Source organism: Streptomyces purpurogeneiscleroticus (genome assembly GCF_020024005.1).
Lineage (GTDB): Bacteria > Actinomycetota > Actinomycetes > Streptomycetales > Streptomycetaceae > Streptomyces > Streptomyces purpurogeneiscleroticus.
In genome coordinates, this window is the sequence record NZ_NHSG01000347.1 from 1 (window position 1) to 47,323 (window position 47,323).

Consider the following 47,323-nt stretch of genomic DNA (forward strand, 5'->3'; position numbering starts at 1 on the left):
GCCCGCCCCGAGCGGCGCCGCCAGCTTCCGCTCCGTACCGGCGCCGAGGTCCCGCACCAGGAGGTTGCCCGACATGTCCAGCGCGGCCAGCCGCCGCCCGTCGGGGGAGAGCGCCGGATGCACCCGGCCGCCCTCCGCGAGCACGCTCTCCTCGCCCGTCGACACATCCCGGCGGCGCACGGCGAACAGCCCGTCCCGGTCGTCCGCGTACACCAGTGCCCGGCCGTCCCGCGTCCAGGACGGCGCCAGAAGGTAACGCGTCGGGCCCGTCTTCACGATGCGGCGCGGCGCGCCACCCGAAGTGGGCGCCACCCACAGCCCGTTGAGCGCGGCGAAGGCGAAGCGGCGGCCGTCGGGGGAGAGCGCGGGCAGGTGCACACCGCGCACCGGACGCGCGCCGTCCCGTTCGAAGCCGTAGTCCTTGACCCGGTACCGCGGCCGCTCCACCCGCATCGCCGCGGTGAACGGTATGGACTCCGCGGTGTCCGGCCGCTCCGGCCGTACGACGGTGAACCGCCCGCCCACGGTCAGCAGCAGCTCCTCGCGCGAGATCCAGCGCGGCGGTACGGGCATCACATCGCCGTCGACCGGCACCGCGGCGCCGTCCACGACCAGCGTGCAGGTGGGTCCCGGGGCCGGCGTGGTCCGCACGTAGGCGAGCCGCCCGGCGGGCGACAGCGCGGGCACCATGACCTGCGCGGCGGCCGTCTCGGTGTGCTCGATGGTCACCGGCCCGCGGCCGTCGGCCGGCACCGAGGCGACCGTACGGGACTCCAGTACGGCCCCCGCCATCCGCCCCCGCACGAACCAGATGCGCGCACCGTCCGGCGCCCACACCGGGTCGAAGTCCTCCCACGCGCCGCCCTGATGCGGGCCGTCCTGGTCCGGCACCCCCGTGACCCGCGTCAGCTTCCCGCTCGCGAGCTCCAGCACCCAGATCCGGTACGGACTGCCCGCCACCGGGTCGCCGCCGCGCTCCGAGGCGAACGCGATCCGGGTGCCGTCCGGTGACCACGCGGGCCCCCGGTCGTCCCACGGCCCATCGGTGACCTGGCGCAGCGCCGAGCCGTCCGGGGCCAGCGTCCAGATATGGAAGCCGCCGCCCTGGTACCCGCAGACCGCCAGCCGCGAGCCGTCGGGGGAGAAGACCGGGCGGGTCGGCTCCAGGAGGGGCGGGGTGAGCGCCGTCGCCGTACCGCCCGAGCGCGGCACGGACCACAGTACGTTCTGGATCTCCGCGATCAGCCTCTTGCCATCGGGGGCGAGGGTGGCGGCGCCATTGGTGGCGGCGGTGAAGGAGAGGGTGTCGGCGGCGCGGGCGGCGGCCGGCACGGGCACGCCCACCAGCCCCACGGCGGCCGCGGCCGTCGCGGTGCCCTGGAGGAAGCGGCGGCGGGAGAAGGGGGAGGGAGCGGCGGTGGCGCCCGGGGAACTGTCCGTGGTGTCCAACGGTCCTCCTACGACAGGGGATACGTGTGGTGCACAACCGGTCAGGAACCCGCTGATCTTTCATGCACCGGACCGGACAGGTCAACACCGCGCACACCGCCTCTTGGCGCACCCGGCCGCCGGAGGAGAAGGTGTCCTGGTCCGCCCACCCGCGTCAGCAGTCAGGAGAAGACGCCCATGCAGCAGGACTTCCACGAGGCGCCCGACGGCACCCGAGTGGCCACCTACACCTGGCTCCCCGAGAGCGGCCGCCCGCGCGCCCTCGTACAGATCGCGCACGGCGCCGCCGAACACGCCCGCCGCTACGACCGCTTCGCCCGCTTCCTGACCGCACACGGATACGGCGTCCTCGCCTCCGACCACCGCGGGCACGGCGCCACCGCCGCGTCCACCGGCGGCCGCGGCGTCGTCGGCGAGGACGCCTGGCGCCGCATCGTCGACGACCTCAAGGCCATCGGCGACACGGCGCGCGGACTGCACCCCGGCGTGCCCTTCGTGCTGCTCGGCCACAGCATGGGCTCGATGCTCGCCCGCGACTACGCCCAGGAGTACGCCGACGGGCTGGCCGGGCTGATCCTCTCGGGCACCTTCCGCACACTGCCCGGCGCCGAGATCGAGGGCTCGATCGCCGCGCTGGAAGCCGAGGCGGCGGAGCGCGGCCGCACCGCGCTCTCCGACTTCATCCCGCGCCTCTTCAGCTCGTTCAACGATCCTTATCCGCACCGCACCGGCTTCGAATGGCTCTCCCGTGACGAGGCCGAAGTCGATGCCTACGTGGCCGACGAGGAGTGCGGCTTCCCCTTCTGCGCCGGCCTCGCACTGGACTGGGTACGTGCGGCCCGCAAGGTCAACGACCCGGCCAACCTGGCCCGCACACCCCGCGACCTCCCGGTCCACCTCGCCGTCGGCGACCAGGACCCCTGCAACCAGCGGATGACGCTGGTCTACGAACTCCTGGAGGACTTCCGCTACCTGGGCACCGAGGACCTGAGCTGGAAGGCGTACCCGAACGCCCGCCACGAGATCCTCAACGAGACGAACCGGGAGGAGGTGCAGCAGGACCTGCTGGGGTGGCTGGAGAAGCACGTGTGAGCCGCCTCGGCTCAGACACCGAGGAACCCCGCGATCCGCCCCCGCAGCGACGCCGCGTCCAGCCCGTGTGCGGCCAAGTGGGCCGCCATGTCCCCGTAGCGGCGCAGCTCCTGGCGCCCTACGCCGAGGCCCAGCACGCGGTGCGGGGTGTCCTGCAGTGCCTCGCCCGCGGCCGCCGCCGACGTGCCCGCCAGATACGGCTCGACCAGTACGACGTCGGCGGCGTCCGCCGCCCCTGCCGCCGCTCGCAGCGCCGCGCCGTCGAAGGGCCGCACGGTCGTGGCGTACAGCACCGTGACGTCCAGCCCCTCGACCGCCGCCAGCACACTGTCCAGCATCGGTCCGACCGCGACGACGGTCCCTGCACGCCCCTCACGCACCGTCAGGAAGCGCCGGCCGTCCACCGCCCGAGCCGCCTCGTTGGTCTGCAGGGAGAGCCGTACGTACACCTTGTCGTCGCCGGCCGCCGCGGCGTGCCGCAGCAGCGCCTCCGCCTCGTCCGGATGCCCCGGCACATGCACGGTCCACCCGTCCAGCGTGTCCATCAGCGCCACATCACCGGGCGCCATATGGGTGAAGCCCCCGGCAGGCCAGTCGTACGACCCACCGGCGCTGACCAGCACGCCACCCACGCCCTGATGCCCGAAGTCCAGCTTCACCTGCTCGAAGGGACGCTCGACCAGGAAGCTGGCGAAGGTGTGCACGATCGGCCGCAGCCCGGTCAGCGCCAGCCCGCCGCCCACGCCGACGAGCAACTGCTCCCGGATACCGACGTTCAGCACGCGGTCCGGGTGCCGGTCCATCGCCGCCCGGAAGCCGTCCACGCCGATCTCGGCGAGCACGACGGCCAGCCGCGGATCCTCGTCCAGCAGCAGCGAGGTCACCGTGGCGAAGCGTTCCCGCATGGTCTCCATGTCCGTCATGGTGTCCACGGCTCATGCCTCCTTCGGCTCGACACGGGCGACGACGGCGTGCGGCCGTCCCGGATGCGGCGCGGTGTACGCCGCGTACAGCGCGTCGTGGTCCCGCCCGTCGACCGTGCGCGTGGACCACCCCGCAGCCTCGAACCGCGCGGCGATGCCCCCGTCCCTCGGATACGACGCTGACCCGTTGTCCAGCACGACCACATGCAACCTGTCCAACCCCGCGGGCCCCGCATAAGCGATCGCCTCGTGGTTGCTCCCCTCATCCAGCTCGGCGTCGCCGATCAGCACCCATACCGCGGGCCCGGTCAGCCCCTGCGCCCGCAGCCCGAGCGCGGTACCCACCGCGAGCGGCAGCCCGTGCCCGAGCGACCCGCTGCCGATCTCCACGCCCGGTACGAGCCGCCGGTCCGGGTGGTGCCCGAGCGGCGACTCGTACGAACCGAACCCCGGCAGCCACTCCACCGGAAAGAACCCCTTCGCGGCGAGCACCGCGTAGTACGCCATCGGCCCGTGCCCCTTGGACAACAGGAACCGGTCCCGGTCCGGGGCTTCGGCGCTGTCCGGCGAGACCCGCAGCACCCGGTCGTACAGCACCCACAGCGCGTCGAGCGTGGAGGTCGCCGCGGGCCCGTGCTTCTCGTCCCCGGTCATCAGGCCCATGAGGTACCCCAGCCGGTCGTAGGGGAGCGGCACGTACCCGTCCCGCTCCCTCGCAAGATCACTCATCACATCCGTCATGCCGCCCACCTTGCAACCTCAACCAAACTTGAGGTCAAGGCTGCCGTGGGGTCAGGGGCGGTGAGCATCGTCCGCGCGACGCCCAGGACCGATGGGCATCATCCGTGCGGCGCGTAAGAGGGCAGTCGTCGTCGGGCGCTGAATGGATGGTGTGCTCATGAGAAGCAGCGTGCCGCCCGGCGACCCGCGCAACATGAGTAGCGCTACTCACCCAGCCCTGGCCATCCCACTCACCTCACTCATCTCTCTCACCTCACCCACCACTCCCACCATCCCGCAGCACGCACCCTCTGACATGGGGTATTGTTCTCGTGCACGGCCGCCCGGGAATCCCCCGAGCCGGCCCGGCACCGGGACGTGGCGCAGCTTGGTAGCGCACTTGACTGGGGGTCAAGGGGTCGCAGGTTCAAATCCTGTCGTCCCGACAGCGATGTCGGATATTTCCGCAGCTCAGGGGCTATCTTCGGATGGCCCCTGACGCGTGTTCGGGGCACGTGGTAAGCGCCGAGGCCATCGAGGCTTTCGACGCCGGCGGGCGGAGCGCCGCCGCCGGGCCTCGTCGGAATGCCGCACCAGGCCGTTTTGCCTCTTCCGGAGTGTCGGAACTCCCGGTTGCCTTGAGGGAGTTCGCGAGCGCTGCGCAATTGGCAGGCGGCCGCCGGGCGGACCGGTGTGGTCCGGCGTGGCATCAGCGGCCTGCCTCCCATGAGGTATTGGTCCTCATGAACCCGGAAGTTCCGCGAACACCGGCCGGTCCGTCCGGCCGGGTCGCGACGGCTCCTTCGGGGCGACGAGGGTCAGCCGATGCACACGCCGATCAGGCACACCTTGAGCGGGGACGGCGCCGTGGGCGTGGGGGTGGGGTCCGTGGTACCCGTGTCGCCGGTGCTCGTACCGGTACCCGTATCCGTCGTGCCGCCGTTGTCCGGGCTAGTGGCCGATGCGTCGCCGGAGCGGTCCGTCGGCGCGGCGCTGGTCGTGGGGGTGGCCGTCGGGGTGGTGGTCCGCGGGGCCGTGGTGTCCTGGGAGCCGGCGTCCGTGCCGGAGGAGGTGGCGGGCGTCTGCCGGGGCGCCGGGGCCGAGGTGCGCGGCGCCGGACTCGACGGCGTGGCGGCCGGGGTGTGGCGCGGTGCGCTCGTGGCGGCAGTGGAGGGCGTGGCGTCCGCGGTCTTCTCCCGCGGGCTGCCGGCCCCGGCCGGGCGCCGCGGCTCGCGATGCCGCGAAGTGTGCTCGCCGGGCTCCGCCGGAGCGGATTCGAGGGCGTTCGGCTTGGTGGTGTCCCGGTGGGTGTCCGACGATGCGGCGGCGTCCGAGTGCGGCTTGGTCGATCCGTTCGACATCGCGCCGAGGGCCAGACCGCCGCCCACGAGTGCGAGCGCCGTCACGGCGGCTGCCCGGCGGCGGCTCTTCTTCCAGCGCGCCAGCTGCCGGCGCCGGGCCGCACGACCCTGCCCGGCGGCAGCGACCTGCCCCTCGTTCCCGGCGGGGTCCGCGTCCGATGCGTTCGCCGTTTGCGCGGACACGGTGCCGGCGGCCGCCGCGGTCTCCGGCCGTATCCGGCCGGAGCGGGGCTCCCAGGGCGAGAACTCCTCGTCGTAGGCCGCCGCTGCCGCCACGGCTGTGGCGGCCGAATCGCGGGAGCGCTGAGCGGACGGGGCGATGTCCGGCGCGTAGTCGCCGCACCCCGGGCATATCAGGGCCCCGTTGAGGTGCCGACGGCACGAGGAGCAGTAATCCATCTGCGAACTTTCTGTGCGGACGCCGGAAGAGACTCGGCGATGACCTTGCCTTCATGCGCCGGACCGGGCGGTCAGCAACACTATCGGCGCACATTGAAGAGCAGGTGTGAATGTCGTGAAGGTCCCATGGTGCTGCCGTCCGGACGGTGGAAAGCTACTTGCCGGTATGCAATGGGCCCGGCTGCGGCCCGGCTGCGGCCTTCGGGGTCTTCCGGTCCGCGTGACGGCCATGCGGCTCGGTCAGTGCGTGAGCCCGGCCCGGTCGCAAGCGGCCTTGTACTTGTCCGTGCAGATCTGTTCGACTGTGTACATTCCGTCCTTGACGACCGTGTCCTTGATGTCGGCGAGGGTCGCGGAGACCGGGGTGAGCAGGACAGCCGGAATGTTCTCGCCCGAGGGGCCGCTGATCTTGCTCGTGGCGATGCGGTCGAGTTTTTCGCCGCGGCCCAGGGCGACGGCCATTTCGGCGGCGGCGTCCGCCTCGGGCCGGAAGGGCTTGTAGACGGTCATGTACTGCTCGCCGCTGACGATGCGCTGTACGGCCGCCAGTTCGGCGTCCTGGCCTGTGACGGGAGGCAGCGGCTTGATCTTGGCGGCCTTGAGAGCGGAGATGACGCCCCTGGCCAGGCCGTCGTTGGCGGCGTAGACGCCGTCGATACTGTCCGCCCCCAGAGCGGCGATCGCGCCGGACATATTGGCGTTCGCATTCTCCGGCCGCCACCCGACGGTGTCATACGCCTTGCCGATCCGCACCGCGCCCTTGAGGACGGACAGTGCGCCTTTCTTGAACTGGATCGTATTCGGGTCGGAGGGGTCGCCGTTCATCATGACGATCTGCCTGCCGTTGGCCGCCTCGTGGCCCATGGCTTCGAGGAGTGCGTGTGCCTGGAGCCGGCCGACCTGCCTGGCGTCGAAGGAGACGTAGCCGGAGATCGGGCCCCGGGCAAGGTGGTCGTAGGAGACGACGGGGATGTGCGCGGCATTCGCCTCCTCGACCGAGGAAGCGGACGATGTCGCGTCGACGGAGCTGAGGATCAGGACGTTGACGCCCCTGCTGATCACGGCGTCCACCTGGTGCTGCTGCGTGGCCACGTCACCCTCGGCGTTGGCGTACTCCACCGTGCAGTTGCCGCACAGCTCCTTGATCTTCTTCTCGATCAGCGGCCGGTCGAACGTCTCCCAGCGAGGGGTGTGATTGTCCGGGAGCAGCAGGCCGATCTTCATGCCGCCCTTGCCGGTGGCGGGCCCGCTCGGACCGCTGGGCTGCCCGGTCTTTCCGCAGCCGGCAAGACCGAAGGCCAGGGAGACTGCCGTCATGGCGACGGCGGTGACCCGCAGCCGGATCTTCATCCGCAAGGACCTCCCTCGGCGTCCGTGGGACGGCTGTGCCGTTCCCCGCATCGTTCGGCGGCGTCGGCCGATCCGGGACATCCGGCCGGCTCATCCGGTGAGGCCGGCCCTGTCGCACGCGGCCCGGTACTTGGGGGTGCAGATCTGGCTGATCGTGTACACGCCGTCCTGGACGACCGTGTCCTTGATGTTGGCCCTGGTCATGGAGGTCGAAGGCAGCAGCGCAGCCGGGACGTCTTCGGTGGTGGGCGTGTCGACCTTGTCCTTGGTGAGGTGGTCGATCCTTTCGCCGCGGCCGAGGGCGACGGCGATCCGGGCGGCCGTGTCCGCTTCGGGTTTGTACGGCTTGTAGACGGTCATGTACTGCTCGCCGCTGACGATGCGCTGTACGGCCTCCAGTTCGGCGTCCTGGCCGACGACGGGCGGCAGTGGCGTGATGTGAGCCTGCTTGAGGGCGGCGATGGCGCCACCGGCGAGGACGTCGTTTCCGGTCCAGACGCCGTCGATGTCATCGACACCTTCGGCGGCGATGGCGCCGGACATCGCGATCTGCGCGCTGCCGGCGTCCCATTCTGCGGCGCGGTACATCCTGCTGGTCTTCACCTTGCCCTCGAGGACGGACTTCGCGCCCTGGGTGAACGGGCTGCGCAGTCTGGACGACTTCGAGGGACCTTCCAGCCTGACGACCAGGCCACCGCGCTGCTTGGCGGCCATGGCCTTGAGCAGTGCCTCACCCTGCAGAGTGCCGATGGCCTCGACGTCATGGGTGACGTAGGCCGAGATGGGGCCCTGGGCGTCCCGGTCGTAGGCCACGACCGGAACGCCCGCCTTCTTCGCCTCCGTGACCGAGGAGCGGATCCCCTGGACGTCGACGGCGTCGAGAATCAGGACGTCGACCCCTTTGGTGAGCATGGAGTCCAGCTGCTGCCGCTGGATGGCCGCGTCATCGTGAGCGTTGGCGTACTCCACTACGCACGTGGGGCACAGCTCCTTGATCTTCTTCTCGATCAGGGGTCGGTCGAACCGCTCGTAACGGGCGGTCTGGTTCTCCACGAGGAGCAGACCGATCCGCAGTCCGCCCTTACCGGGGCCGCTGCCGCTCGACTCGCCCGCCTGCCCGCAGGCGCCGAGGCCGAGGGCCAGGCACACCGCGCCAGTGACGAGGGCGGCTCCGCATCGGCACGAGGTCACTGGCCGGGTCTCCTTCCGCGTCGGCAGGCGTTGGCTCGGAGCGGCATCGGCGGCGCCGCGGAGGCGGACGTTCATCGCCATGACCGCCTATGTGTATTTTGCCGGTATTTGCGTGACAAGGCGACGCGCCACGGGGCATGCCATCCTGATGTTGTGCGTGCCCTTCCGCTGCCGGGCAGCCGGCCCGGCGGCACGGTGGGTGCCGGGCTGCCCTTGAGGCCCGCGCCGGTGGCCGGGCGCCGCGGCGAGCGATGCGTCCGATGGCGCTTCCGGGCCTCCGTGGCACAGGTCGTACGCGCACGTCGTCCCACTCCGCGCTCGCCACGGCAGCGGCATCCTGTCCGCCTGCGGCCTGCCGGCCCCACGAGCACGTTTGGCCTATGGCGGGAACGCGCCCAGGTGTCGGCACGCCGCAGCAGCACCAGGATGTGAAGCGATGACGAATCGGCCGGCGCAGAACACTCCGGGGCTCGGTGGCCCACACCCACAGGGGACCACCGAGGGTGTGGCGCGCGAGGCCGGGTTCCGGCACACGGGGGCGTTGCCGTCCGTGTCCGAGTGGGGTCTGGTCTTCGCCGGGGCCGTGGCCGCGGCCGTCCATGTCGTGGACGAGGTGGCCGAAGAACTGCGGCTCATCGAGACGGCCGGGAGCACCGGTGCCCTGCACGGCCTGCCTCACAGTCTCCCGCTGACCAGCGACTTCCCGCTTGCCAACGCCGTCCGGGCGGGCCGGCCCGTGTGGTGCGACACCGCGGAGCTCGCCGGCCACCGGAAGGGCGGCCCGGGGATGCTGTCGGCCGAGGACGTCTCGCTCGGTGTGCTGCCGCTGAGCGCGCGCGGCCGGCGGCTGGGCTGTCTGCTCGTCGTGGAGGACGCCGAGGACGCCTTCGACACCGAACGGCGGCAGTTCCTGGAGCTGTACGCCGACCAGCTCGCCGTACAACTGGAGGCGAACGAAGCGCCGGGCGCCGCCGGTACGGAAGCGGGTCGTGCGGCGCAGCGGTTCGCACCGGACCCGGCCCTCGGCCGACTCGGTGTCGGCTCCTTCACCCTGGTCCCGAGTACCGGGCGGATCGACGCGGACACACAGGCGCTGGAACTCCTGGACATCCCTCCCGACACCTTCGACGGCCAGTGGGAGACCCTGCTCGCGCACACTCTCCCGGACGACCTCCCCGCACTGATGTCGCTGGCCGCACCGGGCCAAATGGTCTTCGGAGGCCGGGAGCTCGAGTTCCGCGTCCGTCGGCCCGGCGGCGAGCTGCGCTGGCTGCGGCTGCGCTGCCGGGCGCCGGTGGACGCGGCCGGCGGACCGAAGCGGGTGCTGGGGGCGGTCGCCGAGGTCTCCTATCTGCGGCCCGGCGCGGACGAGGCATCCGATGTGCACCGGCTGTCGGCGACCCTGGAGGGCACCACGACCATCCGGGATGTGAGCCGGGCGGTGGTGACGGCCCTGCGGCATCCGCTGCGGGCCGACAGGCTTGCGCTGGCCGTGCTGGAGGCGGACCGGCTGGTGGTCAGCACCCTCGACCCGTCGGATTCCGCTGCCTGGCCGGAAGCCTGGCGGTCCGAAGGGCGTTCGGAGTGGTCCGACGCCCCGGTCGCGGCGCTCCCGACGCTGCGGGCCGCGCTGCGCGAAGGGCACGTCACCCTGCGGCCTGCGGGCAGCCCTGTGGAGCCGGGCCTGGCGGAGATCGGACCCGGCGGCCTGGCCATTCTGCCGCTGCCCGCCGATGGGCGGGTGGTGGGCGTGTGCCTGATCGGCTGGGACGAGCCGCACACGTTCGGCCCCGAGGAGCGCACTCTGCTGACCGCCGCCGCGTGCCTGGTCGGGAAGGCCCTGGTACGCGCCCACGCCCTCGACGCCGAACACGAGCTGGCCACGATGCTCCAGCGCAGTCTGCTGCCGCGGACGCTCCCCGCGCTGGTCGGCGGTGTGGCCGAAGCCCGCTATCTCCCGGCCACGGTCGGCCTGGAGGTAGGGGGCGACTGGTACGACGTCATCCCGCTGGGGGAGGGCCATGTGGCGCTCGTCATTGGGGATGTACAGGGACACAGCGCCGCAGCGGCGACGATCATGGGCCAGATCCGTACGGCGATCAAGGCATACGCAGTGGAGGGCCACCCGCCCGACGTGGTGATCTCCCACGCCAACCGGCTCCTCGCCGGAATGGAGACCGACCTCTTCGCCACCTGCACCTATATCGAGCTGGACATGGAGGAGGGCAACGGCTGGTGCGTCCGGGCCGGGCATCTGCCGCCGGTCGTGCGCCATCCGGACGGCAGAAGCGAGCAGATCGAGGTCGAGGGCGGACTTCCCCTGGGCGTGCTGGCGGACGCCGAGTTCCCCATGGCCATGGTCGGTCTGGCTCCCGGCTCGGTCCTCACACTGGTGACGGACGGGCTCGTGGAATCGTCCCGCCTCGACGTGGCAGACGGCATGCGCCGGGTGTGCGACGTCCTCTCGGCAGCCGACCCCTCCCACGCCGGCCGGCTGGCCGACGAACTGCTCGGCAGCGCCGAACGGCGAACGGACGACGTGGCGCTGCTGCTCCTGCGCTACGACGGCATGGAGGTCCGGCCGATCCGGGCGAGCTGGGCGGTGTGGCGGCTGCCCGACGCGGTCATGCACGCACGCCGCTTCACCGCGCGCACGTTGCGTTCCTGGAAGGCCGAGGACGAACTGGATGTGGTCCTGCTGGTCGTGTCCGAACTGGTCACCAACGCCGTCGTGCACACCCAGGGAGAGGTGCGCCTGGATCTGACGCTCACCGCGGAGCGCCTGCGGGTGGCGGTCACCGACACGTCCGCGCGGGCCCCGGCCAAACCGGTGGCGGTCGGCTGGGAGTCGACCGGCGGCCGCGGCCTTCTCCTCGTCGAGGCGATGACCGAGTCCTGGGGCTCGGTACCGGTCAGCGGCGGCAAGCAGGTGTGGGGTGAGATCGCTCTGCCACCCCGGCAGGAGGCCACCGACGGGGGTGGCGGTGCCTCGGAGACCACTGGCTGAGCGGGCCGGACTCACCGCGGTAAGGAACGGAGAGGGACCAGATGGCAGCTCCTCTGCTGAGGTTGCGCGGAATCTCCAAGCGGTTCGGCGCCGTCCAGGCGCTCACGCGCGTCGATCTCGACATCCGTGCCGGCGAGGTGGTCGCCCTGGTCGGCGACAACGGCGCCGGGAAGTCGACGCTCGTCAAGGTCATAGCGGGAGTCGGAGCGGCCGACGAGGGCGTGATCGAGTGGCAGGGCCGGGCAGTGCACATCAAGAGGCCGCACCAAGCGCAGGACCTGGGAATCGCGACCGTCTATCAGGACCTTGCGCTGTGCGACAACCTCGACGTCGTCGCCAATGTCTTCCTCGGCCGGGAGATCAGCAAGGTCGGCGTCCTCGACGAGGTGGAGATGGAACGCCGTACGCGGACGTTGCTGGGCACGCTCTCCATCCGTCTGCCCAGCCTGCGTGCCCCCGTCGCCTCGCTGTCCGGGGGCCAGCGGCAAACCGTCGCGATCGCCCGCTCGCTCCTCGGCGACCCCAGCGTCGTCCTGCTCGACGAACCCACGGCGTCGCTGGCCGTCAAGCAGACCATCGAGGTCCTCGACATCATCGAGCGGCTGCGGGACCGAGGTCTCGGCGTGCTGCTCATCAGCCACAACATGGGCGACATCAAGGCCGTCGCGGACCAGGTCACGGTGTTGCGCCTGGGCCGTAACAACGGCGTCTTCGATGTGCGGACCACATCCCAGGAACAGATCATCTCCTCCATCACCGGCACCACGGAGCATGCCGTGAGCCAGCGGAAGAGCGAGGCGGAGGAGGACGAGCTGTGGCAGTGAGAGGGACACCGAAGAACCGGCGTGCGCCCACGGGCACTGACGGCGAGAAGCCCACCGACGGCGAGAAGCCCACCGCTCGCGGGCCGCGCCCGGCCGCCCTCGCGCAGGGCTGCAGGACCTTCATCGAGGACGTCAGGAACCGGCTGACCGCCGGCGAACTGGGCGCCGTCCCGGTCGTTTTGGGACTCCTCGTCATCTGGATCGTCTTCCAGGGCCTCAACGGCGCCTTTCTCTCGCCGCGCAATCTGTCCAATCTCAGCTTGGACATCGTCGGTACGGGCCTGATCGCGGTGGGCATCGTCTTCGTGCTGCTGATCGCGGAGCTCGATCTGGCGGTCGGTTCGGTCAGCGGACTCGCGGCGGCTGTGTTCGCCGTGCTGAGCGTGCGCAACGGCATGCCCGAATGGCTGGCACTCGTCATCGCGGTGCTCACGGGAGCGGCCATCGGGGCGGTCCATGGATTCTTCGTCGCCAGGGTGGGTGTGCCGTCGTTCGTCGTCACCCTCGCGGGACTGCTCGGCTGGAACGGACTGATGCTCTACGTCCTGGGCGCGAGCGGCACCATCAACCTCGACGACCAGGGTCTGGTTGCCACGCTGACCAGTCACTACTTCCACCATGCGGCGGCCGCATACGGCCTGGCGGCGGTCGGCTCGATCGTGTTCTTCCTGGCCTCCTACCAGGAGGCGCGGCGCCGTAAGGCCGCCGGAGTACCGTCCCGGCAGCTCAGGGAGATCGCCGTGCGCACGGCGCTGCTCGCGGTGATCGCATTCGCCGCGGCCGCTGTGCTGAACCATTTCCAGGGCCTGCCGCTCGCCCTTCTGATCTTCCTCCTGACCATCATCTGCCTGGACTTCGTCCTGCGCCGGACACCGTACGGACGGCAGGTCTTCTCCCTCGGCGGCGGCCTCGAGGCGGCGCGCCGCGCCGGGATCAACGTGGTGTGGGTGCGGATCTCGGTCTTCATGGTGTCCGGGACGATGGCCGCGATCGGCGGTCTCTTCCTCGCCTCGCGGATCACCTCGGCGAGCCAGACCTCCGGCTCCGGCAACCTGCTGCTGAACGCCATCGCCGCGGCCGTGATCGGCGGCACCAGCCTCTACGGCGGGCGGGGCAGGACCTGGTCCGCCCTGCTGGGCATCCTGGTCATCCAGTCGATCGCCTCCGGCATGGCCCTCCTGGGCATCCAGGCAGCCGTCCAGTTCATGATCACCGGTGGAGTGCTGCTCGCGGCCGTGGTCCTCGACTCGCTGACGCGACGCTCCCAGAAGGCACGCGGCTGGGCCTGACCCCCGTCCGGGTGCGGTCAGGGAAGATCGAGGATCGACCTGGTCCCAGGAATGTCCCGGTCGGCCGATGAGTGGCCGGCCGGGACATCGGGCTCAGGCGAGATCGAGCACTCAGGCGAGATCGAACCGATCGAGGTTCATCACCTTGTCCCACGCCGCCACGAAGTCACGCACGAACTTCTCTTCCGCGTCCTGAGCCGCGTAGACCTCCGAGAGGGCTCGGAGCTGGGAGTTCGACCCGAAGACGAGGTCGACGGCGGTGGCGGTCCACTTGACCTCGCCCGTGGCACGATCCCGACCTTCGAACACGTTCTCGGTCGAGGCCGACGTCTTCCACTCCGTGCCCATGTCGAGCAGGTTGACGAAGAAGTCGTTGGTCAATGTCTCCGGCCGCTGAGTGAAGACGCCGTGCGAGGAACCCTTGAAGCCGGTGTTCAGGGCCCGCATGCCGCCGATCAGGACCGTCATCTCGGGAGCGGTCAGTGCCAACAGGTTGGCGCGGTCCAGCAGGAGAGTCTCCGGCGACAACTTCTCTCCCGCCCGGAGGAAGTTGCGGAACCCGTCCGCCCTGGGCTCGAGCACGGCGAACGACTCCACGTCGGTCTGCTCCTGCGTGGCGTCCGTGCGCCCCGGTGCGAACGGGACCGTGATGTCGTGCCCGGCATTCTTCGCGGCCTGCTCGACGGCCGCGCACCCGCCCAGGACGATCAGATCAGCGAGCGAAACCTTCTTCCCGCCGGTCTGTGAGCCGTTGAAGTCCTCCCGGAGCCGCTCAAGGCCCTGCACCACCTCGGCCACCTCGGGCAGGTCGTTGACCTCCCAGTCCTTCTGCGGCGCGAGCCGGATCCGTGCCCCGTTGGCCCCACCACGCTTGTCGGTGCCCCGGAAACTTGCCGCCGACGCCCAAGCGGTGGTGACCAGCTGGGAGATGGACAGCCCCGAGGCCAGGATCCTGTCCTTGAGGGCGGCGATGTCCTCGTCCGCGACCAGTTCGTGATCGACCTTGGGGACCGGGTCCTGCCACAGCTGGGGCTCGGGAATCCAGGGGCCGAGGTAACGCGAGAGGGGGCCCATGTCGCGGTGCAACAGCTTGTACCACGCCTTGGCGAACGCCACCGCGAGCTCGTCCGGGTTCTCGTGGAAGCGCTTTGTGATCGGCCCGTAGATGGGATCCATCTTCAGCGCGAGGTCCGTCGTCAGCATCATCGGAGCGTGCCGCTTCGACGGATCATGAGCATCCGGCACGGTGTCCTTGGCCGACGGATCCGTGGGAGTCCACTGATGCGCACCGGCGGGACTGGTCGTCAGCTCCCAGTCGTACTTGTACAGGTTGTCCAGGTATCCGTTGTCCCACTTCGTCGGCTCGGAGGTCCATGCGCCCTCGAGCCCACTGGTGAGCGCATCGGCGCCCTTGCCGCTGCCGGACGTGTTCCTCCAGCCGAGGCCCTGCTGCTCGATGGGGCATGCCTCGGGTTCCGGACCGATGTACGAGGGATCGACCGCACCATGACACTTACCGAACGTGTGGCCGCCGACGATGAGCGCGACCGTCTCCTCGTCATTCATCGCCATGCGCCCGAACGTCTCGCGAACGTCCCTGGCAGCGGCCATCGGATCCGGGTTGCCGTTGGGGCCCTCCGGATTGACGTAGATCAGTCCCATCTGCACGGCGCCCAAAGGACCGGCAAGTTCCCTGTCGCCGCTGTAGCGCTCGTCCCCGAGCCAGGTGTCCTCGGGCCCCCAGAAGATTTCCTCGGGTTCCCAGATGTCCTCTCGCCCGAAGCCGAACCCGAACGTCTTGAACCCCATGGATTCCATGGCGCAGTTGCCGGCGAAGACCAGAAGGTCGGCCCAGGAGATCTTCCGGCCGTACTTTTGCTTGACCGGCCAGAGCAAGCGGCGCGCCTTGTCGAGGCTCGCGTTGTCCGGCCAGCTGTTGAGGGGGGCGAAGCGCTGAGCACCGGCGCCGCCACCGCCGCGGCCGTCGGCGATGCGGTACGTCCCTGCCGCATGCCAGCTCATCCGGATGAAGAGCGGCCCGTAGTGACCGTAGTCGGCGGGCCACCAGTCCTGCGACGTCGTCATCACCTCGAAGACGTCACGCTTCAGCGCGTCGAGGTCGAGGGTCGCGAACTCTTCGGCGTAGTGGAAATCCTCGCCCATCGGATTGGACCGGGGAGAGTGCTGGTGGAGAACTTGAAGGTCCAGCTGATTCGGCCACCAGTCCCGGTTCGTCCTGGGCCGAGCCGGCGTGGGGGCCGGGGAGGGGATTGCTGGGTTCTCGCTTTCGCTGCCGGACACGTCCGTCCTTCTTCCTGTCTCGCTGTTCTTCCTACTGGCTGCTTTTCTTGACGTTGGTTGCTTGCTGGTGTCGAGTACCGCTGTCGAGTACCGCGCTGCGCACTCGTAACGCGCCATGGCGCCCGCAGACTGGAAATGCCTGACCAGACCCGCGGCAGTCAACGCGGGGCCGGCGGTTGTTGAAGATCACTCCTCACGCACGGCGCAGCTGACCGACCCTGTATCGGCGCCCGTATGGTCGCGCACCACAGAGCGCACCGCTACGAGAACACGCAGAGCACCCGCCACGAAAGAGGCACTCAAGGGTGTGCTGATGACGTGAGGGAAGCAGGAAGCGGGAACACCGCGGCCCGGCGCATGGTCCCGGCGATCGGATCGACGGTGTCGATGGCCGCGGTGCGACAGTGCGACAGACAGACAAGCAGCGCGCGGACGGTGGCCGGCCGAGCTCTGAACCCACAGGGAAGCGTCGTGTCGGCCCTCCCTGGCCGGCCTCGGGAGTGACTGTTGCCCCACTCTTTGAGCACGTCGTGCTCGCTGCCGAGTGGAGGCGCACGCTGCCGGGGGATTGACTCCGTCGCCCGGGAGCGTGCGCGAGCTTCATCGTGCGTCTTGGGGTTGCAGCGTTCGCTGCAGTGGTCGTTGCAGCTCGCGTTGCGCCTCACCGTCTCCGGCTGCCCCGTATGCGAGACGCTCACCAGCAACGTGGCCGTCGTGGCCGCGCCCGCAGCGGGTGTGCGGGAAGGCCCTTGCGGGGCGGTGGGCCCGGCTGGACGCTGGGACCATGCAACTGACCCATCTGGGCCTGCCGGTGCGCGACGCGCAACGCAGCCAGCGCTTCTACAGCGAGTACTTCGGGTTCGATGCGGCCGGTGCCCAGCGGTACGAGGACGGCACTGTGATCATCCGCAACGCTGCCGGCTTCGATCTCGCTCTGCACGCGGTACCGGGCGAGGTCGGCCCGCTGCCCGAGTTCTTGCACTTCGGCTTCCGGCTGTCCGAGCCTGCGGAGGTACGGGCGCTGCTCGGCAAGCTGGCCGCCGACGGCGTTGAGATCATCGAACGGTTCGACGAGCCCGGCCAGGTGTCCTTCAAGTGCCTGGATCCGGACGGCCACCGGATCGAGACGTATTGGGAGCCGTTCGCGCCAGGCTGCTAGGCAGCCGGTTCGCTTGTCGCATCGAGTGGCCGGGGTTGGTCCTCAGCGACCGCGCCGCGGCCGGACTGCAACGACTACTGCAGCGAGTACTGCGACCCGGCAGCGCACGATGGAGTCTCCGCTGCATCGCTCACTGAATGGTGAGCGTCAACGGTCGGCCGTCCGGCAGGGATGCGCTCCCGCGGGGGAGGGGAGCATCCCTGCCGGCGGCGTGCGGAGGGGCATGAGGACCCGCGAGGTGCCGGCACTCACCTTGTTGCGTCGAGCAACTGCTGGAAAGTCTGTTGGACATGCAGTGCCTTCTGGAGGGTCTTCACCGTGGCGTCGGGGATGGTGCGGAAATACGAGCAGGCGGTGGCCTGGTGGGCGACGATGTAGTCCTTGATGTTGGGGTCCTTGATGCCCGGGAAGTCCTCGGTGTGTTCCAGGATGGCGTCGAAGACGTCGGGCACCTGGTAGGAGAAGTCGTCGATGTAGGCGTCCCAGTCGCCGTCGAAGTTCGTGGCGAACAACAGGCGCGTGTCGTTGTCGAACAGGACCCATCGCATGTCGTGCAGTGTGCCGATGCGCCTGCCGATCTCCTTGCGGCGTTCCTCGAACCCGGGCTGCTGGAAGATTTCGCGAATCGTTTTCCCGTGGCCGGGCTTGACGTTGAAGAAGAGCGTGAACTCGTTGGTCTGGCCATAGCTGAGGCCGGGACGGTTCGGCGTTTCGGCGTTCGTGGTCATCTCGGGTCCCTTCTCGGGAACGTACCGGGCAGTCTTCCCTTGTGCGGTGAACCACGCTCGTTGACGGTTGACAGTTGGCAGGGGGATGCGCAGGCCCACGATCGTGTCGTCCAGGGTTCAGGGCCCTGCCGTGCCGTGGAACCGGGCTTGCGATGCCGTCAGTGCCCAGTGCTGGGGGACGGCCGTCTTCAGCGTCTCGAGGGCGGAGAGAGGACCGCATTCAGCGGCATTACCTCGTCAGCGGTACGCGGCTCGCGTCGTTCTTGGTGGTTGAGCCGGTGGCGCAGGAGAGAGGAGCGGCGGTAGACCTCTTTGCGGGCCCGCATGATGCTGCCCAGCGGGCGGTGGGCAGCGGTCACCCGCCAGGGTGTGAAGGACAGGGCGTCCATCCGCTTCAGGTTCTCCTCACCGGAGATGTCCTGTTGGGGGAAGCCGAGCTTGGCCACCGTGACGTACGGGGACAGCTGCTCGGGCCATTCGACCGTCAGGTCCTCGACCGGCATGAGGTTGAGGTCGGCGCAGAGCTGGACCTGGATGTCGAAGGCGTGGGGGCGCTCGCGCAGTTCAGCCACCAGGGCGGGGCGGAAGACCTCTGTTGCGGGGGCGAGCCGGCGCTTCGCGACAGTGGCTGCGCAGGCGGGGTCCGGGGCGATGCGTACTTTGGCGATGTAGTCGCCGTGCCGGACCGCTCCCATCGTCGTGTAGGTCGACAGCAACACGTTCATCAAGGGCTGCTGCGAGACGGTGAGGAAGGCCAGGAGCTCCTCCCACGCCCACTCGTCGGGTTCCAAGGTCCCCTTGCCGGTCACGTAGTCCCGGTAGAAACGACGGCGGCCGCGCTTCCCCTCGGCGAAGTAGTTCCTGGCCTCGAGGAAGAGTTCCTGGATGAACAGATAGTGCTGAACGGTGTTGCAGAAGAACACCGGTGCGTTGATGGAGTTGTAGTCGAACGTCCGGCTGTCGGGCTCGTCGTCCAGCAGCGTGGGACCATCGATGTCGAAAATTTTCAGTCCCAGCCCTATCGCGCCTCCCAAGTGCGTGTCGGGCCCGGTGCGGGGAGAACCGTTGGAAAACCGCACCAGCGCGTCGTGCCTGCCCGCGGTCGCGTAAATGCCCTGGGCGTACTCTTCCGGCAGCCCATCGAGGATCGTCACTTCGCCCCGGACCAGGCCATAGCCTTTGGCGTGCGCATCGCGGAGCGCTTGGCCGGTGCCTTCGGCCGTCTTCGAGTCCGCGATGTACTGCTCCATCTTCGCGATCACTGTCTGCACGTTCTCGTCGAAGTGGGGTTCGACGATCTCGACGTCCGGTGTGTAGGGGATGAAGCCCGGGGACATGACCCGACCGCCTCTCTTCTCTCGGAGACCCCCTGGGACGTGCGGCGCTCTGTGGAATCGGGGCCTCTGGACGGCCGCCTTCGGCAACCACGCCCGTATGACGCAAGCCCACTCGCTGCGTGCTAGGGCCTTGTGCAAGCTCTGGGCATTCCGTCCCTGGCCGACCAGCGCAACTCCGGTGCGGACCGGTGACAACACCCGCCCGCCAGGCGGCCTTTGTCGTCCCCCACCGTACTCACGCTCGGTGGGCTTGGCGACGGGACAGTGCCCGCTGCCGGAAAGGCCGGAAGGTTATCCGACGCCGGTGGGTGTCCGCATGGCGCTGCGCAGATTAACTTGTGAGGGATTGCTCCGCGCGGGGGAGGCGGACATGAGCGATCACATGACACCCGGGGCATTGCGTTTTGAGGTGCTCGGTCCGTTGCGAGTGTGGCGGAACGAGGTGGAGCTGGAAGTCGGTCCAGTACAGCAGCGAGTGGTACTTGCGGTGCTGCTGTTGCATGCGAACCGGCCACTGCCGCGGGAGAAGCTCATCGACGCGGTGTGGGGAATGTCGGCACCGGGGCGTGCGGTGAATCTGGTGCAGCGGCACGCCGCCGGGCTGCGCCGGGCCCTGGAGCCCGACAGGCGGGCTCGCGGCCCGTCCCGGCTGTTGGCCTGGACCGAGGCCGGATACGTGCTGTCCGTACCGGCGGGCAGCCTGGACCTGGAGACCGCCACCGGACTGGTGCGGCGTGGGCGGGCCGCCAGGGCCGCCGAGGACTGGCCCGCGGCGGCTGAAGCGTTCCATGGTGCGCTTCGTCTGTGGCGGGGGCGGCTGTGCGAAGGACTGACCAGTCCGTTGCTGGATGCCGAACGGGAACGGCTCGAGGACTACCGGCTGGGAGTACTGGAGGAGCGCATCGAGGCCGATCTGGCCCTGGGCCGGCACACTTCCGTGGTCGCCGAGCTGGCCGGGCTGGTGCGCGAGCATCCCCTGCGGGAACGGCTGTGCGCACATTTCATGGTGGCCCTGTACCGGTCGGGGCGCCAGGCCGAGGCGCTCGCGGCCTACCGCAACGCCCGAGCGGTGCTGGCCGCGGAACTGGGCATCGATCCAAGTCCTGAACTGCGGTGTCTGGAACGGGCGGTGCTCACCGCCGACCCCACGCTGTTGCCGCCCGCCCCTCAGGAGTCCCGGCCGGTGCGGGTGCCCTGTCTGCTGCCCGGCGACATCGCCGGCTTCATCGGCCGTGCGCAGCAACTGGCGGAACTGGACAAGCTGACGGCCCCGGACCCGGCCTCGACGGCATCGGTCATCTGTCTGGTCTCGGGCACCCCGGGCGTGGGCAAGACGGCCCTGACGGTGCACTGGGCCCACGGTGTACGGCAGGCATTCCCCGATGGGCAGTTGTACGTCAACCTGCGGGGTTACGACCCCGAACAACCGATGACCGCCGGGGAGGCGCTGGCCCGTCTGCTCGCCGCCCTCGGGCTGCGGGGCCAGGAGATCCCCCTGGACGTGGCAGACCGTTCCGCCCGTTACCGCAGCGAACTCGCCGGGCGCCGCATGCTGGTCATCCTGGACAACGCCGCAGGCCCTGAGCAGGTCAGGCCCCTGCTGCCCGGCACTCCCACCTGCCCGACCATCGTGACCAGCCGCGACGCCCTGCCCGGCCTGGTGGCCCTGGACGGCGCCCACCGCCTTGACCTCGACCTGCTGCCCGCCGAGGACGCCCGCGCCCTGCTGCACCAACTGATCGGCCCCCGGGTGGAGAACGAACCGCAGGCCGCGGCCGTACTGGCAGAGCAGTGCAGGCGGCTGCCCCTGGCGCTGCGTCTCACCGCCGAACTCGTCACCGCCCACCCCCACCACAGCCTCGCCGAGCTGGCCTCCGAGCTGGCCGACCGGGAGCGGCAGCTGGACCTCCTCCAGGCCGACGAAGACCCCAGCACCGACGTGCGCGCCGTGTTCTCCTGGTCCTACCAGCGCCTGCCCGCCCAGGCCGCCCGAACCTTCCGTCTGTTGGCCCTGCATCCCGGCCCCGACTGCGACACCCACGCCGCCGCTGCCCTCATCCGCAACACTCCCGAGCGGGCCCACCTCCTGCTCGATCGGCTGGCCCGCGCCCACCTCATCCAGCCCACCGGCCCGCACCGGTACACCATGCACGAACTGCTGCGCGCCTACGCCGCGGAACTGGCCGCCACCACCGACCCGCCTGCCGCCCGGCACGCCGCGCTGACCCGCCTGTTCGATCACTACCTGGCCACCGCCGCCACCGCGACAGCCACCCTCCACTCGCACCGGGTGGACGAGCGCTCCCGGCCCGTCCATTCCCCGCCCGCCTCCCCTGCCCCGCCGATCGGCGATCCGGACGCGGCGCGGGCCTGGCTGGACGCCGAACGTGCCAATTTGGCCGCCGTCTGCGCCCGCGCTGCCGGCCGCGGCTGGGACAGCCACGCCGTGGACCTGGCCACCACACTGTTCCGCTACCTGGACACCGGTGGGCACTATGCCGACGGCCTGATCATCCATACCCATGCCCAGCACGCCGCCCGGCACAGCGGCGACCGCAACGGCGAAGCCTACGTGCTGACCTATCTGGGCTACGTCTACTGGCGGCAGGGCTGCTTCCGACGGGCCGTCGGCCATCTGAGTCAAGCCCTGGACCTCTTCCGGGAGACCGGCGACCGGGACGGCCAGGGATCCGCGCTGATCTACCTGGGGTTGGCCTACTGGCGGCAGGGCCATTACGAGCGAGCCGTCGACCGGTACCGCCGAGCAGCGGACCTCCTCCGACGGACCGGCAATCGGTACGGCCAGGCATACGCTCACATCTGCTTGGGCCTGGTCTACTGGCGGCAGGGCCACTGCGAGCGGGCGGCCGACCAACACCGCCAAGCCCTGGACCTCTTCGAGTATCTCGACGACCGGGACGGTCAGGGATATGCGCTGACCCACTTGGGTCTGGTCTACGGCCAGCAGGGCTGCTACCAGCAGGCCATCGACCGGCACCGCCAAGCCCTTGACCTCTTCCGATGGACCGGGAACCGGGACGGCCAGGCGTACACCCTGTCCCACCTGGGCCTGGTCCACAGCCAGCAGGGCTGTTACCACCGGGCCATCGAACAGCACCGCCAGGCATTGGACCTCTCCCGGCAGACCGGATACCGCGCTTGTGAAGTCGAGGCGCTCAACGGCCTGGGCGAGGCCCTGCGGGCGAGTGGCAAGGCGGCAGAGGCCCGCGCCTGGCACACCGACGCGCTGGACAAGGCTGTGGAGATCGGCGAGCGGTACGAGCAGGCCCGCGCCCACGAGGGCATCGCCGCTACCCACCACACGAACGGCGATCTCCACGCGGCCCGCCGTCACTGGGAAGACGCCCTGAGCCTCTACGCCGACCTCCGTCTTCCCGCCGCCGACACCGTCCGCGCCCAACTGGCCGCCCTCACCAACGACAACGCCGACAACGCCGACAACGCCGACAGCACCGTCAACACCGACCCGGCCAATTCTTCAGGGCAGACAGCTCCGTCGGTGCCCGACCCCGATCCACGGACCGTGCACCGTGCCCCGTGCGGTGAGGAAACCTGCGCCTTCGGGCCCTGCTCGCTGTAGCGGCCACTGCAGCGAGTCGTGCAACTCGGGCAGGAATCATGAGGTTCACAAGCCATCGCCGGGGCAGGCCGACGGCCCACCCCGGCAGGGTTCCCAGCGGAGGGCAAGGACAGCGAGGCACATCATGAACGACTCAATGAATCATTGGACCACTGCCAGGGTGGAGCCATTGGTCGGCAGGGACCTCCCGAGGGACTCTTCGCGGGAGGGGAACGAGGTCACGGCAGTCATTGGGTTGCCCGAGGACGGCAGGGGTACGAGGGGCCGTTCCGCTCCGGAACGAGGCATTGAGCCCCGGTGGCTGCCTGCGGGCGATCCGCGGTCGCTGCCGCGGCTGGACGCGGAGGCCGCAGGCCGGAACGCGGCGGGCGAGGACGTGCAGGTCGTCTACAGCGCACGCGGCGACAGGTTCATGATCGTTCCCCGGCCGAAGGCGGCGGCATGACCGGTATGACGAGAACTGTGTGAAAGCCGCGGCGGACCGCGTCGACTTACGCAGAGCCTGAACCCGACCGTAGGGCCCGATCGGCCCCAGGCCGGGCCACTGGTCCCTACTCCTCGTGGGCACCGTCGAGAGAGGATGGTTCTCGGCCCGAGTGTGCGGCCCGGGCGTCCCCGTCGAGAGGAGCTGGGGGCTATGACCAGCATCGCTCACCGCATGGCCGCCCTGTTCCGGATCAAGGCGAACAAGGCTCTGGACAAGGCCGAGGACCCGCGCGAAGTACTGGACTACTCCTATGCCCAGCAGCAGGAAATGCTGCTGAAGGTGCGGCGCGGTGTGGCGGACGTGGCCACCAGCCGCAAGCGTATCGACTTGCAGATCAACCAGCTCCAGCAGTCCAGCGGCAAGCTGGAGGAGCAGGCTCAGCAGGCGTTGGCCGCCGGTCGCGAGGACCTCGCCCGCGAAGCCCTGACCCGGCGCACCGCCGTGACCTCTCAGCTCACGGACCTCCGGACCCACCGGACATCGCTGCAGGCGGAGGAGGAGAAGCTCACCCTCGCCGCACAGCGCCTGCAGGCGAAGGTGGAGACCTTCCGTACGCACAAGGAGACCATCAAGGCCCGCTACACCGCCGCCGAAGCCCAGACCCGCATCGCCGAAGCCGTCACCGGCATCGGCGAGGAGCTGGGCGATGTCGGCATGGCGATGCGGCGCGCCCAGGACAGGACCGAGGAACTGCAGGCCCGCGCCGGCGCGCTGGACGAACTGCTCGCCTCCGGCGCGCTGGAGGACGCCACCCTCCCGGCCGGACGCGACGACATCCAGGCCGAACTCGAGCGCGTGACCGCGGGCCAGGACGTGGACCAGGAACTGGCCCGGATGAAGGCCCGGCTCCCGGCGCCCACCAGCCCGCCGGCCGTGGAGGGCCGGAACACCCCGCAGGGCCCGCCGGATCAGGAGGCGACATCATGATCATGCGGATTCTCGGCGAGGGGCAGTACGAGATCGCCGAAGAGCACCTCGACCGGCTCAACGAGCTGGACGTTCCGCTGCAGTCGGCTGCCGACGCGGGGGATGAAGCGGCGTTCGCCACCGCCCTGTCGGTCCTGCTGGACGTGGTGCGCAGCCTCGGCACGCCACTTCCGGACGAGACGGTCGTTTCGTCCGACCTGGTGCTGCCAGGTGCGGACACCAGCCTCCACGAGGTGCGGGACCTGCTCTCCGGCGAGGGCCTGATTCCGGGGTGACGACGATGCGCAGCCGCTTTGCGCCCGACCGGCAGCTGACCACTCGCATGGTGCTCACGATGTTCCTGCTCGGGCTGGTGTACGTGGCGTTCATCGCCGCGCTGATCGTGCTGCTCAAGTCCGTCGTCCTGGTCGTCGTCATCGCCGCCGGACTGCTCGGTGTCCAGTACTGGTACTCCGACCGGATCGCGCTGTACGCCATGCACGGCCGCCTGGTCACCCGCGAGGAACAGCCCCAGCTGCACGGCGTCATCGACAGGCTGTGCGCCACCGCCGACATGCCCGAACCCCGGGTGGCCCAGCTGTTCGGCGGACGCAACCGCGACCAGAACACCGCCGCTCTGCTCGCCATTGTCATGGCGGTCTCCGCCCTGGTCTACGTCATCAGCTTCCTGCTCATCCGGGCGCTGTCCCGCTACCGGGAGCTGGCGGCCGACCGTGCCGGAGCCATGCTCACCGGACGCCCCTCCGCCCTGGCCTCGGCACTGACCAAAGTCAGCGGCGACGTCGCCCGCATTCCCACCCGGGACCTGCGCACCGCCCAGGCGTTCAACGCGTTCTTCTTCACCCCCGCTCTCGGGACCGGCACCACGATGGCCAACCTGTTCTCCACCCACCCCAGCCTGGAACGCCGCCTGGAGGCGCTCGCCGAGCTCTCCGTACGGCTGGGCGGGACGGCATGACCGCAGATCCGCAAGAAGTACGGACGCGGCTACCCGTACCAGGCAGGGTCTGACCGGCCCTGCCGTCCGGGACCAGTGGACCCTGTGTCCCGGACCAGGGCGGGAAGACTCTGGAAGCAACAAGAGAACCGGTGCGCCGGTGGCGAGCTCGACGAGGAGGAGTGCCGGCGACGCCTGACCGCCCTGCGCTCCTCCGGCGTGTTCACCGCATGCTGACGCCCGCCCCAGATGGAGGACCGGCCATGAAGAACAACCGGAATTACGGTCTGTACGCGGTCGCCCTCGCCATTGCTTTCGTGGGCGCACTGGCGCTCGGCGTGCCCGTGAGCACCCTGGCCCTGCTCGCCCTCGTCGCAGCCTGCCCGCTGATGATGTTCTTCATGATGCGCGGCATGCACGGCGGCCACGGTGCAGGGGGCCGGCACACGGACCAGCCCGATCCGCTGCGCAAGCACGACCACGACCAGCACCGCGGATCCGGCCGGCGCTGACCGTCCGGCCCAGCCACGAGCCGTGAAGCCCCGAGGAGCGCGTGATGGCTGATGCCGCATACGGCCTGTGGCCGCTGGCGGTGCTCAACACGCCGCTGATCATCCCCCTGCTGGGCAGCCGGCTCGGTAACCAGTTTTCCCGCTGCTCCAAGACGCCTACGCCGGCGGCGGTGCCCTGGGCCGGGTTCCGGCCGTGAACGGCCGGAACCCGCCGGAAGGAGAGGCCAGCCGCCCCAGGCAGGCAAATGCGGCGCACCGCACCGCGTCCGAACCGGCGCGGGCACCCGCCGACCACGCGGTGCTGGAGGCGATCGGGATCGAGAAGAGCTACCGGCGCGGTCCGTGGCCGACTCGGCACCGGGTCCCGGTGCTGCGCGGGGTGGACCTCGCGCTGGCTCCCGGCGAAGTGGTCGGCATCGTGGGCGAGAACGGTTCCGGCAAGAGCACCCTGATGAAGATCCTGGTCGGGGCGCTGGCCGCCGACGCCGGCACGGTGACCCGCACGGGGCGCCTGGGCTACTGTCCGCAGGAGCCGGTCGTCTACGAACGCCTCACCTGTGACGAGCATTTCGAGCTGTTCGGCCGCGCGTACGCCATGAGCAGCGAGGCGGAGCGGCGCTCGCGCCGGGAGATCTACGCGGCCCTCGGCTTCGCACGCTACGCGGGCACCCGTGCGGACCAGCTGTCCGGGGGGACCCTGAGCAAGCTGAACCTGGGCCTGGCGCTGCTCGCGGACCCGGAAGTACTGCTGTTGGACGAGCCTTACGCCGGCTTCGACTTCGACACCTACCTCAAATTCTGGGACCTGGTCGGCGAGCGCCGCCGGGCGGGGCGCTCGGTCCTGATCATCAGTCACTTCGTGACGGACCAGGAGCGATTCGACCGCATTGTGGAACTGCGGGACGGACGGGCGGTGCCCCGATGACGGCCCTGCCGTTCGCCCGCCGGTTCCTCGCCGAGGCCGCCCGGACCCCGGTGAATCTGTTGGTGCTCGTTCTGGTGCCGGTGGTGTTCGTGGTGGTGGCGGCGGGGCCGCTGGCGGACGCTGCCGCGCTGCTCGGCGGCTCCGGCGGGCCCGCGGTGCAGATCGTCACCGCCGGTTGGGCCGCGGGTTTCATCGCCGCGATCGCCATGTACTTCCAGACGCGCGCCGCCCGCGCCGCCGACCGCCGGCTGATCCTGGCCGGGCTGGCCCCTTACCGCCTGGCGGCCGCCCGCATGGCCACCGGCCTGGCCCTGGCGCTGCTGGCCACGGCTGCGGCCCTGCTGGCCCTTCAGCTGAGGACCGGACTCGGTGACGACCCGCAGCGGGTGCCGGCCGGAACACTGATGTACGCGCTGATCTACCTGGCGATCGGAGCGCTGATCGGCGCAACGGTGGCCAGTCCGGTCAACGGGACCGTGCTGGTGTTGTTCGTATGGATCCTCGACGTCTTTTTCGGGCCCGTGATGGGTGCGGTGGACCGGGCGGTGACCCGGGTGCTGCCGACGCATTTCGTGACGCTGTGGATGGTGGATGCGCCCTCCGGCCACGGCGGGCGGATCGGTGATCTGGGCTGGGCGCTGGCCTGGGCCGCCGCAGCGGCCGCGGTCAGCTGGACGGTGATCACCAGCGCCGGCCGTGTCGTCCGGCCCCGCCGCCCCGCCAGGCACGGCTCGGCCACCGCCCAACTGGCCGCGGGGGTGCGGGCGGGGCTGCGGGAGGCGGGCCGCAACCGGGTGTTGTGGGCACTGCTCATCGCGGTGCCGACGGTCTTCATCCTGCTGGCCGTGGCCACCACCCCCGAGGAGCCCACACAGCTGACCGTACGCGAAAGCGGCCGCACCACCGTCCAGCAGGCATGGCTCCCCGACATCCACGGCGGCACCATGGCCCCGATCGCCATCGCGTCCCTGGCCACGCTCGCCGGACTGTTCACCATCCTCGACGCCCGCGCGGGTGACCGGCGTCTTGCCCTCGCCGGGTTCCGCCCCGCCGGCCTGCTCGCCTCCCGCCTGACCGTGGTGGCCCTCGGCGCGCTACTGGCCACCGTCGCCTCCCTCGCGGTGACCGCCACGGTCTTCGAGGCCCGCCAATGGGGCCTCTACATTGCCGCGAGCATCCTGATCGCCCTCACCTACGGCCTCGTCGGTGTCCTGCTCGGCCCGCTGTTCGGCCGCGTCGGCGGGGTGCTCATCGCCTTCCTGGTGCCCTTCATCGACCTGGGCATCGGACAGAGCCCCATGCTGCGCCCCGACCCACCCGGCTGGGCGCACGCCCTGCCCGGTTACGGCGCCACGCGTGTCGTCATCGACGCCGCGGTCACCCCGGGATTCGACGAAACCGGCCCCCTGCTGATCGCTCTCGCCTGGCTGACCGGTCTCACCCTGGCCGCCGCCGGCCTTTTCCGTCATGCCATTGCATCCACCGCAGCCGGGCGCGCAGGAGGCGGGCCACGCTGAGGCGGCAGTGGGAATGTCCCGGTGGCCGCGGGCGGGCTCTTCGAGGAAGCCGTCGAGCGAGCCATGGTGTGGGCCTTGAAACTGTCCATGCGCTCATCGGCGAGACGCATGATGCCCAGCGCTTCTACTGTTTCCCGCAGTGGTAACGACGTTGTGGGAGGGGATCGTCATGCTGGAGTCGCGTGTTGAGCACGATTTTGTGGTGGTGGGGGCCGGGTCGGCCGGTAGCGTGATTGTCCGGCGTTTGCTGGATGCGGGGCACTCGGTTCACGTTCTGGAGGCCGGACCGGTCGACGATGATGAGCGGGTGCACAGCCCGCAGGGTTGGCCGCTGTTGCTGCAATCGCCGTTGGACTGGGCCGCCATGACGGTGCCTCAGAGGCATGCCGGCGACCGGTCGCTGTTCTGGCCGCGAGGCAAGGTGCTGGGCGGGTCGAGTTCGCTCAACGGGATGATTTATATACGCGGGCATCGCAGCGACTACGATGCGTGGGCCTATGAGGGGTGCACCGGCTGGGACTGGGACAGTGTGCTGCCGCTGTTCAAGCGGTCGGAGGACCATGTCGACGGTGAGAGCGCGTGGCACGGCAAGGGGGGCCCGCTGCCCGTCAGCAGGATCACCGAACCGCATCCGACCGCAACCGCGTTCGTGGAGGCCGCCGTTGCCCTCGGGCATGAGCGGACGGACGACTTCAATGGTGACGACATGGTGGGCGTTGGTTTCAACCACGCGACCATTCGTGACGGGCGCCGGATGAGCGCCTGGCAGAGCTTCGTCGTTCCGGTGCGGGACAACCCGTCCCTGACCGTGACCACCGGTGCCCGCGTGCACCGGGTGCTGCTCGAAGACGGCCGGGCGGTCGGAGTGGAGTACGCCGCGGAGGGACGCCTGCACCGCGCCCATGCCGCTGCCGAGGTGGTACTCAGCGGCGGGGTCATCGGTTCGGCGCAGGCTCTGCTGCTGTCCGGTATCGGCCCGGCCGCGCACCTGCGCGAGGTCGGCGTCGACATCGCCGTGGATCTGCCGGGCGTCGGGGAGAACCTGCACGACCATCTGCTCGTCAGCAACGTGTACGAGGCGTCCCGTCCGCTGCCGCCCGGCAAGGCGAACCTGCTCGAAAGCCAGCTCTTCACCTCCACCGACCCGCGCCGCCCCGGCCCCGACCTGCAGCCGCTGTTCCTGCACCTGGTCTACTCCGCCGAGTCGTACCCCGTGCCGGAGCACGGCTACACCATCGCCCCCGGCATCGTCAGGCCGCTGTCCCGCGGCACGCTGCGGCTCGCCTCGGCCGACCCGGAGGCCGCGCCGCTGCTGGACCCGAATGTCCTCGCCGAGCGGTACGACCTCGAAGCGCTGGTCGACGCTGTGGAGCTGTGCCGGGAGATCGGCGGCCAGCGCGCCTTCGACGCCTGGCGCAAGGCGGAAGTGGCTCCGGGGCCCGAGGCCCGCACACGGGACGATCTGCGGGAGTACGTACGGCGCGCGGTCGGTACCTATCACCATCAGGTCGGCACGTGCAGGATGGGGCGGGACAATCTCGCGGTGGTGGATCCCGAGTTGCGCGTTCGCGGCGTTCAGGGGCTCCGTGTGGCGGATGCGTCGATCATGCCGTCCGTTCCCTCCGGCAACACCAACGCCCCGTCGATCATGATCGGGGAGAAGGCTTCCGAGTTGCTCATCGCCGGTGCGTGATGCCGCCTCCTGGCGTCGATTCGTGACGCCGCTGGCTGAGACATGGGCCCTGGGTTTCCTTAAGCATGGGCCTTGGCTTGTCGGGGTCTTGACCGCAGCGGGCGGAGCTCTCCCTGTTCCTGGGTGGCGGGGCTAAAGTTTGTACAAGGCGCCGCCTTCCAGGGGGAGGAGAGGGGGTGGTGCGGCATGAGTGTTGCGGACAGTCTTGGTGCGCTGCGGGTTGCTGTGCGGGATCTGGTGCGTGCGCCGGCGCGGCCGCCGTTGTGGACGCGTATTGATCCCGCGCGGGTGGACCGGCCGCACGAGCCCGGGCCGCTCGACCCCGGACGGGACTACTTCGAGGTGCGGATCAATCATCTGCACCTCGCCCACGGACGGAAGTGGTTCAGTCAGTTCACGCCGGTGGTGTTCGTCGCCGTCGAGTTCGTGCACGACGGTGCTCAGGCCGTCGTGCCCGCCATGGTCGGTCCGGGGCTCATCCAGCGGCACGGCGTGGAGACACCGCAGGGGCTCGTGGTCGCCAACACCCGTGTCGCCGGGCCGCAGCCCACGCCGCCCGGTGGCCTCGCGCTCTCCGTCGTGCTGTACCGGCTGCAGACCGGTGACACCGCCCAGCCGTTCCTCGACGTACTGCAGGGCGCCGCCGGGTCCCTCGACCTGGCGGCCGGGCTCGCTCCGTACACCGCGCTGGCCAAGGTCGTCGTCGGCGGGGTGAACGCGTTGGTGGGCGGCGACCAGCCGGTGCTCGCCCGGCGGGACGAGTTCGAACCGGGCCTGCGCCCCGCGCACTACGCGCTGATCGATCCCGGAGACGGCGTCGACCCGGCCGGTCTGCACGTCAAGGACGGGGAGCTCACTCAGCGCGTGAACGGTCGGCTGGTGCCGCTGCGCGATGTGGACTACGTCCTCTACAGCGTGGCGCGGGTGCGACCGGAGGACGTGGATGTCACCCGGCTCCCGTTGTTCCGGGTGTGGCAGGACGTCGTGCAGCAGGCGACGGAGGCGGTCACCGACGAACGGTGGCTCGGGACCAAGGCCGCCATGGCCACGCTCACCGGTCTGCTGTACTCCAGCCCCGACCTGACCTGGGAGCACGCCGAATTGCTGCAGGAGCGGTGGACCGGGGTCATGCTGGACCTGCGTGAGCAGGCCCTCCGTCTCGCAACCCTCTCCGATAGCCGGACCGCGCCGGACCGGGCCCGTTCCCGGGCCCTCGCGGTGCTGGATCTGTAGGCAGGCGGCGCGCCATGGTCACCTCCACGCTCACGATCCTCGACGACACCTACGGCGAGTTCGAGGACGACGTCTATTACCGGCGTGACGCGAACAAGCACGTACGCGGCCGGCTCGGCGGAGGCTGGCTGCTGCACGACACCGTGAAGGCGCTGAACCGGCTGGTCGCCGGCTGCGAACACTGCAAGCGCAGTGAACTCAAGCTGCTCGGCCGGTGCCTGTACGCCATCGCCTTCGGGACGGACGACCAGGACCCGCAGGGCGGCGCTCCGGTGCTGCGCCGGGCCTTCGAGGACGCCTACGCGCTGTACAAGAAGAACCCGGAGCTGATGACAGGCGTCTTCCGGCTGCGCCTGGACATCCGTCGCGAGGCACAGGAACTGGGCCGCTACCCCTGGGAGTTCCTCTTCATGCCCCGCCCGGAAGGCGACGGCTTCTTCCTCGCCGGTGAACAGACCGAACTGGTACTGAGCAGATACGTACGCAATGAGGACGTGGCGTGGCCGGAGGCGGACGACGGTCCGCTGCGGATTCTCGTTGTGCTCTCCCGCCCCAGCTCCCCGGGGCTGGCCCAGGTCCGGGCGGACACCCTGATCAGGGCAGTCGAGGAGCTACGCTCCGTCGACACCACGGTGGACGTCCTGGAGTCCCCGACACGCGACCAGCTACGCAACGAGATCCTCCAACGGCCCACTCACATCCTTCATTTCATCGGGCACGGCCGGGGAGGCGCACACGGCCGGGTGAGCGCGCTCGCCCTCAAGAAGGATGAGCGGGAACTGCGGACCGCCCGTGCCCTCGCCGAAGCCCGCCGCGCCAAGGGCGACGACCTCGCGGAGCAAGTGGACGAGGCGGACTGGGCGGACAGTGTGTCCATCTGCAACCTGCTGCGCTCCGGGCTGGACGGTCCGCCGGGACCTTCCGGCGCGTCTCCCCGCGGCCGGCTGATCTTCCTGCACGCCTGCGAGGGCGACAGCCCCGACATCACCGAGGACTCGCTGCGCGGATTCAGCAGCATCGCCCGCGACCTCGCCGACCGCGAGCGGGTCGCCGCCGTGGTGGCGATGCAGTACGTCATCAGCATCGACGACGCCGAGCGGTTCGCCGTCCACTTCTACTCCTGGCTGCGGGCCGGCTACCTCCTGGACGAGGCCGTGAGCCGGGCCCGGTGCGAGCTCGGCACAACACCCGGTTTCGGTCGGCAGTCATGGGACCACCGCTGCTTCGGCACTCCGGTGATCTATGTCCGCGAGGCATCGGCCTTCCGCCGCTACGCCGAGATGTGGCGGAAGGCCGGGAACGAAGGCCAGGGTGCGGCGCGGCAGCCGGGGCCCGAGGGCAAGAAGTTCTGCCCGAACACCAGCTGCCAGGGCCTCATCATCCCGGGCCAGGAACGGTGCCGTGCGTGCAACTCGCAGCTCATGGACTGCCCCGAGCCCGGCTGCACAGGGCTGGTCATGACCGCACCCGGCTCACAGTGCACCATGTGCAGGTACAAGGTCGCCTCCCGGGAGGAACGCACGGTCAGCGACGGACACGAACAGGACGCCGCATCTGCGCGGCGACGTGCGCGGACAGCACCGAGGCCGAACACCCGGATCCGGTCATGACCGTCACACTGCGCACCATCCGGGCCGACGCCTTCCGCGACGCCGCCCTCCGCGACGCGGACATGCACCAGGCCGTCAAGGCCCTGGAACCGCTGCGTGACACCCCCGCCGGCCGTACCGAGTTGTACCGGATACTGGAGCAACTGGACGCCTGTGCCGCGGAGTCGGTCGGCCAGCCGTTGCTGCCGGTGCTCGACGCGGTACGCCACCGGGTCGTCAAAGTGCTGTGCGAGACCGCGGCCTCCTGTGTGCACACCGCGCTGGAACAGGGGCCGGAAGCCGCACTGCAGGAGTGGCTGCACTGCTACGCGGAGGCGCTGATGAGCTTCCGGGAGCCGGTGAGCCGCCATCTGCTCGACGCGGGGCTGCCCGATGCCGTGCGGGACCGGCTGCGGATGCCGGAGCTGGAGCGGTGGACCGACGCCGCCTACGAGCAGCGGTGGGTGCGGGTCCGGCCGCTGCTGGACCACCTGCTCGACGCGGCGCAGTACCCCACCCGTATCCAGGTCGAGCTGCTGGCCATGGCCGGCGAGCTGGCGCTGTACCTGCAAGGGGACCGGGAGCGGGCCGCATACTGCTTCGACACCGCCGTGCGGGTGGGCCCCGAGGAGCCACGGGCCTGGGAGGGCGTGGGAGAACGGCTGCAGGCGGAAGGGGACAACAGGGGCGCCAAGAGGGCGTTCCAGCGCGCCGTCGACGTGTGTCCGGAACGCAGCAACGGACACTACCGGCTCGGTCAACTCGCGGAGGAGAGCGAGGAGTTCGAGGTCGCCGAGGAGCATTACCTGCGCGCCGTCGAGAAAGTGCCGTACGAATCGGAGAACTACCGGTCGCTGATCACCCTCTACGGCCAGCCCGCGCTGTACGAGCACCGCAAGGGCCGGATCGAGTCGCTCGCCGCACAGGCCGACACGGCGGAGCCCGCCTTCCGGTACGACACCCTGGTCGCGCTCGGCAGGGTGTACGCGGCCAACGGTGAATTCGAGCGGGCCCGGCGGGAGCTGCGCGCGGCGATCCTGCTCCGCCCGGAGCGGTACAACGCCCGTGAGGAGCTCGCCGATGTGTACCGCATGGAGCAGGACCTGGACCGTGCCGAGCGGGAGTGCCGCTGGGTGCTGCGGCAGGAGCCGGAGTACTGGCCCGTCGTCTACCTGCTCGCGAGGGTCTGTGAGGACCGGCAGGACTGGGACCACGCCATAGAGTTCTACGAGCAGGCCCTGGCCTATCATCCGCCGCGGCTGGAGCCGTACCTCTACGGCGGCATCGCGATGGCCCATTGCGGCGCCGGCCGGCACGTGCGGGCGGGTGCCACCGCTCTGGAGGGCCTGCGGTCGTACCCGGACAGCGCCTATCTGGTGCAAGTGGTGGAGGACATCGCCGGGCAGACCCTGGAAGCGGAGGGGGAAGCGGCCGCCGAACGGCTGCTGCGCGGCGTCCGTGACATCAAGGGGACGGACTACGAGGCGCAGTACCAGCACAGCCGGGTGCGGCTGTACTGGGACGGACCCCACTGGGACCGGGCGCGCGCGGCACTGGAGCAGGCGTACGCGCGGGACAAGGACGACGCCTTGTACCGGGAGCAGCTGGGCTCGCTGCTGAACCGGAAGGCGAACCGGCTCTTCGAGGCGGCCCGGTTCACCGAAGCCATCGACGACTACCGTGTGGCGCTGGAGCAGCTGCCCGACGACGACGTGATCCACGCCAATCTGGCACTCGCCCTGGAGCGGGGGATGCAGCCGGGCGGGCGGGCGGCCGCGCTGCACGAGGCCGTCGCCGCCATCACCCGGGCCGGCGAGCTGTCCGACGACCCGGAGTACAAGGTGCGCCGCTCCAAGCTGGAGTGGCTGGAGGACCTCGTACGGCGGTACGGCGAACTCGTCGCGACGCCCGCGACGGGCGCCCCGGTCCGCATCGCCGTCGCGTCCGACCTGGTGCCGCAGGTCAACCCGGCGGAGGGGGAGCGCGGCCGCAGATTCATCTCCGAGGACGTGCCCGCCGCCCGCGAGCGGATACGGGAAGCGACGGGTTTTCCCGTGCCCGGCTTCCGTTTCCGGGACGATGCGTCCCTGGCGCCCGGCGGTTTCACGGTCAGCGTCCAGGAGGCCGAGGTGGCGCGGGGCACGGCCGAGGACGCGGTCTCGCTGCTGCGGCAGGTGTGCGCCGTCGTGCGGCAGCACGCCTGGCGGCTGCTGGGGTACGACGAGGCCGAGTGGTGGCTGGACGACGTCGCGCCCGGACGTCCGTCCCGGGACCGCCGGGGCCGGCGGATGGGCGCCACCCGGGTCCTGCGGGCGCTCGCCAGGGACGGCATGCCGCTGACTCCCGAGGTGGCGCAGGTACTGGCGGACAGCCGGGAGCTGGAGACGGCGCCGGCGCGGACCGTGCGCCAGGTGCGGACAGCGTTGCGCAACACCCTGCCGGGGAACGCCGCCATCGCCCGGGTGCCGGTGCCGGAGTGGCTGGAGGCGTCCGGGCCGCTGCCACTCGTCCCGGCGGACGAGCACCGGCTCGCCACGGAACTGTGCGACGCCCTCGACGGCGAGGACGCTCTTGACGGCGAGGACGCTCTCGACGGCGGCGACGTCCTCGACCGTGACGGCCGGATCGCCTTCCTCACCTCGGACCCGGAGCTGCGCCCCTGGCTGCAACGGTTCACCGAGGGGGCCATCGGCCCTGGTCAGGACCGGTGCGCGGGTGTGCTGGACACCGGCGAAGGGGCGCGCGATGAATGACTCGAATGACTCCGTCGTCTGTCCCGTCAGGGTGTCGGTACGCGGGCCGCTGGCCGCATTGCTGGGTACCGGACCCGCCAGGAAGCGGTGCTCCGGCGAGGTCGCCGCTCGGCTGGATCAGGTACTCGTGGATCTGGGCGTACCAGGGAGGACGGAGGTACTGGTCAGCCTGGTACCCGAGGAGTCGGCGTCCGATCCCGCTCCGGAGGACTGGATCCGGCTGCACGTGCGCGAGGAGCGCTGCCGTTACCCGGCCGAGCTCCTCGCCCGGCTGGCCGCCGCGCCGGACGGCCGGCAGCCCGAGAGCGTGTATCCGCCGCTGCCGGACGGGTGGCCGCGGTACGGCGGTGCTGCGCCGGAGGAACGCGCTGCCGCGCTGGTGGCGGCGGTGTGCGCCGAGGCGGTGAAGCTCCGGCCCGCCGTCCTGCTCGGTCCGCAGCAGCTCACGCGCATCGGTGCACGGTACCCATTGGCCGCTGCCGCCTCGCCGGACGGCTTGGCCGGCGTCCTGTCGGTGCTGCTGGACCACGGCATCAACATCGACGAGTTGCCCTCGCTCGGGGGAGCCCCGGGAGAATCCCGGCAGCCCGGCCCGACGCCCGTCGTCGAGTCGCTGCTGTCCAAGCTGTCCGCCCGTTTCGTGGACGTGCTGGTCCCGGAGGAGATCGCTCCGCTGCTGGGAACGGGGGATGTGGGCGACGATGCCGACCTGCTGGGCCGGGTGGCCGTCGAGATGTTCGAAGAACATGGACTGCTGACCCCGTCGATACGGGTGGTACCACCGGACGGCATCCCGGCCGGGTGCTTCGCGTTCCGGCTGAACTCTCTGGTGACGGCGCCGTACGCGATCCTCGGTACGGACGAGGTCCTGGTGAACGACACCCCTGAAGGCATTGCCCACTTGGGAGTTGAGGCCCGCCCGGCGGTGAATCCCGCCACCGGATTCCCCGGAGCGCTGGCTCCGGCCGCGGCCTCCCGGCAGTTGTCGGAAAGCGGGTGGGCCACGTGGACGGCGGCGGAGCACATCGCGCTCTGCCTGGTGCAGGAGCTGCGCAGCCGGGCCGGTCTGCTGGTCCACCGGAACAAGGTGCAGGCCCAGCTCGATGTGCTGGAAGACATGCTGCCCGCCCTTGTGGGCGCGGCGCGGACCCGTGTCGATGCCGGCGAACTGGCGGCGCTGCTGCGGTCGTTGGCGGCCGACGGCGTCTCGCTGCGAGATCTGTCGCCACTGCTGGAGCGGATCATCGACGCCGGCTATGTGGCGCCACGGCCCGACTCCGACCGCTTCCTGCTGCTGGACGATCCGGTCACCGCGGCCCGTACGGGTGTGGCGACAGGCCCCGGCGACCCCGCGTGGCTGGAGGCGTTCGTCCGTACCGGGCTGCGGTCGCAGATCGCCGCCCGGCACTCGGGAGGCCGGAACGCCCTCCCGGTCTGCCTTCTGGACCCGGAAATCGACCAGTTGTTGCGCCGGTATTCCGGTGCGGACCGCGGCGACCGCGAGGAGACGGAGGACCGGGTGATCGAGGCAGTACGGGCCGAGCGCGCACTGCTGTCGCCGGCGGTACACGGACCGGTGCTGCTGGTCGACGACGACATCCGCCCGGTGCTGCGGCGGATGCTGGCCTGCGTACTGCCACGGACGGGAATCGTGGGGTACGGGGACCTGCCGCCGGACTTCAACATCTGGTGCGTGAGCCGTATCCAGCTCGCCGAACGGGAGCCGGCATGAGCACGGAAGCGAGTACCGAAGGCACCACCGAGCCGCGACCGGGCTGGTACGGCCGTTGCCCGTGCGGGGGCGTCTACGAGGAGCACCTGTTGGAGGTACAGGTCGTCGACCCGCAGGGCACCGAACATCTGCTGACGAAGGTGCCACAGGGCCGCTGCGCCACATGTGCCATGCGCGTGTACAAGCTGGCTGTCCTGCAGCGGATCGAGGGCGTGTGCAAGGGCGTGCACCTGCGCCGGCGGCCGGGTGGCTGACGAGGCCGATGCGGGGAAAGGGCGCCGGCTGCGTCAGCTCTCGTCCGGCTTCGGCCGGCATTCCGCCGAGATCCCGTCCAGCAGGTCGATGAGCGCGTGCAGCGCCGGGTTGGGGTCGTTCTTGCGCCAGGCGAGGGCCAGTGGCAGCGGTGGGATGTCGGTCACCGGGAGCAGGACGACGCCCGGCACCTTCAAGTGGGCCGCGGACGCGGGGACGAAGCCGATGCCCACGCCCGCGCCGACCAGCGACAGGATCGTGTGGGTGTCCGGGGCCTCCTGAACGATGTTCGGGCTGGTGCCGTGCTTCAGGAACGCCTTGTGGATGAGGGAGACGATCCCGGCGCCGCGGTTGGTGGGGTGGCTGACCACGGGCTCGTCGCGCAGGTCGAGTACGCCGACTTCCCGGCGCGTCGCCAACGGGTGTTCGGTGGGCAGCGCCACGGTGATGCGGTGCCGCGTGAGCTCCCGTACCTGGAGCCCCGAGCCCGCCACCGGCAGCCGGATGAGCCCCGCGTCGATCTCGTCCCGGCCGAGCCGCCCGACCATTTCGCCGCCGAAGACCGGGCCGAGGATCTCCAGCCGTACGTGGGGCCGGTGTTCGCGGAACTTCCGGGTCATGAGGACCAGCACCTCGTGGGAGGTGGGACCGCTGAATCCCAGCCGGACCACTCCGGTCTGCCCGGCGGCTGCCTGCCGGGCCGCCTCCGGTGCCGCCTGAGCCGCTTGCAGGGCGCGCCGGGCCTCCGCCAGGAAGGCCGCGCCCGCGCCGGTGAGGGTGACGTGCCGGGTCGTACGGCGCAGCAGGTCCACCCCCACCTCGCGTTCCAGCCGCTTGATCTGCTGCGAAAGCGGCGGCTGCGTCATCTGCAACCGGGCTGCCGCACGGCGGAAGTTGAGCTCCTCCGCGACGGCGACGAACGCCTGCAGATGTCTCAGTTCCATCCGGCCACCTCTGCTTTGCGCTGGTCAGAGCCCATTGTGTTGCCGCGGCGAATCAATCGTACGCAGGTTTGGTGTTGGACGAAACTAGTTGGTTGCCCCTAGTTTCCCGAGCAGCAACATCGCGCCGCCGTACGAAGGGTCCATACGCAAAGGCCATACGCAAAGTCCATACGCAGGGTCCATCAGCAGGGTCGCCATTCCGGAAGGAAATGTGATGCGAGCCGGACAGTTGCCCAGAGAAGAGAGAATGGCCCGCAAAGCAGGCTGGGCCTCTTTCGTAGGCACGACGATCGAGTGGTACGACTTCTACGTGTACGGCACCGCTTCGGCCCTAGTATTCGCGCCGTTGTTCTTTTCCCGGGTCCCGGCCTCCGTCGGCATTCTGCTGTCCTTCGCCACCTTCTGGATCGGATTCCTGGCGCGCCCGCTCGGCGGCATCGTCTTCGGTCACCTCGGCGACCGGATCGGACGCAAGAAGGCGCTCATCGCGACCCTGATGCTGATGGGCGTCAGCACGGTCGGCATCGGCCTGCTGCCGACCTACGCCCAGATCGGCGCGGCCGCACCGGTACTGCTGATCGTGTTCCGAATGGTGCAGGGGCTGGCGGTCGGCGGCGAGTGGGGCGGCGCGGTACTGATCGCCACCGAGCATGCCAAGAAGGAACGCAGCTTTCTTTTCGGCGCCTTCGCGCAGCAGGGCTCGCCCGCGGGGCGCATCCTGGCGACGCTGTCGTTCCTCGCGGTCGCCCAACTGCCGGACGAGGCGCTGCTGAGCTGGGCGTGGCGGCTGCCGTTCCTGGCATCGGCGCTGCTGGTGATCGTCGGTCTGGTGATCCGGCTGAGCCTGGAGGAGTCGCCCGCGGTCGTCGCGATGCGGGCGTCCCAGCAGACGGTGAAGGTGCCGCTGGTCAGCCTGTTCCGCGGCAACACGAAGACCGTACTGGTCGGCGTGGGCGCGGCCGTCACCGTGTTCACGGTGGTCTACGCGCGAGACACCTTCGCGCTGTCCTGGGCCACCTCGGAAGTCGGCCTGGCGAAGAACGACTTCCTCACGATCATCCTGATCGCCAGCGTGGTGCAATTCCTGGTGCAGCCTTTCGGGGCGGTGCTCGCCACCCGGTGGAACGTGCGGAAGGCCGTCACCCTGCTGCTCGTAGTCCAATTGCCGACGCTGCCTTTGATGTTCCTTCTCGTCGGTACCGGAAATTGGACCCTCGCGATGCTGGGTGCGGTACTCGCGACCATTCCGGACGTCATGTATTACGCCCTTCTGGCGGGGATGTTCGCGCAGGCGTTTCCGGCGAACGTCCGCTACACCGGCATTTCGGCGACCTACGGGCTGGCGGGGGTTCTCGGTGGCCTGGCACCGGTGATCCTGCAGTCCCTGCTCACCGCCTCCGGGTCGATCGCGCTGCCGATCGGATTCGCGGTGCTGGTGACCGTGGTGTCACTGTTCGCCGCCCGGGCTTTCCTCACACTGTCCGCGCGCCGCGCAGCGGAAGAACCGGTGGATCCGGTGGATCCGGTGGATCCGGTGGATCCGGTAGATCCGGTGGACCCGGCTGCGGCGCGCTCCGACTCAAGGAGTTGACCGTGCCTGCGAGCGAATCGAGCCCGAAGCCGACCGATTCGATCGACCCGACCGACGCGACTGTTCCCACCGTTCCGACCGATCCAGCCGATCCCACCGCTCCGACCGATCCAGCCGTTCCGGCCGACGGCGGCGGCGACGCCGTGCAAAAGCTGTTGTATCCGCGGTCCATCGCGATCCTCGGCGCGTCGGACAACCCGGCCAAGCTGTCGGGCCGCCCGGTGGCGTACCTGAAGCGGTTCGGGTTCGCCGGGCGGATCCTGCCGATCAATCCCACCCGCGAGACCGTCCAGGGCCTGCCCGCCCATCGCAGCCTCGACGACGTCGACGGTGCCATCGACCTCGCGATGATCATGCTGTCTGCGGAACGGACGGCCGACGCGGTACGGGCCTGCGGCCGGCGCGGCGTCCCGGCCGCGATCGTGGGCGCGTCCGGCTTCGCCGAACTCGGCGGCGAGGGCGCGGCGCTCCAGCGCGACCTGCGGGCGGCGATCGAGGAGAGCGGGGTGCGGGTGCTCGGCCCGAACTGCCTCGGCATGATCGGTGTACGGGACCGCGCGATGCCCACGTTCACCTCGGCGCTGGACGAGGACGTGCCGCTGCACGAAGGACCGGTGGCCTTCCTCAGCCAGAGCGGCGCGTTCGGCGGCTTCGTCTTCAACGAATCGCAGAATCTGGGCATCGGGATCTCGCACTATCTCAACACCGGCAATGAAGTCGACCTGTCGGTGGCCGAGTTGCTGGACGGGCTGGTGCGCACCGAGCAGACCCAGGTGGTGCTGGCCTACCTGGAGGGCGTCACCGGCGGCCGCCGGCTGCTGGAGGCCGCCCGGGAGGCGCATGAGCGGGACAAGCCGATCGTTGCGGTCAAGGTCGGGCGGTCGGCGGCGGGTGCGCGTGCGGCGCAGTCGCACACCGCGTCGCTGGCCGGGGAGGACGCCGTTTTTGACGGTGCGGCGCGGCAGTACGGCATTCTGCGGGTCGACGGTCCGGAGGAGATGCTGGATGCCGCGCAGATTTTCGCGAGTGGTCGGCGGGTCCGCGGGCGCAGGCTGACCTCGCTGTCGGTCTCGGGCGGCGCGGGTGCCTTGATGGCCGATGCGGCCGCCCAGTACGGCCTTGAGGTGCGTCCGTGGGACGAGACGTGGCAGCGCAAGATGGCCGCGGCCATCCCGGCGTACGGATCGCCACGCAACCCGGTCGACCTCACCGGCAGCCTCCTCGCCGAGCCAGGCATCCTGCGCCGCGCGCTCCGGGTGGCCGTCGAGCATCCCGACACCGACATGATCGCCGTACTGCTGGGCTGCGCGGACAGCTGTGCCGCGGAGCTCATTGACGCGGTCGAGGAGGCGAACCGTTCCACGGACCGCCCCGTGGTCGTGGTGTGGACCGGCGGTAGCGGCCGGCCGCGGCAGCGGCTGCGCGACCTCGGCATCCCCTGTTACACCGGCCCGGGCAGCGCCGCCGCCGCCCTCGGGCTGCTCACGGACTTCAGCCTGCGCCCGGCGCTGCCGCGGCCGCAGCGCCCTGACGGTATCGATGACGCCGCCGTGCGGTCACTGCTGACCGCGGCGCGGGCCGCGGGGCGGAGCCGGCTCGACGAGGAGGAGTCGACCCGGCTGATCGCCGCGTACGGCATACCGTGTGCCGCCTCCCGCCCGGTGGTATCGGCCGACGCGGCGGTGACCGCGGCGGCAGAGCTCGGCGGCCCGGTCGCGGTGAAGCTGTTGTCCGATCGGATCGGGCACAAGAGCGACATCGGTGGCGTACGCCTCGGGCTTGCCGAGGCCGCGGACGTTCGCGGGGCCGCCGACGACCTGTTCCGCATCGCCCGCGACGCGGGAGTGGACGATGCCCGGCTGCTGGTCCAGCGGATGGCGTCCGCCGGCACGGAGCTGATCGTCGGCACCAAGAACGACCCCATGTTCGGCCCGGTCGTCGTGGTCGGCCTGGGCGGAGTACTCGTCGAGGCCCTCGCCGACAGCCAAGTCGCGGTCGCTCCCATCGATACCGACACCGCCCGACGCCTGCTCCTGTCGCTGCGCGGCAGCCGGCTGCTCGGCGAGGTACGCGGCAAGCCGCCGCGCGACATCGACGCGGCCGCGGAGACCGTCGCGCGCCTGTCCTGGCTGGCCGCCGACCTTTCCGGGGACCTCGCCGAACTCGATGTGAACCCACTGCTGCTCGGCCCGGAAGGACACGGAGCCGTCGCCGTGGACGCCCTGGCGGTCCTGACCAGCCCGACCGAGACCGAATGAACGCGGGACCGAATGACCGCGGGAACGGAGAACACCACCATGGAATCCACCGATTTCGAGGCCGTGCTCGACGCGGTGCGCCGCTTCGTGCGCGAGGATGTCGTTCCGCGTGAGGACGAGATCGAGGAGACCGACGCGATACCGGAGGACATCCGTCAAAAGGCCGCCGAGATGGGCCTGTTCGGGTACACGCTGCCCGAGGAGTACGGCGGCCTCGGCGCCAACCTGTACGAGGACGCCCAGCTCGCCTTCGAGTTCGGTCACACGACTCCCTCCTTCCGCTCGATGTTCGGTACCAACAACGGCATCGCCGGCCAGGTCCTGGTCAACGCGGGCACCGAGGAGCAGCAGAAGCACTGGCTGCCCCGGCTCGCCGAGGGCGCCGTCGCCTCCTTCGCGCTCACCGAGGCCGAGGCGGGCTCCGACCCGTCGGGCCTGACCACCCGGGCCCACCGCGAAGGCGACCTGTACGTCATCAACGGGTCGAAGCGGTTCATCACCAACGCCCCACTGGCCGACCTGCTCGTGGTCTTCGCCCGGACGGACCCGGAGAGCCGCGGTACGAAGGGCATCTCCGTCTTCCTGGTCGAAGCCGGCCGGCAAGGCGTCACCATCGGCCCCAAGGACCCCAAAATGGGCCAGGCGGGCGCCTGGACCGCCGAGGTGTTCTTCGACGACGTGCGCGTCGGCAAGGAGGCGCTGATCGGCGGCGAGGAGGGTGCCGGGTTCGGGACCGCGATGAAGTCGCTCGTGCGCGGCCGCGTGCATATCGCCGCGTTGTCTGTCGGCATGGCCCAGCGGATCCTGGAGGAGTCCGTCGCCCACGCCGCCGCCACCAAGCAGGGAGGCAGGCCCATCGGCGAGTTCCAGCTGGTCCAGGCGATGCTCGCGGAGATCCAGACCGGGGTACTGGCGGGCCGCGCGATGGTCCTCGACGCGGCACGCAAGTACGACTCCGGCGAGGACCGCAGGATCGCGCCCTCGGCAGCCAAGCTGTTCTGCTCCGAGATGGTGTCCAAGGCGGCCGACCTCGCGGTGCAGATCCACGGCGGCATGGGCTATATGCGCGGCACCGTTGTCGAGCGCTGCTACCGCGATGCCCGGCTGTTCCGCATCTACGAGGGCACCAGCGAGATCCAGAAGCTGATCATCGGCAGGAACCTGATACGGGGAGCGAAGTGAGGCACGACCCCGCCGTACCGCAGGAGCTCCGGGACCGGGACGCGCGGCGCTCCCAGCCCCTGCGCGGCATGCGGATCATCGAGATCTCCAGCTATGTGGCGACCCCGCTGAGCGGGATGACGCTGGCCCAGCTGGGCGCCGATGTGATCCGGATCGAGTCGGCCGGCGGCGCGGCCGACCGCACCCGGCTGCCACTGGCCGACAGCGGGACGAGCCTGTACTGGTCGGGGTTGAACAAGGGCAAGCGGGCCATCGCGGTGGATCTGCGGTCCGAGCGGGGGCGCCGGCTCGTCGCCGACCTGATCGTCGGCGGCGGGCGCCGCGGCGGGATCGTGATCAGCAACTCCGAGCGGCATCCGGACCTGACGTACGAGGCGCTGCGGGCACGTCAGCCCGACCTGATCCACGTACTGCTGACCGGCCGCCGGGACGGTGGCACCGCGGTGGACTACACCGTCCAGGCGGCCACCGGATTCCCCCTGGTGACGGGCCCGGAGGACGCGGCGCGGCCGGTGAACCACCTGCTGCCCGCGTGGGACGTCGCCGCCGGGCTGTACCTCGCGACCGGCCTGCTGGCCGCGGAACGGCACCGCCTGCTGACGGGCGAGGGCCAGCAGGTACGGGTCGCCCTGGAGGACGTCGCGCTGGCGACCGCCGGAAACCTCGGCTACCTCGCCGAGGCGCAGCTGAGCAGCACGCCGCGGGAACGCACTGGCAACTACGTCTACGGCACCTTCGGCCGCGACTTCACCACCGCCGACGGTGAGCGGCTGATGATCGTCGCGCTCACGCCCCGGCACTGGCGCGAACTTCTGGCGGTCACCGGGCTCACCGAAGTGGTGTCCGCACTGGCGTCCGCGCTCGGGGCGGACTTCGCGGAGGAGTCGGAGCGCTACCGGCACCGCAAGGTCCTCGGCGAGCTGCTCGCGGGCTGGTTCGAGACCCACACGTTCGCCGAGGCGGAAGCGGTACTGCGTACCACCCGCGTGCTCTGGTCGAAGTACCGGAGCTTCTCGGACCTCGCCGCCGACGGCGCGCGCCTGCTGCGCGAGAACCCACTGATGGCGCAGGTACAGCAGCCCGGGATCGGGACGCACTGGGCGCCCGGATCACCCGTGGTGATGGCCGGCGAACAGTCGCCGCCCAAGGTGTCACCGCAGGTGGGCGAACACACCGACGAGGTACTACACACCGAACTCGGCCTGTCTGCACACGACGTGGCGATGCTGCGCGAGGCCGGCGTCATCCACCCCCCAACGCCCGCACCCAAGAAGGAGATTGACTGCCATGCCGCTACTCGCTGACAAGACCGCGATCATCACCGGCGGTGCCCGGGGCATCGGTCTCGCGATCGCCGAGCGGTTCGTCGCGGAGGGCGCGAAGGTCGTCCTCGGCGACCTGAACCTGGCGGCCGCCGAGGCGGCGGCCAAGGGACTCGGCGGTCCCGCGGTGGCCCGCGCGGTGCGGTGCGACATCACCGACGCCGCCGAGGTGGACACACTCATCCAGACCGCACTGGACGCCTTCGGTTCGCTGGACGTCATGGTCAACAACGCCGGGATCACCCGCGACGCCACGATGCGGAAGATGACCGAGGAGCAGTTCGACCAGGTCATCGACGTACACATCAAGGGCACCTGGAACGGCACGCGCAAGGCGGCAGCCGTCATGCGCGAGCAGCGGAGCGGTGCGATCGTGAACATCTCCTCGCTGTCCGGCAAGGTCGGCATGGTCGGCCAGACCAACTACTCCGCCGCCAAGGCCGGCATCGTGGGCCTGTCGAAGGCCGCGGCCAAGGAGCTGGCGCACCACGGCGTACGGGTCAACGCCATCCAGCCGGGTCTGATCCGTTCGGCCATGACCGAGGCCATGCCGCAGAAGGCGTGGGACCAGAAGATGACCGAGATCCCGATGCAACGCGCCGGCGAGCCCGCCGAGGTCGCCTCCGTCGCACTGTTCCTCGCCTCGGACCTGTCCTCCTACATGACCGGCACGGTGCTGGAAGTCACCGGCGGACGGTTCATGTAACTCCGACCCCGGCCCCATCATCCCGACCGCCATGGAGGCAGCGAAAACCATGCGTGAAGCCGTGATTTGCGAGCCCGTCCGTACCCCCATCGGCCGCTTCGGCGGATCCCTGAAGACCCTGAGCGCAGCCGAGTTGGGAACGGTCGCGCTCCGGGGTCTGCTGACCCGCACCGGCCTCGACCCGGCCGCGATCGACGACGTCATCCTCGGCAACTGCTACCCGACCAGCGAGGCGCCCGCCATCGGCCGGGTCGTCGCCCTGGACGCGGGCCTGCCGGTCACCGTGCCCGGTATGCAGGTCGACCGGCGCTGCGGCTCCGGCCTGCAATCAGTACTCCAGGCAGCCATGCAGGTCCAGTCCGGCGTCAGCGAGCTGATCGTCGCCGGTGGCGCGGAGAGCATGAGCAACGTCGCCTTCTACACCACCGACATGCGGTGGGGGGTCAAGGGCCAGGGCGTGACACTGCACGATGGCCTGGCCCGGGGCCGCGCCACCGCGGGCGGCCGCAACCACCCGGTACCGGGCGGCATGCTGGAAACCGCGGAGAACCTGCGCCGCGAGTACGGCATCGACCGCGAGGAACAGGACCTGCTGGCGGTGACCTCACACCAGCGGGCCGTGGCCGCGCAGACCTCCGGCGTCTTCGCCGAGGAGATCATCCCGGTCACGGTACGCACGAAGAAGGGCGAGAGCGTCGTCGACACCGACGAGCACCCCCGCGCCGACGCCTCGATGGAGACCCTCGGGGCCCTGCGCCCGATACTGGGCAAGCAGGACCCTGAGGCCACCGTGACCGCGGGCAACGCCAGCGGCCAGAACGACGCCGCGGCGATGTGCGTGGTCACCCACCCGGACCGCGCCGCCGCACTCGGCCTGCGCCCGTTGGTACGCCTGGTGTCATGGGGCGTGGCCGGGGTGGCCCCGAAGGTCATGGGCATCGGCCCGGTCCCCGCCACCGCCGTCGCGCTGGACAAAGCGAACCTGAAGATCTCCGACCTGGACCTGATCGAACTCAACGAGGCGTTCGCCGCCCAGGTGCTCGCCTGCACCCGCGAATGGGACTTCGGCAGGGGCGACTTCGACCGGCTGAACGTCCACGGCTCCGGCATCTCCCTGGGCCACCCGGTAGGCGCAACCGGCACCCGCATCCTCACCACCATGGCCCGCGAAATACACCGCCGCGACGCCCGCTACGCCCTGGAGACGATGTGCATCGGCGGCGGCCAGGGCCTGGCCGCAATCTTCGAGCGGGTGAACGGGTGAGCGGGTGAGCGGGTGAGCGGGTGAGCGGGTGAGCGGGTGAGCGAGTGAGCCGGGGGAGCCAGTCAGAGCCCGGCCACGTCCGGATCGGCCGCGACCCCGCGGAAGTACTCCCGGGGATTGGGCACGAGTTTGCGTTCGTTGAGGTCGAGTATCCCCCCGACGTTGAACACCTCCGCCACGAGAGTGCCGTCGGGACGGGTCATGGCCTGCTCCACGCGGAACGACTTGCCCTCCCCGAAGACAAAGGCACAGCTGACGTCGACATCGTCACCGGCGACCACTTCACGGTGGTACTTGATCGTGCTCTCCAGGCTGACCGGACTGACCCCCTTCGCCAGCAGATCGCTCTGCTGGATGCCCGCCGCCCGCAGCAGCTCCCACCGCGCGTGCTCCGCGTGTTGCAGGTACACGTTGGCGTTCAAATGCCCCTGTGCATCGGTCTCGTAGACGCGAACGGTGATCCGGACAGTGAATGGCTTTGTCATGTCCGCACCCTCTCACTCCGCAGGCGTACCTGCGCGGGAACGGCGGCGGTGTACAGCGAGGGTTGTGTCGGTTCGGGTGGGTGAAGTCTCGGCATTTCTGAAGACTTGGCCAATGATGGCCGAGGTAAAAATGAGGGGATGAGCAGGCGGGAAGGCCGATAAGGGGGAGAGACGTGCTGGTCGAGGAGAGCGTTCGGGTCAACGGCATCGACGTGCGCTACCGGGTCGCCGGGGACGGGCCTGCCGTGGTGTTGGTGCATGGGCTGGGGGAGGACGGTGGGGT

The 47,323-nt window shown here is 70.2% G+C and carries 36 protein-coding genes and 1 tRNA gene; 26 read left to right on the plus strand and 11 right to left on the minus strand.

Annotation, left to right across the window (positions count from 1 at the left end; all coding sequences use genetic code 11):
* A partial coding sequence (locus CCS38_RS23240) for a twin-arginine translocation signal domain-containing protein (protein WP_223735255.1) occupies positions 1–1,449 on the minus strand: 1,449 nt, incomplete at its 3' end.
* Between the two features lie 177 nt (positions 1,450–1,626).
* Here CCS38_RS23240 and CCS38_RS23245 point away from each other — a divergent pair.
* Entirely contained in the window at positions 1,627–2,541 is a 915-nt protein-coding gene (locus CCS38_RS23245) for an alpha/beta fold hydrolase (protein ID WP_223735256.1), read from the plus strand.
* A gap of 11 nt (positions 2,542–2,552) precedes the next feature.
* On the opposite strand, the gene CCS38_RS23250 is transcribed toward CCS38_RS23245, so the two are convergent.
* Both CCS38_RS23250 and CCS38_RS23255 read right to left on the minus strand, forming a co-directional pair.
* A complete protein-coding gene (locus CCS38_RS23250; RefSeq protein ID WP_223735286.1) occupies positions 2,553–3,455 on the minus strand; it encodes a transketolase family protein in 903 nt (300 codons plus the stop codon).
* A gap of 21 nt (positions 3,456–3,476) precedes the next feature.
* Complete coding sequence (locus CCS38_RS23255) at positions 3,477–4,193, minus strand: thiamine pyrophosphate-binding protein (RefSeq protein WP_372457135.1); 717 nt, start codon at positions 4,191–4,193, stop codon at positions 3,477–3,479.
* Between the two features lie 363 nt (positions 4,194–4,556).
* Between CCS38_RS23255 and CCS38_RS23260 the strand changes: the two genes are divergently transcribed.
* Positions 4,557–4,630 (plus strand) — tRNA-Pro (locus CCS38_RS23260).
* A 372-nt stretch (positions 4,631–5,002) separates the two neighbouring features.
* On the opposite strand, the gene CCS38_RS23265 is transcribed toward CCS38_RS23260, so the two are convergent.
* From CCS38_RS23265 to CCS38_RS23275, 3 genes are all read right to left on the minus strand, one after another.
* Positions 5,003–5,944, minus strand: a complete 942-nt coding sequence (locus CCS38_RS23265; RefSeq protein WP_223735257.1) for an SCO2400 family protein — start codon at positions 5,942–5,944, stop codon at positions 5,003–5,005.
* A 240-nt stretch (positions 5,945–6,184) separates the two neighbouring features.
* Positions 6,185–7,294, minus strand: coding sequence for a substrate-binding domain-containing protein (locus tag CCS38_RS23270; protein ID WP_223735258.1), 1,110 nt, complete (start codon positions 7,292–7,294; stop codon positions 6,185–6,187).
* A 90-nt stretch (positions 7,295–7,384) separates the two neighbouring features.
* Positions 7,385–8,485 (minus strand): substrate-binding domain-containing protein, encoded by a 1,101-nt coding sequence (locus tag CCS38_RS23275; RefSeq protein ID WP_223735259.1) that lies wholly within the window; start codon positions 8,483–8,485, stop codon positions 7,385–7,387.
* A gap of 436 nt (positions 8,486–8,921) precedes the next feature.
* Here CCS38_RS23275 and CCS38_RS23280 point away from each other — a divergent pair, with 436 nt between their 5' ends.
* From CCS38_RS23280 to CCS38_RS23290, 3 genes are read left to right on the plus strand one after another with little or no spacing between them, the layout of a single operon-like run.
* Entirely contained in the window at positions 8,922–11,492 is a 2,571-nt protein-coding gene (locus tag CCS38_RS23280; RefSeq protein WP_372457134.1) for a SpoIIE family protein phosphatase, read from the plus strand.
* 41 nt (positions 11,493–11,533) lie between these two features.
* The gene (locus CCS38_RS23285) at positions 11,534–12,316 is read left to right on the plus strand and encodes an ATP-binding cassette domain-containing protein (protein WP_223735261.1); all 783 of its coding nucleotides are present in this window, start codon (positions 11,534–11,536) and stop codon (positions 12,314–12,316) included.
* Entirely contained in the window at positions 12,313–13,605 is a 1,293-nt protein-coding gene (locus CCS38_RS23290) for a sugar ABC transporter permease (RefSeq protein WP_372457136.1), read from the plus strand. Before CCS38_RS23285 ends, CCS38_RS23290 begins: the two co-directional genes overlap by 4 nt.
* A 111-nt stretch (positions 13,606–13,716) precedes the next feature.
* Here CCS38_RS23290 and katG read toward each other — a convergent pair whose 3' ends face one another.
* Positions 13,717–15,906 (minus strand): catalase/peroxidase HPI, encoded by a 2,190-nt coding sequence (katG, locus tag CCS38_RS23295; RefSeq protein ID WP_223735289.1) that lies wholly within the window; start codon positions 15,904–15,906, stop codon positions 13,717–13,719.
* A gap of 784 nt (positions 15,907–16,690) precedes the next feature.
* Between katG and CCS38_RS23300 the strand changes: the two genes are divergently transcribed.
* Entirely contained in the window at positions 16,691–17,065 is a 375-nt protein-coding gene (locus CCS38_RS23300) for a VOC family protein (protein WP_223735262.1), read from the plus strand.
* A gap of 248 nt (positions 17,066–17,313) precedes the next feature.
* On the opposite strand, the gene CCS38_RS23305 is transcribed toward CCS38_RS23300, so the two are convergent.
* Together CCS38_RS23305 and CCS38_RS23310 are read right to left on the minus strand one after the other, a co-directional pair.
* Positions 17,314–17,793: a hypothetical protein gene (locus tag CCS38_RS23305; protein WP_223735263.1), complete on the minus strand. Its 480-nt coding sequence runs from the start codon at positions 17,791–17,793 to the stop codon at positions 17,314–17,316.
* 188 nt (positions 17,794–17,981) lie between these two features.
* Complete coding sequence (locus tag CCS38_RS23310) at positions 17,982–19,130, minus strand: catalase family protein (protein ID WP_223735264.1); 1,149 nt, start codon at positions 19,128–19,130, stop codon at positions 17,982–17,984.
* A gap of 370 nt (positions 19,131–19,500) precedes the next feature.
* On the opposite strand from CCS38_RS23310, the gene CCS38_RS35375 reads away from it, so the two are divergent.
* The 14 genes from CCS38_RS35375 (at position 19,501) to CCS38_RS23385 (ending at position 37,290) form a co-directional block, all read left to right on the plus strand.
* Positions 19,501–22,731: an AfsR/SARP family transcriptional regulator gene (locus tag CCS38_RS35375; protein ID WP_263302477.1), complete on the plus strand. Its 3,231-nt coding sequence runs from the start codon at positions 19,501–19,503 to the stop codon at positions 22,729–22,731.
* A 637-nt stretch (positions 22,732–23,368) separates the two neighbouring features.
* Positions 23,369–24,145: a PspA/IM30 family protein gene (locus CCS38_RS23325; protein ID WP_223735265.1), complete on the plus strand. Its 777-nt coding sequence runs from the start codon at positions 23,369–23,371 to the stop codon at positions 24,143–24,145.
* Positions 24,142–24,420, plus strand: coding sequence for a PspA-associated protein PspAA (gene pspAA, locus CCS38_RS23330; protein WP_223735266.1), 279 nt, complete (start codon positions 24,142–24,144; stop codon positions 24,418–24,420). The genes CCS38_RS23325 and pspAA overlap by 4 nt, the downstream gene beginning before the upstream one ends.
* A gap of 5 nt (positions 24,421–24,425) precedes the next feature.
* Entirely contained in the window at positions 24,426–25,103 is a 678-nt protein-coding gene (locus tag CCS38_RS23335) for a M48 family metalloprotease (RefSeq protein ID WP_223735267.1), read from the plus strand.
* Between the two features lie 242 nt (positions 25,104–25,345).
* Complete coding sequence (locus CCS38_RS23340; RefSeq protein ID WP_223735268.1) at positions 25,346–25,594, plus strand: DUF2933 domain-containing protein; 249 nt, start codon at positions 25,346–25,348, stop codon at positions 25,592–25,594.
* A 44-nt stretch (positions 25,595–25,638) separates the two neighbouring features.
* Positions 25,639–25,791: a hypothetical protein gene (locus CCS38_RS23345; protein WP_223735269.1), complete on the plus strand. Its 153-nt coding sequence runs from the start codon at positions 25,639–25,641 to the stop codon at positions 25,789–25,791.
* On the plus strand, positions 25,788–26,519 hold the full coding sequence (locus CCS38_RS23350; protein WP_223735270.1) for an ABC transporter ATP-binding protein: 732 nt from the start codon (positions 25,788–25,790) through the stop codon (positions 26,517–26,519). Before CCS38_RS23345 ends, CCS38_RS23350 begins: the two co-directional genes overlap by 4 nt.
* Positions 26,516–28,036, plus strand: a complete 1,521-nt coding sequence (locus CCS38_RS23355; protein WP_223735271.1) for an ABC transporter permease — start codon at positions 26,516–26,518, stop codon at positions 28,034–28,036. Before CCS38_RS23350 ends, CCS38_RS23355 begins: the two co-directional genes overlap by 4 nt.
* Before the next feature lie 169 nt (positions 28,037–28,205).
* Positions 28,206–29,729: a GMC family oxidoreductase gene (locus tag CCS38_RS23360; RefSeq protein ID WP_223735272.1), complete on the plus strand. Its 1,524-nt coding sequence runs from the start codon at positions 28,206–28,208 to the stop codon at positions 29,727–29,729.
* A gap of 186 nt (positions 29,730–29,915) precedes the next feature.
* Positions 29,916–30,962, plus strand: a complete 1,047-nt coding sequence (locus CCS38_RS23365; RefSeq protein ID WP_223735273.1) for a hypothetical protein — start codon at positions 29,916–29,918, stop codon at positions 30,960–30,962.
* Positions 30,963–30,976: 14 nt separating this feature from the next.
* Positions 30,977–32,572, plus strand: a complete 1,596-nt coding sequence (locus tag CCS38_RS23370; protein ID WP_223735274.1) for a CHAT domain-containing protein — start codon at positions 30,977–30,979, stop codon at positions 32,570–32,572.
* Positions 32,569–35,304 carry a tetratricopeptide repeat protein gene (locus CCS38_RS23375; protein WP_223735275.1) on the plus strand — a complete coding sequence of 912 codons (2,736 nt, stop codon included), beginning with the start codon at positions 32,569–32,571 and terminating at the stop codon, positions 35,302–35,304. Before CCS38_RS23370 ends, CCS38_RS23375 begins: the two co-directional genes overlap by 4 nt.
* Positions 35,297–37,036 carry an FHIPEP family type III secretion protein gene (locus tag CCS38_RS23380; protein ID WP_223735276.1) on the plus strand — a complete coding sequence of 580 codons (1,740 nt, stop codon included), beginning with the start codon at positions 35,297–35,299 and terminating at the stop codon, positions 37,034–37,036. The genes CCS38_RS23375 and CCS38_RS23380 overlap by 8 nt, the downstream gene beginning before the upstream one ends.
* Positions 37,033–37,290 (plus strand): hypothetical protein, encoded by a 258-nt coding sequence (locus CCS38_RS23385; RefSeq protein ID WP_223735277.1) that lies wholly within the window; start codon positions 37,033–37,035, stop codon positions 37,288–37,290. The genes CCS38_RS23380 and CCS38_RS23385 overlap by 4 nt, the downstream gene beginning before the upstream one ends.
* 33 nt (positions 37,291–37,323) lie before the next feature.
* Here CCS38_RS23385 and CCS38_RS23390 read toward each other — a convergent pair whose 3' ends face one another.
* Complete coding sequence (locus CCS38_RS23390; RefSeq protein WP_223735278.1) at positions 37,324–38,232, minus strand: LysR family transcriptional regulator; 909 nt, start codon at positions 38,230–38,232, stop codon at positions 37,324–37,326.
* Between the two features lie 247 nt (positions 38,233–38,479).
* On the opposite strand from CCS38_RS23390, the gene CCS38_RS23395 reads away from it, so the two are divergent.
* Genes CCS38_RS23395 through CCS38_RS23420 form a run of 6 tightly spaced genes read left to right on the plus strand, consistent with a single transcriptional unit; the run spans position 38,480 to position 46,555 of the window.
* A complete protein-coding gene (locus CCS38_RS23395; protein ID WP_223735279.1) occupies positions 38,480–39,823 on the plus strand; it encodes an MFS transporter in 1,344 nt (447 codons plus the stop codon).
* Positions 39,824–39,825: 2 nt separating this feature from the next.
* Positions 39,826–42,081 (plus strand): acetate--CoA ligase family protein, encoded by a 2,256-nt coding sequence (locus tag CCS38_RS23400; RefSeq protein WP_223735280.1) that lies wholly within the window; start codon positions 39,826–39,828, stop codon positions 42,079–42,081.
* A gap of 39 nt (positions 42,082–42,120) precedes the next feature.
* The gene (locus tag CCS38_RS23405; protein ID WP_223735281.1) at positions 42,121–43,263 is read left to right on the plus strand and encodes an acyl-CoA dehydrogenase family protein; all 1,143 of its coding nucleotides are present in this window, start codon (positions 42,121–42,123) and stop codon (positions 43,261–43,263) included.
* Positions 43,260–44,567, plus strand: coding sequence for a CoA transferase (locus CCS38_RS23410; protein ID WP_223735282.1), 1,308 nt, complete (start codon positions 43,260–43,262; stop codon positions 44,565–44,567). Before CCS38_RS23405 ends, CCS38_RS23410 begins: the two co-directional genes overlap by 4 nt.
* Positions 44,551–45,291, plus strand: a complete 741-nt coding sequence (fabG, locus tag CCS38_RS23415; protein WP_223735283.1) for a 3-oxoacyl-ACP reductase FabG — start codon at positions 44,551–44,553, stop codon at positions 45,289–45,291. Before CCS38_RS23410 ends, fabG begins: the two co-directional genes overlap by 17 nt.
* Before the next feature lie 49 nt (positions 45,292–45,340).
* Positions 45,341–46,555: an acetyl-CoA C-acetyltransferase gene (locus CCS38_RS23420; RefSeq protein WP_223735284.1), complete on the plus strand. Its 1,215-nt coding sequence runs from the start codon at positions 45,341–45,343 to the stop codon at positions 46,553–46,555.
* 62 nt (positions 46,556–46,617) lie between these two features.
* Here CCS38_RS23420 and CCS38_RS23425 read toward each other — a convergent pair whose 3' ends face one another.
* A complete protein-coding gene (locus tag CCS38_RS23425; protein ID WP_223735285.1) occupies positions 46,618–47,040 on the minus strand; it encodes an acyl-CoA thioesterase in 423 nt (140 codons plus the stop codon).
* Positions 47,041–47,323: the final 283 nt, after the last annotated feature.

What these genes read in the sequence shown, in the direction of transcription:
- CCS38_RS23245 (WP_223735256.1), top strand. Translation starts at nt 1,627, where the DNA reads ATGCAGCAGGACTTCCACGAGGCGCCCGACGGCACCCGAGTGGCCACC.
- CCS38_RS23250 (WP_223735286.1), bottom strand. Translation starts at nt 3,455, where the DNA reads ATGGAGACCATGCGGGAACGCTTCGCCACGGTGACCTCGCTGCTGCTG.
- CCS38_RS23255 (WP_372457135.1), bottom strand. Translation starts at nt 4,193, where the DNA reads ATGAGTGATCTTGCGAGGGAGCGGGACGGGTACGTGCCGCTCCCCTAC.
- CCS38_RS23265 (WP_223735257.1), bottom strand. Translation starts at nt 5,944, where the DNA reads ATGGATTACTGCTCCTCGTGCCGTCGGCACCTCAACGGGGCCCTGATA.
- CCS38_RS23270 (WP_223735258.1), bottom strand. Translation starts at nt 7,294, where the DNA reads ATGAAGATCCGGCTGCGGGTCACCGCCGTCGCCATGACGGCAGTCTCC.
- CCS38_RS23280 (WP_372457134.1), top strand. Translation starts at nt 8,922, where the DNA reads ATGACGAATCGGCCGGCGCAGAACACTCCGGGGCTCGGTGGCCCACAC.
- CCS38_RS23285 (WP_223735261.1), top strand. Translation starts at nt 11,534, where the DNA reads ATGGCAGCTCCTCTGCTGAGGTTGCGCGGAATCTCCAAGCGGTTCGGC.
- CCS38_RS23300 (WP_223735262.1), top strand. Translation starts at nt 16,691, where the DNA reads ATGCAACTGACCCATCTGGGCCTGCCGGTGCGCGACGCGCAACGCAGC.
- CCS38_RS23305 (WP_223735263.1), bottom strand. Translation starts at nt 17,793, where the DNA reads ATGACCACGAACGCCGAAACGCCGAACCGTCCCGGCCTCAGCTATGGC.
- CCS38_RS23310 (WP_223735264.1), bottom strand. Translation starts at nt 19,130, where the DNA reads ATGTCCCCGGGCTTCATCCCCTACACACCGGACGTCGAGATCGTCGAA.
- CCS38_RS35375 (WP_263302477.1), top strand. Translation starts at nt 19,501, where the DNA reads ATGAGCGATCACATGACACCCGGGGCATTGCGTTTTGAGGTGCTCGGT.
- CCS38_RS23325 (WP_223735265.1), top strand. Translation starts at nt 23,369, where the DNA reads ATGACCAGCATCGCTCACCGCATGGCCGCCCTGTTCCGGATCAAGGCG.
- pspAA (WP_223735266.1), top strand. Translation starts at nt 24,142, where the DNA reads ATGATCATGCGGATTCTCGGCGAGGGGCAGTACGAGATCGCCGAAGAG.
- CCS38_RS23335 (WP_223735267.1), top strand. Translation starts at nt 24,426, where the DNA reads ATGCGCAGCCGCTTTGCGCCCGACCGGCAGCTGACCACTCGCATGGTG.
- CCS38_RS23340 (WP_223735268.1), top strand. Translation starts at nt 25,346, where the DNA reads ATGAAGAACAACCGGAATTACGGTCTGTACGCGGTCGCCCTCGCCATT.
- CCS38_RS23345 (WP_223735269.1), top strand. Translation starts at nt 25,639, where the DNA reads ATGGCTGATGCCGCATACGGCCTGTGGCCGCTGGCGGTGCTCAACACG.
- CCS38_RS23355 (WP_223735271.1), top strand. Translation starts at nt 26,516, where the DNA reads ATGACGGCCCTGCCGTTCGCCCGCCGGTTCCTCGCCGAGGCCGCCCGG.
- CCS38_RS23360 (WP_223735272.1), top strand. Translation starts at nt 28,206, where the DNA reads ATGCTGGAGTCGCGTGTTGAGCACGATTTTGTGGTGGTGGGGGCCGGG.
- CCS38_RS23365 (WP_223735273.1), top strand. Translation starts at nt 29,916, where the DNA reads ATGAGTGTTGCGGACAGTCTTGGTGCGCTGCGGGTTGCTGTGCGGGAT.
- CCS38_RS23370 (WP_223735274.1), top strand. Translation starts at nt 30,977, where the DNA reads ATGGTCACCTCCACGCTCACGATCCTCGACGACACCTACGGCGAGTTC.
- CCS38_RS23375 (WP_223735275.1), top strand. Translation starts at nt 32,569, where the DNA reads ATGACCGTCACACTGCGCACCATCCGGGCCGACGCCTTCCGCGACGCC.
- CCS38_RS23380 (WP_223735276.1), top strand. Translation starts at nt 35,297, where the DNA reads ATGAATGACTCGAATGACTCCGTCGTCTGTCCCGTCAGGGTGTCGGTA.
- CCS38_RS23385 (WP_223735277.1), top strand. Translation starts at nt 37,033, where the DNA reads ATGAGCACGGAAGCGAGTACCGAAGGCACCACCGAGCCGCGACCGGGC.
- CCS38_RS23390 (WP_223735278.1), bottom strand. Translation starts at nt 38,232, where the DNA reads ATGGAACTGAGACATCTGCAGGCGTTCGTCGCCGTCGCGGAGGAGCTC.
- CCS38_RS23395 (WP_223735279.1), top strand. Translation starts at nt 38,480, where the DNA reads ATGGCCCGCAAAGCAGGCTGGGCCTCTTTCGTAGGCACGACGATCGAG.
- CCS38_RS23405 (WP_223735281.1), top strand. Translation starts at nt 42,121, where the DNA reads ATGGAATCCACCGATTTCGAGGCCGTGCTCGACGCGGTGCGCCGCTTC.
- fabG (WP_223735283.1), top strand. Translation starts at nt 44,551, where the DNA reads ATGCCGCTACTCGCTGACAAGACCGCGATCATCACCGGCGGTGCCCGG.
- CCS38_RS23420 (WP_223735284.1), top strand. Translation starts at nt 45,341, where the DNA reads ATGCGTGAAGCCGTGATTTGCGAGCCCGTCCGTACCCCCATCGGCCGC.
- CCS38_RS23425 (WP_223735285.1), bottom strand. Translation starts at nt 47,040, where the DNA reads ATGACAAAGCCATTCACTGTCCGGATCACCGTTCGCGTCTACGAGACC.